The 56,319-nt window shown below is 67.3% G+C and carries 51 protein-coding genes and 1 pseudogene (2 of these 52 cut by a window edge); 24 read left to right on the forward strand and 28 right to left on the reverse strand.

Going from position 1 to position 56,319, the window contains the following annotated elements; all coding sequences use genetic code 11:
- The 3 genes in view from ceoB to CFB41_RS29840 are tightly spaced (at most 45 nt apart) and all read right to left on the reverse strand, a layout consistent with a single transcriptional unit that may run on beyond the window.
- Nucleotides 1-720, reverse strand: partial view of a multidrug efflux RND transporter permease subunit CeoB gene (gene ceoB / locus CFB41_RS29830; protein WP_089433382.1) — the 5' portion only. Its footprint begins 2,481 nt before the window's first position; only the first 720 of its 3,201 coding nucleotides appear in the window; its start codon is at nt 718-720; its stop codon lies beyond the left edge, outside the window.
- A gap of 45 nt (nt 721-765) precedes the next feature.
- Complete coding sequence (gene ceoA / locus CFB41_RS29835; protein ID WP_039367880.1) at nt 766-1,983, reverse strand: multidrug efflux RND transporter periplasmic adaptor subunit CeoA; 1,218 nt, start codon at nt 1,981-1,983, stop codon at nt 766-768.
- Between the two features lie 32 nt (nt 1,984-2,015).
- The gene (locus CFB41_RS29840; RefSeq protein ID WP_039367881.1) at nt 2,016-2,876 is read right to left on the reverse strand and encodes an alpha/beta hydrolase; all 861 of its coding nucleotides are present in this window, start codon (nt 2,874-2,876) and stop codon (nt 2,016-2,018) included.
- A 174-nt stretch (nt 2,877-3,050) separates the two neighbouring features.
- Between CFB41_RS29840 and ceoR the strand changes: the two genes are divergently transcribed.
- Nucleotides 3,051-4,055, forward strand: coding sequence for a putative multidrug efflux transcriptional regulator CeoR (gene ceoR, locus CFB41_RS29845; protein WP_089441543.1), 1,005 nt, complete (start codon nt 3,051-3,053; stop codon nt 4,053-4,055).
- 407 nt (nt 4,056-4,462) lie between these two features.
- Nucleotides 4,463-4,756, forward strand: a complete 294-nt coding sequence (locus CFB41_RS29850; RefSeq protein WP_089459074.1) for a DUF4148 domain-containing protein — start codon at nt 4,463-4,465, stop codon at nt 4,754-4,756.
- A gap of 219 nt (nt 4,757-4,975) precedes the next feature.
- Here CFB41_RS29850 and CFB41_RS29855 read toward each other — a convergent pair whose 3' ends face one another.
- The 3 genes from CFB41_RS29855 to selD form a co-directional block, all read right to left on the reverse strand.
- Nucleotides 4,976-6,055 carry a purine nucleoside permease gene (locus CFB41_RS29855; protein WP_089441541.1) on the reverse strand — a complete coding sequence of 360 codons (1,080 nt, stop codon included), beginning with the start codon at nt 6,053-6,055 and terminating at the stop codon, nt 4,976-4,978.
- A gap of 247 nt (nt 6,056-6,302) precedes the next feature.
- Nucleotides 6,303-6,893 (reverse strand): LysE family translocator, encoded by a 591-nt coding sequence (locus tag CFB41_RS29860; protein ID WP_089459075.1) that lies wholly within the window; start codon nt 6,891-6,893, stop codon nt 6,303-6,305.
- A gap of 72 nt (nt 6,894-6,965) precedes the next feature.
- Complete coding sequence (gene selD / locus CFB41_RS29865) at nt 6,966-8,030, reverse strand: selenide, water dikinase SelD (protein WP_076841442.1); 1,065 nt, start codon at nt 8,028-8,030, stop codon at nt 6,966-6,968.
- 115 nt (nt 8,031-8,145) lie between these two features.
- Between selD and CFB41_RS29870 the strand changes: the two genes are divergently transcribed.
- Nucleotides 8,146-8,982, forward strand: a complete 837-nt coding sequence (locus tag CFB41_RS29870; RefSeq protein ID WP_089459076.1) for a DMT family transporter — start codon at nt 8,146-8,148, stop codon at nt 8,980-8,982.
- Nucleotides 8,983-9,017: 35 nt separating this feature from the next.
- On the opposite strand, the gene CFB41_RS29875 is transcribed toward CFB41_RS29870, so the two are convergent.
- A complete protein-coding gene (locus CFB41_RS29875) occupies nt 9,018-10,121 on the reverse strand; it encodes a porin (protein ID WP_179250244.1) in 1,104 nt (367 codons plus the stop codon).
- 349 nt (nt 10,122-10,470) lie between these two features.
- On the opposite strand from CFB41_RS29875, the gene CFB41_RS29880 reads away from it, so the two are divergent.
- From CFB41_RS29880 to CFB41_RS29890, 3 genes are read left to right on the forward strand one after another with little or no spacing between them, the layout of a single operon-like run.
- Nucleotides 10,471-11,370, forward strand: coding sequence for an N-formylglutamate amidohydrolase (locus CFB41_RS29880; RefSeq protein ID WP_089459078.1), 900 nt, complete (start codon nt 10,471-10,473; stop codon nt 11,368-11,370).
- Nucleotides 11,367-12,140 carry an IclR family transcriptional regulator gene (locus CFB41_RS29885; protein ID WP_089459079.1) on the forward strand — a complete coding sequence of 258 codons (774 nt, stop codon included), beginning with the start codon at nt 11,367-11,369 and terminating at the stop codon, nt 12,138-12,140. The genes CFB41_RS29880 and CFB41_RS29885 overlap by 4 nt, the downstream gene beginning before the upstream one ends.
- 30 nt (nt 12,141-12,170) lie before the next feature.
- Nucleotides 12,171-13,703 carry an SLC13 family permease gene (locus tag CFB41_RS29890; protein WP_089459080.1) on the forward strand — a complete coding sequence of 511 codons (1,533 nt, stop codon included), beginning with the start codon at nt 12,171-12,173 and terminating at the stop codon, nt 13,701-13,703.
- Nucleotides 13,704-13,821: 118 nt separating this feature from the next.
- On the opposite strand, the gene CFB41_RS29895 is transcribed toward CFB41_RS29890, so the two are convergent.
- Complete coding sequence (locus CFB41_RS29895) at nt 13,822-15,333, reverse strand: PLP-dependent aminotransferase family protein (RefSeq protein ID WP_089459081.1); 1,512 nt, start codon at nt 15,331-15,333, stop codon at nt 13,822-13,824.
- A 125-nt stretch (nt 15,334-15,458) separates the two neighbouring features.
- On the opposite strand from CFB41_RS29895, the gene CFB41_RS29900 reads away from it, so the two are divergent.
- On the forward strand, nt 15,459-16,742 hold the full coding sequence (locus CFB41_RS29900; protein WP_089429225.1) for a 4-aminobutyrate--2-oxoglutarate transaminase: 1,284 nt from the start codon (nt 15,459-15,461) through the stop codon (nt 16,740-16,742).
- Nucleotides 16,743-16,834: 92 nt separating this feature from the next.
- Nucleotides 16,835-18,304: an NADP-dependent succinate-semialdehyde dehydrogenase gene (gabD, locus tag CFB41_RS29905; RefSeq protein ID WP_021156413.1), complete on the forward strand. Its 1,470-nt coding sequence runs from the start codon at nt 16,835-16,837 to the stop codon at nt 18,302-18,304.
- A 119-nt stretch (nt 18,305-18,423) separates the two neighbouring features.
- Here gabD and CFB41_RS29910 read toward each other — a convergent pair whose 3' ends face one another.
- A complete protein-coding gene (locus CFB41_RS29910) occupies nt 18,424-19,968 on the reverse strand; it encodes a PAS domain-containing methyl-accepting chemotaxis protein (RefSeq protein WP_089459082.1) in 1,545 nt (514 codons plus the stop codon).
- Between the two features lie 413 nt (nt 19,969-20,381).
- Nucleotides 20,382-21,926, reverse strand: coding sequence for a PAS domain-containing methyl-accepting chemotaxis protein (locus tag CFB41_RS29915; RefSeq protein ID WP_089459083.1), 1,545 nt, complete (start codon nt 21,924-21,926; stop codon nt 20,382-20,384).
- 323 nt (nt 21,927-22,249) lie between these two features.
- Between CFB41_RS29915 and CFB41_RS29920 the strand changes: the two genes are divergently transcribed.
- From CFB41_RS29920 to CFB41_RS29930, 3 genes are all read left to right on the forward strand, one after another.
- Nucleotides 22,250-23,107: a class I SAM-dependent methyltransferase gene (locus tag CFB41_RS29920; RefSeq protein ID WP_089459084.1), complete on the forward strand. Its 858-nt coding sequence runs from the start codon at nt 22,250-22,252 to the stop codon at nt 23,105-23,107.
- Complete coding sequence (locus tag CFB41_RS29925; protein ID WP_089459085.1) at nt 23,104-23,664, forward strand: GNAT family N-acetyltransferase; 561 nt, start codon at nt 23,104-23,106, stop codon at nt 23,662-23,664. The genes CFB41_RS29920 and CFB41_RS29925 overlap by 4 nt, the downstream gene beginning before the upstream one ends.
- Before the next feature lie 109 nt (nt 23,665-23,773).
- Nucleotides 23,774-24,274 (forward strand): DUF523 domain-containing protein, encoded by a 501-nt coding sequence (locus CFB41_RS29930; RefSeq protein WP_373558634.1) that lies wholly within the window; start codon nt 23,774-23,776, stop codon nt 24,272-24,274.
- Nucleotides 24,275-24,365: 91 nt separating this feature from the next.
- On the opposite strand, the gene pcaF is transcribed toward CFB41_RS29930, so the two are convergent.
- Entirely contained in the window at nt 24,366-25,568 is a 1,203-nt protein-coding gene (gene pcaF, locus CFB41_RS29935; protein ID WP_089441529.1) for a 3-oxoadipyl-CoA thiolase, read from the reverse strand.
- A gap of 228 nt (nt 25,569-25,796) precedes the next feature.
- Between pcaF and CFB41_RS29940 the strand changes: the two genes are divergently transcribed.
- Nucleotides 25,797-26,585 (forward strand): IclR family transcriptional regulator, encoded by a 789-nt coding sequence (locus CFB41_RS29940; RefSeq protein ID WP_089459087.1) that lies wholly within the window; start codon nt 25,797-25,799, stop codon nt 26,583-26,585.
- Here CFB41_RS29940 and CFB41_RS39005 read toward each other — a convergent pair.
- The 3 genes and pseudogenes from CFB41_RS39005 to CFB41_RS29950 form a co-directional block, all read right to left on the reverse strand.
- Nucleotides 26,586-26,717: pseudogene (locus CFB41_RS39005) on the reverse strand (DUF1016 domain-containing protein); the annotation flags it as partial.
- Between the two features lie 251 nt (nt 26,718-26,968).
- A complete protein-coding gene (locus tag CFB41_RS29945) occupies nt 26,969-28,084 on the reverse strand; it encodes a succinylglutamate desuccinylase/aspartoacylase family protein (RefSeq protein ID WP_089459088.1) in 1,116 nt (371 codons plus the stop codon).
- Nucleotides 28,085-28,144: 60 nt separating this feature from the next.
- The gene (locus tag CFB41_RS29950; RefSeq protein WP_089459089.1) at nt 28,145-28,918 is read right to left on the reverse strand and encodes a transporter substrate-binding domain-containing protein; all 774 of its coding nucleotides are present in this window, start codon (nt 28,916-28,918) and stop codon (nt 28,145-28,147) included.
- A gap of 135 nt (nt 28,919-29,053) precedes the next feature.
- Between CFB41_RS29950 and CFB41_RS29955 the strand changes: the two genes are divergently transcribed.
- The gene (locus tag CFB41_RS29955; RefSeq protein WP_089428962.1) at nt 29,054-29,974 is read left to right on the forward strand and encodes a LysR family transcriptional regulator; all 921 of its coding nucleotides are present in this window, start codon (nt 29,054-29,056) and stop codon (nt 29,972-29,974) included.
- 46 nt (nt 29,975-30,020) lie between these two features.
- Here CFB41_RS29955 and CFB41_RS29960 read toward each other — a convergent pair whose 3' ends face one another.
- From CFB41_RS29960 to CFB41_RS30015, 12 genes are all read right to left on the reverse strand, one after another.
- Nucleotides 30,021-31,355 (reverse strand): MFS transporter, encoded by a 1,335-nt coding sequence (locus CFB41_RS29960; protein WP_089459090.1) that lies wholly within the window; start codon nt 31,353-31,355, stop codon nt 30,021-30,023.
- 58 nt (nt 31,356-31,413) lie between these two features.
- The gene (locus tag CFB41_RS29965) at nt 31,414-32,604 is read right to left on the reverse strand and encodes a M20 aminoacylase family protein (RefSeq protein WP_089459091.1); all 1,191 of its coding nucleotides are present in this window, start codon (nt 32,602-32,604) and stop codon (nt 31,414-31,416) included.
- A gap of 165 nt (nt 32,605-32,769) precedes the next feature.
- The gene (locus CFB41_RS29970; protein ID WP_089459092.1) at nt 32,770-33,702 is read right to left on the reverse strand and encodes an amidohydrolase; all 933 of its coding nucleotides are present in this window, start codon (nt 33,700-33,702) and stop codon (nt 32,770-32,772) included.
- A gap of 2 nt (nt 33,703-33,704) precedes the next feature.
- Nucleotides 33,705-35,027 (reverse strand): MFS transporter, encoded by a 1,323-nt coding sequence (locus CFB41_RS29975; RefSeq protein ID WP_089459093.1) that lies wholly within the window; start codon nt 35,025-35,027, stop codon nt 33,705-33,707.
- An 11-nt stretch (nt 35,028-35,038) separates the two neighbouring features.
- A complete protein-coding gene (locus tag CFB41_RS29980) occupies nt 35,039-36,277 on the reverse strand; it encodes an MFS transporter (RefSeq protein WP_089459094.1) in 1,239 nt (412 codons plus the stop codon).
- Nucleotides 36,274-37,554 (reverse strand): MFS transporter, encoded by a 1,281-nt coding sequence (locus tag CFB41_RS29985; protein ID WP_089459095.1) that lies wholly within the window; start codon nt 37,552-37,554, stop codon nt 36,274-36,276. The genes CFB41_RS29980 and CFB41_RS29985 overlap by 4 nt, the downstream gene beginning before the upstream one ends.
- Entirely contained in the window at nt 37,551-38,597 is a 1,047-nt protein-coding gene (locus CFB41_RS29990; protein ID WP_089459096.1) for an amidohydrolase, read from the reverse strand. Before CFB41_RS29990 ends, CFB41_RS29985 begins: the two co-directional genes overlap by 4 nt.
- A 10-nt stretch (nt 38,598-38,607) precedes the next feature.
- Nucleotides 38,608-39,759, reverse strand: coding sequence for a porin (locus CFB41_RS29995; RefSeq protein ID WP_089459097.1), 1,152 nt, complete (start codon nt 39,757-39,759; stop codon nt 38,608-38,610).
- A gap of 46 nt (nt 39,760-39,805) precedes the next feature.
- A complete protein-coding gene (locus CFB41_RS30000) occupies nt 39,806-41,185 on the reverse strand; it encodes an MFS transporter (protein ID WP_089459098.1) in 1,380 nt (459 codons plus the stop codon).
- Between the two features lie 86 nt (nt 41,186-41,271).
- Entirely contained in the window at nt 41,272-42,201 is a 930-nt protein-coding gene (locus CFB41_RS30005; RefSeq protein WP_089459099.1) for an SMP-30/gluconolactonase/LRE family protein, read from the reverse strand.
- A gap of 21 nt (nt 42,202-42,222) precedes the next feature.
- Nucleotides 42,223-43,170, reverse strand: coding sequence for an NAD(P)-dependent oxidoreductase (locus CFB41_RS30010; protein ID WP_039349979.1), 948 nt, complete (start codon nt 43,168-43,170; stop codon nt 42,223-42,225).
- Nucleotides 43,170-43,868 (reverse strand): methyltransferase, encoded by a 699-nt coding sequence (locus CFB41_RS30015; RefSeq protein ID WP_089459100.1) that lies wholly within the window; start codon nt 43,866-43,868, stop codon nt 43,170-43,172. Before CFB41_RS30015 ends, CFB41_RS30010 begins: the two co-directional genes overlap by 1 nt.
- 165 nt (nt 43,869-44,033) lie before the next feature.
- Here CFB41_RS30015 and CFB41_RS30020 point away from each other — a divergent pair, with 165 nt between their 5' ends.
- The 4 genes from CFB41_RS30020 (at nt 44,034) to CFB41_RS30035 (ending at nt 47,265) form a co-directional block, all read left to right on the forward strand.
- Nucleotides 44,034-44,744 (forward strand): IclR family transcriptional regulator, encoded by a 711-nt coding sequence (locus CFB41_RS30020; protein ID WP_089459101.1) that lies wholly within the window; start codon nt 44,034-44,036, stop codon nt 44,742-44,744.
- Between the two features lie 188 nt (nt 44,745-44,932).
- Nucleotides 44,933-45,571: a TetR/AcrR family transcriptional regulator gene (locus CFB41_RS30025; RefSeq protein WP_089459102.1), complete on the forward strand. Its 639-nt coding sequence runs from the start codon at nt 44,933-44,935 to the stop codon at nt 45,569-45,571.
- A gap of 46 nt (nt 45,572-45,617) precedes the next feature.
- On the forward strand, nt 45,618-46,601 hold the full coding sequence (locus CFB41_RS30030) for an MDR family oxidoreductase (protein WP_089459103.1): 984 nt from the start codon (nt 45,618-45,620) through the stop codon (nt 46,599-46,601).
- An 85-nt stretch (nt 46,602-46,686) separates the two neighbouring features.
- A complete protein-coding gene (locus tag CFB41_RS30035) occupies nt 46,687-47,265 on the forward strand; it encodes a peroxidase-related enzyme (protein WP_089459104.1) in 579 nt (192 codons plus the stop codon).
- 36 nt (nt 47,266-47,301) lie between these two features.
- On the opposite strand, the gene CFB41_RS30040 is transcribed toward CFB41_RS30035, so the two are convergent.
- Nucleotides 47,302-47,736 carry a winged helix-turn-helix transcriptional regulator gene (locus CFB41_RS30040; RefSeq protein WP_373453149.1) on the reverse strand — a complete coding sequence of 145 codons (435 nt, stop codon included), beginning with the start codon at nt 47,734-47,736 and terminating at the stop codon, nt 47,302-47,304.
- Nucleotides 47,737-47,847: 111 nt separating this feature from the next.
- Here CFB41_RS30040 and CFB41_RS30045 point away from each other — a divergent pair, with 111 nt between their 5' ends.
- The gene (locus tag CFB41_RS30045) at nt 47,848-48,468 is read left to right on the forward strand and encodes an FMN-dependent NADH-azoreductase (RefSeq protein WP_089459105.1); all 621 of its coding nucleotides are present in this window, start codon (nt 47,848-47,850) and stop codon (nt 48,466-48,468) included.
- Nucleotides 48,469-48,752: 284 nt separating this feature from the next.
- Nucleotides 48,753-50,228 (forward strand): glucose-6-phosphate dehydrogenase, encoded by a 1,476-nt coding sequence (gene zwf / locus CFB41_RS30050; protein ID WP_046548629.1) that lies wholly within the window; start codon nt 48,753-48,755, stop codon nt 50,226-50,228.
- 90 nt (nt 50,229-50,318) lie between these two features.
- On the opposite strand, the gene CFB41_RS30055 is transcribed toward zwf, so the two are convergent.
- Nucleotides 50,319-51,260, reverse strand: a complete 942-nt coding sequence (locus CFB41_RS30055; protein ID WP_089459106.1) for a LysR substrate-binding domain-containing protein — start codon at nt 51,258-51,260, stop codon at nt 50,319-50,321.
- Between the two features lie 111 nt (nt 51,261-51,371).
- On the opposite strand from CFB41_RS30055, the gene CFB41_RS30060 reads away from it, so the two are divergent.
- From CFB41_RS30060 to CFB41_RS30080, 5 genes are all read left to right on the forward strand, one after another.
- Nucleotides 51,372-52,574 carry an MFS transporter gene (locus tag CFB41_RS30060; RefSeq protein ID WP_089459107.1) on the forward strand — a complete coding sequence of 401 codons (1,203 nt, stop codon included), beginning with the start codon at nt 51,372-51,374 and terminating at the stop codon, nt 52,572-52,574.
- 13 nt (nt 52,575-52,587) lie between these two features.
- A complete protein-coding gene (locus tag CFB41_RS30065; RefSeq protein WP_089459108.1) occupies nt 52,588-53,547 on the forward strand; it encodes a TIGR03571 family LLM class oxidoreductase in 960 nt (319 codons plus the stop codon).
- Between the two features lie 133 nt (nt 53,548-53,680).
- Nucleotides 53,681-54,487, forward strand: coding sequence for a 2,5-didehydrogluconate reductase DkgB (dkgB, locus tag CFB41_RS30070; RefSeq protein ID WP_089459109.1), 807 nt, complete (start codon nt 53,681-53,683; stop codon nt 54,485-54,487).
- Nucleotides 54,488-54,558: 71 nt separating this feature from the next.
- Entirely contained in the window at nt 54,559-55,674 is a 1,116-nt protein-coding gene (locus tag CFB41_RS30075; RefSeq protein ID WP_089459110.1) for an alkene reductase, read from the forward strand.
- Nucleotides 55,675-55,958: 284 nt separating this feature from the next.
- On the forward strand, nt 55,959-56,319 hold the 5' portion of the coding sequence (locus CFB41_RS30080) for a DUF3455 domain-containing protein (protein WP_089459111.1). It continues 176 nt past the right edge of the window; 361 of the gene's 537 nt are visible here — the first part of the coding sequence; it begins with the start codon at nt 55,959-55,961; its stop codon lies off the right edge, out of view.

Below are 56,319 nucleotides of genomic sequence, written 5' to 3' on the forward strand. Positions count from 1 at the left end.
GCGCGCGTTCACCGACAACTGCAGCGGCGTGCCCGGCAGCGACGGCGACGCGCCGATCACGCCGGCCGCGACCTGCACGTTCTGCTCGCGGATCGCCTGCACGACGTCCTCCGCCGACAGCCCGCGCTGCGCGACCTTCTGCGGATCGAGCCATACGCGCATCGCGTAGTCGCCCGACCCCCACAGCTGCACCTGGCCGACGCCCTGAATCCGCGACAGGCGATCCTTCACGTTGATCAGCGCGTAGTTGCGCAGGTAGGTCATGTCGTAGCGGTTGTCCGGCGAGATCAGGTGGACCACCATCGTCAGCGTCGGCGAGCTCTTCACCGTCGTGATGCCGAGCCGCTGCACGTCTTCCGGCAGGCGCGGCAGCGCCTGGTTCACGCGGTTCTGCACGAGCTGCGTGGCCTTGTCCGGATCGGTGCCGAGCTTGAACGTGACGGTGATCGTCATGTTGCCGTCGCTGTTCGCCTGCGACTGCATGTAGAGCATGTCCTCGACGCCGTTGATCTGCTCTTCGAGCGGCGACGCGACCGTCTCGGCGATCACTTTCGGGTTCGCACCCGGATACTGCGCCTTGACGATCACGGAAGGCGGCACGACTTCCGGATATTCGGAGATCGGCAGCAGGAACATCGCGATCACCCCGCCGAGCAGGATGATCACCGATAGGACTCCTGCAAAGATCGGCCGGTCGATAAAGAATTTGGAAATGTTCATGAGTTGCTCTGTCTGGTTGAACGCGGATCGGAAGCGGCAAGCCGCTTACGAATCCGCCTTCGCCGGGGCGGCCGGCTTCGCGTTGCCCGCCAAAGGCGCGGACGGCGCGTCACCGCCCGTCATCGGGACCATGTGCGGCTTCACCTGTTCGCCGGGGCGCACGCGCTGCGTGCCGTTCACGATCACGCGATCGCCGGCGGAAAGCCCGCTCACGATCACGCGCCGGTTGCCGTGCTGCATCCCCTGCTGCACTTCGCGGTACGACACGCGGCCTTGCTGGTCGACGACGAACACGAACTTCTTGTCCTGGTCGGTGTTGATCGCCGCGTCGTCGACGAGCAGTGCCTCGTGCGGCGCGCTGCCGCCCACCTTCACGCGTGCATACAGGCCCGGGACGAGCGCGCCGTCGGCGTTGTCGAAGCGCGCACGCACGCGGATCGTGCCGGACGACGTGTCGAGGCGGTTGTCGACCGAGTCGATCTCGCCGCTGCGCGAGTAGCCGGTTTCGTTCGCGAGGCCGAGCTCGACCGGCACCTTGCGGCCGTTGCGCGCGCCGTTGATGTATTGCAGGTAGGTCTGCTCGTCCGCGTCGAACGACGCGTAGATCGGCGACACCGACACCAGCGTCGTCAGCGGCGCGGCCGACGCGCCGGCCGACACGACGTTGCCGAGCGTGATTTCCGCACGCGACACGCGGCCCGAGACAGGCGCCGTGATCCGCGTATAGCCGAGGTTGATGCGCGCCGTTTCCAGCGCGGCTTCGGCGGCCTTCAGGTTCGCCGTCGCCTCGCGGGCGGCATTCTGCTTCTCGTCGTAGTCGCGCTTCGCGATCGCGTTGTCGCCGATCAGCCGCTGCGCGCGCTGCCAGTCGGTCTGCGCGTAGCCGTTGCGCGCCTGTGCCGCCGCGAGCTGCGCGGCTGCGCGATCGGTTTCGGCCTGGTACGGGCGCGGGTCGATCACGAACAGCACGTCGCCCTTCTTCACGAGCGCGCCGTCCTTGAAGTTCACCGCGACGATCGTGCCCGACACCTGCGGGCGCACGTCGACTTTCTCGACCGCTTCGAGGCGGCCCGAATAACTCTGCCAGTCGGTCACGGTCTGCGGCACGACGGTCGCGACGTCGACTTCGGGCAGCGGTGCTGCCGCTTTCTCCGGTGCGTTTGCGTTCACGCGCATCGCGCCGAATGTTCCGAGGCCGACGACGGCGAGCGTCACGATCGCCGCTGTCGCGATTCGGGAACGGGAGGTGCGTAGGATGGCCATGTGGATCTCCAGTAAACGTGGATTGGTTTTGGTTATTCGGAACGGTTCGGCTGGCGCGCCTGGAAGCGGCACTGGAAGAAGCGCACGGCTTCCTCGAAGGCGGCTTCGTGCGTCGCGAGCGCGGCGTGCGTGATGTCCGGATAGCGGATCACCTGCGTGAGCACGCCCGACGAGATCAGGCAGCCCGCATATTTCTCCGCCTCGACGTGCAGCACGTCGTTCTGCGCGGTGACGACGAGCGTCGGCGGCAGCCCCGCGAGGCGCACCGATTCGAGCGGCGCCGCATAGGGGTGCATGCGTTGCGCGGCCTGCGGCAGATACGCGCGATAACAGGCCGCGCATTCGCGCGGGGTGATGTCGGAAGCAAGGCGATCGGCGTCGCCGATGCGCGTCATGCTGGGGTCGAGCATCGGCCCGAACAGCGCCTGCGCGACGATCTGCACCTCGCCGCGATCGCGCGCGATGAACGCGAGGCAGTTCGCGAGCTGGCCGCCCGCGTCATGGCCCGCGACACCGATCTTCTTCGGGTTGCCGCCGAACGCGCGGGCGCGCGTCGCGGCCCACACGGCGGCGCGATACGCATCCTCCGGCGCGGCCGGAAAAGGAAAGGCCGGTGCGAGCGAATAATCGACCGACACTACGAGTGCTGGTAAGCGTTCTGCTAAAAAACGCGCGGCGAAATCGGCGTCTTCGAGCGAACCGCGCACGAAGCCGCCACCGTGGAAATAAAGCACTACTGGCAACCCGGTCTTGTCCGGGCGGCGGTACAGGCGCAACACGATGTCCTGCGCGTAGCCGGGAATTTCGACTTCGGCGACCGTCAGCGCCGCGCCTGCCGTGGCTTGCACGGGCAACGCGGCCTTCAGGAATTTGCTGAATTCAGAAGCGTCCATGACGATGCAGCATCCATTTCGAGATGGAACGAATTCTGGGTCCGGCAGACATTGGGATAAATGCCTATAATCCGGCAACACAATTCAACGCCCCCGAACAATCCGAGGCTGCGTTTACCCACGAGGTAGCGCAGCCTTCTTGTTCCGGAGGCTCATTAGATTGCGGAGGTTGTGATGGACCGGCTTCAGGCCATGCAGGTGTTTACTCGCGTCGTCGATACAAGCAGCTTCACCAAGGCAGCAGAAACGCTCAGCTTGCCGCGAGCGTCCGTCACGACGATCATCCAGAATCTCGAAGCGTTCCTCGGTGTGCGGCTGATGCACCGGACCACGCGCCGGCTGTCGCTCACGCCGGACGGCGCCGCGTACTACGAACGATGCGTGCGGATCCTCGCGGACGTCGAGGAAACCGAGGCGAGCTTCCAGGCGAACAACCGGAAGCCGCACGGAAAGTTGCGTATCGACATGCCCGGTTCGATCGGGCGGCTGCTCGTGATTCCGTCGCTGTGCGAATTTCATACGCGCTATCCGGACATCGACCTGCAGCTCGGCCTGTCCGACCGGCCGGTCGACCTGCTGCAGGAAGGGGTCGATTGCGTGATCCGCGTCGGCGCGCTGCAGGACTCGTCGCTCGTCGCGCGCCGGGTCGGCCTGTTCGAATGCGTGACGGTCGCGTCGCCCGACTATCTCGAGCGCCACGGCGAGCCGCAGACGATCGACGACCTGAGCCAGCACAAGGCCGTCAACTACTTCTCGAGCCGCACCGGCCGCACGATCGACTGGACGTTCCTGACCGACGGCAAGGAAGTCGAGATGAAGATGGAAGGCATCGTGTCGGTGAACGACGCGGATGCCTACGTGACCTGCGGGATCGAAGGCTTCGGGCTGATCCAGCCGCCGCTCTTCATGGTGCTGCCGCATCTGCGCGAAGGCCGGCTCAAGGAAGTGCTGCCGGGCGTCAAGCCGCTGCCGATGCCGATCTCGGTCGTGTATCCGCACAGCCGCCATCTGTCGCCGAAGGTGCGCGTGTTCGTCGACTGGATCGCCGAGGTGTTCGACCGCTGCCCGCTGCTGAGCGGCAAGGGCAGCCTCGACGCGACGTGCAGCAAGCGCACGTTCGAGGAAGCCGAACGCGCGCCCGCGCTCGACACGCCGGTCATCAACGAGTGGGTTGCGTAAGCGACTGAACTGAGCAACTGAACCGCACACGCGGGCTGCCCCGCCCGCGTGTCGTCCCGCCTCCGCGCCCCATTTCCCGCCCGGCGCACCCGATCCTTCCCGAATCCGCAGCAAACCTTTGTGCCGTGCGACGCAATCGTCCGCCTGCGTCGCCGCGCGCCGTCGCCGCTCCCGTGCGAGGCCCGCTGCAAGCGGGTTCTAGCGATTTCCGCATAACCCTGCCGGGTGTACGGATGGCGATTGTTCCACTGACACGACAATTCAATTCGCATCTGCCGCATTTATCGCGACGGAACAGATACCTAGAGTAAACCCTGTCGCGCACCTCGTTGCGTATCGAACAGATCCCGTTTGATGGGACCGGAGTAAGCGCTCAGCGCCAGCTCCGACATTCTAGGAGTCTCGCCATGAACCGCCGCCATCTTCTCTCCGCCCTCGCCCTCACGCTCGCCGTGTCCGCCCCGGCGTTCGCCGATTCCGGCACCGCGCATGCCGGCGACTACGGCAACACGTCGTGGTACTCGCAACACAACGGCCCGCGCACGCGCGCCGAAGTGAGCGCGGAAGTCGAGCAGGCTCGCAAGGACGGCACGCTCGCGTACCTGCGCAAGGCCAACTCGTATCCGCAAGGGCTCGAACTGGTGCAAGGCCCGTATCGCTCGTTGCCGGAAAGCAACCAGCTCGCCGGCGGGGGCCGGTAAACGCGCAACGCCGCGCAACGGGTTACCCCGCGCGCGGCGTTTCGAGCCCGCCATCGACGACTCGCCGAGTCAGTCAGCTAGATAGTTAGTTGCAGGAGAACATGATGAACGATCAACTCCCTTCGCCGCTCGATCACTGGGACGACACCACGCCGGTGTGGACGCCGTTCCGTTCGGCCCCGCATTCGCATTGATCGCGGCTGAGTCGTCGGCCGGTACTTAGCGGCGCGGCACGCCGTCGCGCCATTCGCCCCAGTGCGTCACGATGTCCTGCACGAGCGGATTGCCCGCGCGATACAGGTTTTCGGTCGCCGGGGCGAAGCCGCCCTGGTCCGCGTAGTTCAGCAGGTTGTCGGCACTCGTCTGCCCTGCATACGGCCGGTCGAAATCGGATCCGGTGCGCAGCACCGCGACGCGCGACAGGTCGACCCGCTTCACGCTCGCCGCGCGCTTGAGCGCTTCATACGTCGCGTTGTCTTCCTGCGCGGTCATGCAGTACGTGCCCTTGCCGTCGGTCAGGATCTTCGTCCACTGGCGCGCGCGCTCGCCGATCAGCGTGCCCGAGAACCACGTGTTGCCCGATGACGTGTCGCACTGGATCACCGTCGGCGGCCGGTTCGCCGGCGCGTAGTTGAACTTCGCGCGTGCGGCCTGCGCCTGCGCGCTGTCGGCGAGCACGACGTTGCGCGACAGCGCGACCGCGGCGTCGGTCAGCTGCGGGTTGAGCTGGAACACCTCGGTGCGATAGTCGAGCGGCGGCTTGTCGTTCGGGCTCTTCGTGTTGATGCCGAGGAAGCCCGTATTCCAGCCGGCCGGAATCTCGCGTGCATCGAGCTCCCACTGCAGGCTGAAATCGACGAGGTATTTCGACCACGCGGCCGAACCGACCGTGCCTTGCGCGGGGTCGACACCCGCGATGCCGGAGATCAGGAAGTACGTGCGGCGCAGATCGAAGCGCTGCGAGAACGTGAGCGCCATGATCGTCGCCGACGCGTTCGCATAGCCCATGCCGGTCGTGACCACGCACACGTCCTGCTTGTTGCAATGCACGTTCGGATAATCGGGCGACAGGCCGGGTACGGCGATGTCGCGCCACGGGCCGAGCCGGTCGAGCCAGGCCTGGCCCTCCGGACCGAACATCGTGATGATCATGACCTTGACCGGGCGGCCCTGTGCACCGGTCTCGGCGAATGCATTGTTGCCCGCGTTGTTGCCCTGGTTGTCCTGCGCGATCGACGGCGCGGTCGCACAGGCTGCGAGCGAGAATGCAGCGGCGGAAAGAATGGAGCGAGTCAGCATCGGCGTTCCTTGTTTCGATGATGTTGGGTGAGAACGGCTCTCGTAGACTGCGCGTCGGAGTATAGAACGCGCGTGCCCGATGCGGAACCCGACTACGAAACGGCGACGGTGCGTCGGTGCGGGTCCGCTACGCGCGGGAATGACGAAGGAAATGGTCTCCGCGCGTCGACACACCATCAGGATTACTATCCGGTTGATCGACTCCGACACGTCAATCGCACTGGCACGCGCGTAACCCGGCGAACCGCTACAACCGCGCCAGCCCCGCCACCCCGTAACTCAGCACGACAAGCGCGGCGACCACATGGCTCGCCGCGAGCAGCGCCGGCGACTTCACGATCCGGCCGATCACGCTGCCGCCGAATGCGAACACGAGCTGCCCCGCGAGGCTGCCGGCAAACACGCACGCGGCACCCAGCAGCCAGTTTCGATGCGCACCGGCGGCAGCCGTTGCATAGCCATAAAACAACAGGATCGTGAGCGGGTTCGCCAGCGTGACGAAGAACATCGATGAAAACGGGCGGCTGCCTGGTGGCCGTGCATCACCGTCGAGCGTACGGCGGCGATCCCCCAGTGCCTGCCACAGCATCCGCGCGCCCATTGCGAGCAGCACGAGCGCGCCGACCAGCCGAAACAGCGACAGATGGGCGGCGAGCGTGCTCGCGAGCATCGCGCCAAGCGTGAATGCGACGACCGCATAGCAGCCGTCGGCCGTCGCGACACCCACCGCCGCGCGCACGCCGCTTGCGGTGCCGGCGCGCATCCCGTAGTTCGCGATCATCAGCGCGACAGGCCCGACCGACAGCGCGATCATCAGCCCGAACAGGAAGTCGTTCATCGGTCGTCGATGCCTTCGATGGAAGGCATCGATTCTAGCGACCGCAAAAAAATCCTGTGTGGCGCTTGAGCGTCACGCGACGTCGACGCGTGCGGGCCCGTCCACCATCTCGCCGATCACGCCCGCGCGGTCGAAGCCGTCGGCACGGAAGCACGCGAGCACGTCGTCGACGGCCTCCGGTGCGCATGCGACCAGCAGGCCGCCCGACGTCTGCGGATCGGTCAGCAGCGCCTGCGCGACGGGCGGCAGCGTGGCGGCCAGTTGCACGTCCGCGCCATACGCGGCCCAGTTGCGGCCCGATGCGCCGGTAAACACGCCATCGGCGACGAACGCCTCGACGCCCGCGAGCCACGGCAGCGACGCATAGTGCACGCGCGCGGTGAGGTGCGCGCCGCGCGCCAGCTCGAGCGTGTGGCCGAGCAGCCCGAAGCCCGTCACGTCGGTCAGCGCATGCACGCCCGGCAGCGCGGCGAGTTCGGCGCCCGGCCGGTTCAGCTTGGTGGTCGTCGCGACCATCTGCGCATAGCCGTCGGCATCGAGCTGGTTCTTCTTCAGCGCGGCGGACAACACGCCGACGCCGAGCGGCTTGCCGAGCACGAGCACGTCGCCCGCGCGCGCGGCCGCATTACGTTTCACACGCGACGGATGCACGACGCCGATTGCCGCGAGCCCGTAGATCGGCTCGACCGAATCGATCGAATGGCCGCCCGCGACCGGGATGCCGGCGTCCGCGCACACGGATTCGCCGCCGCGCAGCACGGCCGCGATCGTTTCGTGCGGCAGCACGTTGATCGGCATGCCGACCAGCGCGAGCGCGAGGATCGGCTTGCCGCCCATCGCGTAGACGTCGGACAGCGCGTTGGTCGCGGCGATGCGGCCGAAGTCGAACGGATCGTCGACGATCGGCATGAAGAAGTCGGTGGTCGCGACGATCGCCTGTTCGTCGTTGAGGCGGTAGACGGCCGCGTCGTCGGAGGTCTCGGTGCCGACCAGCAGATCCGGGAACAGCGCGGGCGGCGTCGCGCGCTTCAGCAGCTCGGACAGCACGCCCGGCGCGATCTTGCAGCCGCAGCCGCCGCCATGTGACAGGCTCGTGAGGCGCGGAACGGCAGGCTGGGCTTGGGTGGCTTCGGTCATGGTCGGCATCCGGTGAATAACAACACGCCATTATCGACAATTCCTTGCGAGTGCGCCCGATACCCACATAATGATCGCGCCGCCTCCGCTCCCGCCCCTGTCCGCCGCTTCGTCCATGGACCACCTCTTCATCGGCCTCGTGCTGTGCTCCGCGTTGCTGCACGCGATCTGGAATGCCTTCCTCCACGTGAGCGAAGACCGGCTCGTCCAGCTCGGCACGATGTCGCTGCCGTATTTCGTGTTCGGCGTCGCCGGCGCCGCGCTGCTGCCCGCCCCGGCGCCCGCCGCATGGCCGACCATCGCCGGGTCGGCCGTGCTCGAGGTCGCGTACTGCTTCACGCTGGCGCGCGCATATCGCAGCGGCGAATTCGGACAGATCTACCCGATCGCACGCGGGATTTCTCCGCTGCTCGTGTCGGTACTCGCGCTCGCGATGCTGCACGAGCGGCCGACGCCGTTCGGCTTCGCGGGCATCGCGCTCGTGTCGTTCGGCATCATGTCGCTCGCGCTGCGGCGCGGCTTCCGGTTCTCCGGCGAAGGCGTGCCGTTTGCGCTGCTCACGGGCGTGTTCATCGCCGCGTATTCGATCTGCGACGGCATCGGCTCGCGCGTGTCCGGCAGCTCGCTCGGCTACATCGCGTGGGTGTACGTGCTGTGGAGCGTGCCGCAGTTCGTGCTGGTCTGCGCGGTGCGGGGCGGCCCGCGCGCGGTGCTCGGCTCGCGCACCGCGCTCACGCAGGGCGCGATCGCCGGCACGATCTCGCTCGCGGCGTACGGGATCGTGATCCTCGCGTACCGGTACTTGCCGGTCGGAACGGTGTCGGCGCTGCGCGAAACGAGCTCGATCTTCGCGGTCGCGATCGGCTGGCTCGTGATGCGCGAGCGGCCCGGCGCGCAGCGGCTCGCCGCATGCGCGCTGGTGGTGGCGGGCGCGGCGCTGATCCGGCTGTAAGCAGAACCAGCGCCCGCCCGCGGCCCGCCGCCGCGTCAGAACTTGTGGCGGATGCCCGTCACCGCGACGATCTGCGTGCGCGTGCTCGACGGATTCGAGATGCCTTCGATCGCGGCCACCGTGTTCGACGACGCACGCTGGTAGAACGCGTTTACGTAGATATCGGTGCGCTTCGACAGGAAATACTGCGCACCGACGCTCGTCTGCAGGTAGTGCGAACTCGGCTTCGGCCCCTGCGACGCGAGCACCTGCGTGTAGGTTTCGCCAAGCGCGAATTGCAATGCGGGCGTCATCAGGTAGCGCACGCTGCCCTCGTAGTTGTTGAAGCGCATCGCGCCGCCCGTCTGCAGGTTGAACAGCGAGCTCGTGTACAGCACCCCGAACGTCGCGGCGCCCCATGCATACGCGCCGCCCGCGCCCCAGATCTGCTGGCGCGTCACGCCCTTGATGAACGTGTAGTAGTTGTCGGATGCCGCCGCGCCGGTGGTGTCGAGCGCCGGATGATCGACGCGCACGTAGGCCGCGCCGAGTTGCAGCGGCCCGTTCTCGTAGCTCGTGCCGAGGCTCCACACACGGTTTTGCGCGAACGACGTCGAATTCGAGAAGCCGTACAGGCCGACCGCGCGCAAGCCGTACCAGGTGGGCGTCTGGTACTGCACCGAATTGTTGGTGCGGAACGTGTTGTTCAGGTCGTCGGTGTCGAACGGGTGTAGCGCGTACTGCGTGAGCGCGGTGGTCGCGCCGATCTGCAGCGGCTCCAGCACTTCCTGCGCCGCGTTGTACTGGCGACCCATCGTCAGCGTGCCCCAGCGGTCGTTTTCCAGCCCGACGTACGCGCGGCGCCCGAACAGCCGGCCGCCCTGGCTCGCGGCGCCGCTCTCGATGTTGAAGCCGTTCTCGAGCCGGAACACCGCGCGCGTGCCGCCGCCGAGGTCTTCCTTGCCGAGCAGCCCGAAGCGCGTGCCCTGCTCGTTGCCGCCGGTCGCCTGCCACGCGGCGTGGCCGTTCTGGTTGTTGGTATACGTGATCCCCGAATCGACCACGCCGTACAGCGTCACGCTCGACTGTGCATGCGCGTGCATCGCGCCCGCCACCGTTGCGAGTCCCGCCAGCGCGACCGCCATTCCTTTTCGCTTCATCTCCGACCCCTTTTATCGATTGAACATGGGGAGCGATTTATTTCGCTCGACGCGTGTTTTATTGAATAAAACATCGTCTTACTAATTGTCGAATTCGGCGATTTAAAGCGTCAAGCGATGTCAAAAATCTCACATGGGAGTCGAATACCTCTGAATCCACAGGCGTTTCAAGGAATGAAACAAGTCCAATAAACACGGTCATTCCAGCCCGATCACGACACGCAATCCCGGCATCGTAAAAAGCCCTTGACCGCGATTTTCAGTCGTTGTGAAATATTGATACGCTGTTTTAATGTTTAAAACAAACGCACGAGACGCTTCGAGAAACTAGGTAAAGAACCTGATCCCCATGCTGACGTTTAATTGCAACAACGCGACTGCCGGCGCATCGCCTGCGTATTTCGTCGCGACGCCGACGGTGCCGGCCCTGCCGATCGTCGTCGATTCGCCGCACAGCGGCATCGCGTATCCGCCGGACTTCGCCACCGTTGCGCCCGATGACGCGATCCGCACGACGTGGGACGCGTACGTCGACGAACTGTGGGCCGGCACGCCCGCGCGCGGCGGCACGTTGCTCGGCGCGACGTTTCCGCGCGCGTACATCGATCCGAACCGCGCGGAAACCGACATCGACGCAACGCTGCTCGCCGAGCCGTGGCCCGAGCCGCTGTCGCCTCAGCCGTACACGCAGCGCGGGATGGGGCTGATCCGGCGCGACGCGCTGCCCGGCGTGCCGCTGTACGACCGCAAGCTGACGCTCGAGGCAGTACGCCACCGGATCGACGCGTACTACCTGCCGTACCGCCACGCGCTCGCCGGCATCGCCGAGCCGCTGCACGCCGCGCACGGCGCGCTGTGGCATATCGACTGCCATTCGATGAAGTCGCGCGGCAACGCGATGAACGTCGACGCCGGCGCATGGCGGCCGGACGTCGTCGTCAGCGATCGACGCGGGACGACCGCCGACCCGGCCTTCACCACGTGGACCGCGCAATGGTTCGCCGACGCCGGCTATCGCGTGCAGGTCAACGACCCGTACCAGGGCGGCGACCTGCTGACCGCGCTCGCCGATCCCGCGCGGCAGCGCCACAGCATCCAGATCGAATTCAACCGCGCGCTGTACATGGATGAGGCCGCGTTCGCGAAACACGCGGGCTTCGCCACGCTGAAGCGCTCGGTCGACGCGTATCTCGACGCACTCGCCGATTACGTCCGCGCGCGCATCGCGCCGCAGGGAGACACCGCATGACGACCTACATCGTCGACGCCGTCGACAGCGCACTGAAGCTGCTGACCTACGTGGCCGAGCATCCGAACCTCGGCGTGACCGAGCTCGCGTCGCAGCTCGGCATCAACAAGTCGCGCACGTACCGGATGCTGTGCACGCTCGAACTGCACCGCTTCGTCGTGCAGGATCCGCGCACGTCCACCTATGCGCTCGGCCCGCAGGCGTTCGTGATCGGCGTGGCCGCGTCGCAGCAGAACGCGCTCGTGCGCGCCGCGCACCGGCACATGCTCGCGCTCAACCAGGCGATCAACGAGACCATCGTGCTGCGCGTGCGTGAAGGGCTCGAATCCGTGTGCGTCGCGCGCTGCGAAACGACGCACACGGTGCGCACCGTCGGCGCGGTCGGCAACCGCCGGCCGATCAATTTCGGCGCATCGGGCAAGGTGCTGCTCGCGTTCGCGCCCGACGCGGTGCGCGACGACTATCTCGCGCAACTGCGCCGAAACGGGCACGCCGACGATCCGGCGAAGCTCGCCGGCGAACTCGACGCGGTCGCGCGCAAAGGCTACGCGGTGAGCAGCGGCGAGGTGACGCCCGGCGCGGTCGGGATCGCGGTGCCGGTGCGCGACCTGACGGGGGCGACAGTCGCATCAGTCAGCGTGACGGGGCCCGAGGCGCGCGTGAGCCACGCCGACATTCCCGACTATCTCGAACGACTGCAGGCGTGCAGCCTCGCGATTTCCGCCGAACTCGGCTACGTCCCGGCGCGCGCCGCGCTGCAACCGGCCTGACGGCCCGCTTCCTTCTCCGACGAGGATCCGATGACCGCCTCTTCTCCGAACCCTGCCGGCGCACGCGCCGCCGACGCCACCCCGCTCGCGGCACCGGCTGACGCAGCGACCCACGACGCGGCCGGCAATGCGCCCGGCGACGCATCGGCCCACGCCGGCCGCGCGCCGCATCCGCACGGCAAGATGCTGCATCCGGTCGTGATGATGCTGTGGGTGCTGGCCGTCGCGATCGCGCTCACGTGGAGCGTCGATTCCGGCCGCTTCGAGCGCAACGGCCGGCTCGTCGTGCCGGGCACCTATCACGTGGTGCCGAAGGCCACCGCGCTCACGACGCTCGTTGCACCGGCGGTCAGCCACAGCACGCCCACGCATGCGATGCCCGCGAGCCTCGTCTCGGCATTCGTCGCGATACCGGAAGGATTGCTGAAGAACGCGCCGCTGATCGTGATGGTGATGTTCGTCGGCGGGATGTTCGGCGTGATGCGCCGCACCGGCGTGGTCGACGCGGGCATCGACCGGCTGCTGCAGCTCACCGGCAACAATGCGTACCTGCTGACACCGATGCTGATGATCCTGATCGGGCTCGGCAGCACGCTGCTCGGCTTCATCTCCGAGTACCTCGTGATCATTCCGATGGTGGTCGTGATCGCGCGGCGCCTGGGTCTCTCCGACCTGTTCGCGGTCGCACTGGTCGCGCTCGCCGCGAAGATCGGCTATATCGCGTCGGTGACGAACCCGCTCGCGCTGGCCGTCGCGCAGCCGCTCGTCGGCGTGCCGCTGTTCAGCGGCGTCGCGTTGCGCGCGGCCGTGTTCGTCGTCTTCCTGACGATCGGCATCCTGTACCTGCTGCGCTACGTGCGCAGCACCGGCTATCGCGCCGGGCAGACCGCCGCCGGCCATGCCGCACACACAACCGCGAAGCTGTCGTTGCGCCACAAGGCGACGCTGGCCGTGTTCGCCGCGGCGGTCGCGATGCTGATCTACGGCACGCGCGAACTGAAGTGGGGCAACGTCGAGCTGGCGGCGTTCTATACGTTCGTGAGCATCGTGACGGCCGTGATCGGCGGGCTCGATTCGCGCAGTGCGGCGGACGCGTTCGTCGACGGGATGAAGAACATGATCCTCGCCGCGCTGTTGATGGGGCTCGCCGCGTCCGTCGAACTGCTGCTGCAGAACAGCCTCGTGCTCGACACGCTGATCCACTTCTTCACGCGACTCGCGGACGGGCAGTCGCCGGTGTGGGTCGCGAACGGGCTGATGGGAGTGCAGATGGTGCTCGACGTGTTCATTCCGTCGGTGTCGGGCAAGGCCGCGGTCAGCATGCCGATCATCGGGCCGATCGCGCAGCTCTCCGGCGTGAGCGGCCAGACGTCGGTGCTCGCGTTCGTACTCGGCGGCGGGCTGACGAACCTCGTCACGCCGACGTCCGGGATGCTGCTCGCGTATCTGGCTACCGCACGCGTCGATTTCGGTGCGTGGATCCGCTTCGTGCTGCCGCTGTTCCTGACGCTGCTGGCGCTGTCGTGCGTCGTGCTGACGTTCGCGGTGTGGATCGGGTATTGAGGTTCACGGCAGGGTCTGCACAACGCGCGTGCTCTTCGTGGTGCGCAGCGCACGCCGCCGTCCGGTATCGATGGCCACGGCGGGCATCGCCACGCGATACCGCCGTCGAATACACCGCTCAAGCCACCTCGACCACCCGACCAAACGCCCGCTCGTCGATCGCCTCGGCGAGCGTCGCGAACGCGGTCGCGATCTCGTCCTCCGGCACGCACGCATAGCCGAGCAGCAACCCCGACGCCGCCCGTTCGCGATCCGCGTAATACCCCGACAACGGCCGCACGACGATATTGCGTTCGAGCGCGGCCTGCGCGACCGCGCGATCGTCGACGCCGTTCGGCAACTGCGTGACCAGATGCAGCCCCGCATCGCTGCCGAGCGCGTGCAGCGTGTCGCCATAGCGCTGCGCGACCGCATCGAGCAGCACCTCGCGGCGCTGCCCATATAACGTGCGCATCTTGCGGATATGCGACACGAAGTGCCCTTCCGCGATGAATTCGGCCAGCACCGCCTGCTGCAGCAACTGACCTTCGCGATACAGCTCGGCGCTGGCGGTCGCGAAACTTTCCGCGAGCGGCTCCGGTGCGACCAGGTAGCCGACCCGCAGCCCCGGGAACAGCGTCTTGCCGAAGCTGCCGACATAGATCACCTGCCCGGCCGTATCGAGACCCTGCAGCGACGCGAGCGGCCGGCTGCCGTAGCGGAATTCGCTGTCGTAGTCGTCCTCGATGATCCAGCAGCCGTGCTGGCGCGCGTATTCGAGCAGCATCCGCCGCCGCGCGAGGCTCATCACCATCCCGAGCGGATACTGGTGCGACGGCGTGACCAGCATCAGCTTCGGCGGCTCGGCGAGATCGGCGGCCGATGGCGCGATCCCTTCGTCGTCGACCGGGATCGGCCGCGTCGTCAGCCCCGACACGTTCAGCACGCTGCGCACGCCCCAGTAGCACGGATCCTCGGTCCAGATCGCGTCGCCCGGGTCGGTCAAGAGCCGCACCGCCAGGTCGATCGACTGGTGGATACCGGTCGTGATCACGATCTGCTCGGGCGTGCAGCGCACCGAGCGCGACGTGCGCAGGTAGTCGGCCAGCGCCTCGCGCAACAGCGCGAGCCCGCCGCCCGGCGCGTAGGTCAGCAGGTCGGGGCGCAGGCGCCGCCAGTACTTGTTGTGCAGCCGCGTCCACACGCGCGCCGGAAATCGCGACACATCGGGCACGCCCGGCATGAACGCGCCGCCCTGCCGCTTCGACACGCCGGCGCCTTCGACGAGCCGCGTGCCGCGCGCGGACAACCGCCGCGCGGACGGCTGCACGAGCGCCGGGCGCGCGGCGGCCGCGTCGGTCGGCGCGCCGACGATCTCGTCCGGCGCGCTGTCGGCGACGAACGTGCCGCGGCCGGTCGCCGAGTTCACGTAGCCTTCGAGTGCAAGCTGCTCGTAAACCTGCGTGACCGTGTTGCGCGCGATCCCGAGCTCGGCGGCCAGGAGCCGCGACGACGGCACGCGCGTGCCGGCCGGCAGTTCGCGCGACAGGATCGCCTGTTGCAGCAGCCGGTGAAGCTGCCGGTAGATCGGCTGTTCGCCGCCGCGCACGAGGCGCTGCGCCAGCCAGTCCGACAACACGCTCGCGCGCATGATTGGCTCCTGAATATTTATTGAAATGGCTCTGATTGCCAGAGCCAAATGTGATTATAGTCGCCTCCATGGGCGGTCGAAGCGCCCGATTTCTACTCACCGGAAAGAACATCAAGGAGATGACCGTGAAGAATGCCGACCTGCAGGCCCGCAAGAACGCCGCCACCCCGCGCGGCGTTGGCGTGATGTGCGATTTCTACGCAGCCCGCGCCGAGAACGCGGAACTGTGGGATGTCGAAGGCCGCCGCTTCATCGATTTCGCCGCCGGCATCGCGGTGCTGAACACCGGCCACCGCCACCCGAAGATCGTCAAGGCGATCGCGGATCAGCTGAACAACTTCACGCACACCGCGTACCAGATCGTCCCGTACGCGTCGTACGTCGAGCTGGCTGAAAAGATCAACGACCGCGCGCCGGGCGATTTCCCGAAGAAGACCGCGTTCTTCACGACCGGCGCGGAAGCCGTCGAGAACGCGATCAAGATCGCGCGCGCAGCGACCGGCCGTCCGGGCGTCATCGCGTTCTCGGGCGGCTTCCACGGCCGCACGATGATGGGCATGGCGCTGACCGGCAAGGTCGCCCCGTACAAGCTGAACTTCGGCCCGTTCCCGGGCGATGTGTTCCACGCCCCGTACCCGAACGCCGTGCACGGCGTGACGACCGCCGACTCGATCAAGGCGATCGAGATGCTGTTCAAGGCCGACATCGATCCGAAGCGCGTCGCCGCGATCATCTTCGAACCGGTCCAGGGCGAAGGCGGCTTCAACCCGGCGCCGGCCGAATTCGTGCGCGCACTGCGCAAGATCTGTAACGAGCACGGCATCCTACTGATCGCCGACGAAGTGCAGACGGGCTTCGCGCGTACCGGCAAGCTGTTCGCGATGCAGCACTACGACGTGCTGGCCGACCTGATCACGATGGCGAAGAGCCTCGCCGGCGGCATGCCGCTGTCGGGCGTCGTCGGCCGTGCGGACGTGATGGACGCGGCAGCGCCCGGCGGCCTGGGCGGCACGTACGCGGGCAACCCGCTGGCCGTCGCGTCGGCGCACGCGGTGCTCGAGATCATCGACGAAGAGAAGCTGTGCGAGCGCGCGACGCAACTCGGCGACGTGCTGAAGGCGAAGCTGAACGCCCTGCAGGCCGACGTGCCGCAGATCGCCGACGTGCGCGGCCCGGGCGCGATGATCGCGGTCGAGTTCCTGAAGCCGGGCTCGGGCGAGCCGGATGCGGAATTCACGAAGCGCGTGCAGGCGCGTGCGCTCGAGCGCGGCCTGCTGCTGCTCGTGTGCGGCGTGTACTCGAACGTCGTGCGCTTCCTGTTCCCGCTGACGATCCCGCAAGCCGTGTTCGACGAAGCGCTCGTGATCCTCGAGGAAGTGCTGAAGGAAACGGTCGGCGTGCCGGCCTGAGTGTCCGTCGACTTCATCCACTGAATGCGCCGCCGCCGTCTTCATGACGGCGGCGGCCGTTTCATCCGTCCTTTTCGAAGCAGGTGATTCATATGAGCACGGTTCAGGAAACCCTGGCACTGAAAGACCCGTCGTTGTTCCGCCAGCAGGCGTACGTCAACGGGGAATGGCAAGGCGCGACGAACGGCGAGACGTTCGAAGTCCGCAATCCGGCGACGGGCGGCCTGCTCGGCACGGTGCCGGCGATGGGCACGGCCGAGACGCGTCACGCGATCGAAGCCGCGAACGCCGCCTGGCCGGCGTGGCGCAAGAAGACCGCGAAGGAACGTGCGGTCGTCCTGCGCAAGTGGCACGACCTGATGATGGAAAACGCCGACGATCTCGCGTTGATCCTGACCACCGAGCAGGGCAAGTCGCTGGCCGAAGCGAAGGGCGAGATCGGCTATGCCGCCTCGTTCCTCGAGTGGTTCGCGGAAGAAGGCAAGCGCGTGTACGGCGACACGATCCCGACGCCGGCGAGCGACAAGCGCATCGTCGTGACGAAGGAAGCGATCGGCGTGTGCGCGGCGATCACGCCGTGGAACTTCCCGGCGGCGATGATCACGCGCAAGGTCGGCCCGGCGCTTGCCGCAGGCTGCCCGATCGTCGTGAAGCCGGCTGAAGCGACGCCGTTCTCGGCGCTCGCGATGGCCGTGCTGGCCGAGCGCGCGGGCGTGCCGGCGGGCGTGTTCAGCGTCGTCACGGGCGACCCGAAGGCGATCGGCGGCGAACTGACGTCGAACCCGATCGTGCGCAAGCTGTCGTTCACTGGCTCGACGCCGGTCGGCCGCCTGCTGATGTCGCAATGCGCGGCGACGGTCAAGAAGGTGTCGCTGGAGCTCGGCGGCAACGCACCGTTCATCGTGTTCGACGATGCGGATCTCGATGCGGCCGTGCAGGGCGCGATCGCATCGAAGTACCGCAACAGCGGCCAGACCTGCGTGTGCACGAACCGTTTCTACGTGCATGAAGCCGTGTACGACCAGTTCGCGCAGAAGCTCGCGGCAGCGGTCGGCCAGCTGAAGGTGGGGCGCGGCACGGAGCCGGGCGTCACGCAAGGTCCGCTGATCAACGAAGCCGCAGTGCTGAAGGTCGAGGCGCACATCGAGGACGCGCTCGCGAAGGGCGCGACCGTCGTGACGGGCGGCAAGCGCCACGCGCTCGGCCATGGCTTCTTCGAGCCGACCGTGCTGACGGGTGTCACGCCGGCGATGAAGGTCGCGAAGGAAGAGACGTTCGGGCCGCTCGCGCCGCTGTTCAAGTTCGGCAGCGACGACGAAGTGATCCGCCTCGCGAACGACACCGAGTTCGGCCTGGCCGCGTACTTCTACAGCCGCGACATCGGCCGCGTGTGGAAGGTTGCCGAAGCGCTCGAATACGGGATGGTCGGCGTGAACACGGGCCTGATCTCGAACGAGGTCGCGCCGTTCGGTGGCGTGAAGCAGTCGGGCCTCGGCCGCGAAGGCTCGCACTACGGCATCGACGACTACGTCGTGATCAAGTACCTCTGCCTCGCCGTCTAACGGTTCGGGGCCTGGCGCTCCGGCGACAGGCCCTGACCGCCCGGCCGGAACCGGGCGGTCCGACGCGGGCCGGCGTCCCTCTCTCTCCGTCGTGCCCGCGTCACTTCTTCCACCGCTCATCACCGAAACACGTTCACCGCCTCCACCAGCCGCGTCGCCTGCTGCTTCAGGCTCTCCGACGCCGCCGTGCTCTGCTCGACCAGCGCCGCGTTCTGCTGCGTAATGTTGTCCAGGTGCACGACTGCCTGGTCGACCTGCGCAACCCCGGTGCTCTGCTCGGCCGTTGACGAGCTGATCTCCGCGATCAAATCCGACACGCGCTTCACCTGCGTGACGATGTCCTCCATCGTCTTGCCCGCGCCATCGACGATCCGTGCGCCCGATTCGACCCGCTCGACACTCGCGCCGATCAGCGTCTTGATCTCCTTCGCCGCATTCGCGCTGCGTTGCGCAAGCGCCCGCACCTCGCCCGCAACCACCGCGAAACCGCGCCCCTGATCGCCGGCCCGCGCCGCCTCCACCGCGGCGTTCAGCGCAAGGATGTTGGTCTGGAACGCGATGCCGTCGATCACGCCGATGATGTCCGAGATCTTCCGCGAGCTGGCCGTGATGTCGTTCATCGTCGCGACCACCTCGCTCACCGCCTGCCCGCCGCGCTCGGCCGCGTCGCTCGCCGATACCGACAACTGGTTCGCCTGCAGCGCCGTCTCCGCATTGCTCGACACGGTCGCCGTCATCTCGGCCATCGACGCGGCCGTCTGCTGCACGCTCGTCGACGCCTGCTCGGTGCGCGCGCTCAGGTCGTTGTTGCCCTGCGCGATCTCGTTGCTCGCGCGCTGCACGTTCAACACCTGTTCGCTGACGTCGTCGACGAGCCAGCGGAACATCAGGCCGAGCTGGTTGATCGTGCGCAGCGTCATCCCGATTTCGTCGACACGGTTCATCCGCACGCCGCTGCGGCTTTCGCCGGTCGCCACGCGCAGCGCCTCGTCGCGCAACTGCATCAGCGGGCGCGCAATCTGTGCATCGAGCCACAGCGCCGCGGCAGCCGCCGCGCCGGCCGTCACACCGGCAAATGCCGCGAGCCCGCCGCCGGCCAGCCCGCACGCCCAGCCGCCGGCCACCACGACCGGCGCGAGCACGCACAGCGACGCATGGAGCCGCGCGCGCACCGACATCGTCTGGAACAGCGACGTGAATCCGGCCACGCCCTTGCGGACGATCAGCCCCTTGTGAAAATGCCGGTTGCCGGCGTGCCCTTCACGGAATTCCTTGTAGAGCGCCTCCGCGGCCGCGATCTCGTCGCGCGTCGCCCTCGTGCGCACCGACATGTAGCCCTTCGGCTGGCCGTTACGCATCACCGGAATCGCATTCGCGCGCACCCAGTAGTGATCGCCGTTCTTGCGGCGGTTCTTCACGAGCGCGGTCCACGGCTCGCCGCCCTTGAGCGTCGCCCACATGTCGGCGAACGCCTCCTTCGGCATGTCCGGGTGGCGCACGACGTTGTGCGGCTGGCCTTCGATCTCTTCGGGGGAAAATCCGCTGACCTGGATGAAGGCCGCGTTCGCGTAGGTGATGTAGCTGTTCGCGTCGGTGGTCGACATCAGGGTCGCGTCATCGGGAAAATCGAATTCGCGTTGCGTGACGGGCTGGTTGTTGCGCATGGTGTGGGGCTCCGGGTAACGGATCTTGCGTCCGCTTGTCGATTGATTCGAGACGCCGCGCATGACGGCCTGTCCGCATGCACGTTGGTCTTACCCCTGCGCTTTCGGCAAATTCCACGAAAACATTATGGTGTATTCGGGAAAATATGCATTAGAAAAGCATTATCTTGTTTTTACCGAAAACATTGTTTATGGATGAAACTAAACACCATGACTGGCAACGGTTTGGCGGATATTCATCTGACGATTCAACGTAATTCGCCTGAATTGATCCAAATCAAAAACGTGAAATCCTGAATACGAATATTTCTCGTTTTCCGCATTTTCAATGAATCGAAAAATCTGAACGCGCATTGCGCGCGTCAACCCGGATGGTTTGATTTGGCGCGCACATCACATGCGCGCCTCGACGATCACCGGAACACGTTCACCGCATCCACCAGCCGCGTCGCTTGCTGCTTCAGGCTCTCCGACGCCGCCGTGCTCTGCTCGACCAGCGCCGCGTTCTGCTGCGTGATGTTGTCCAGATGCACGACCGCCTGGTCGACCTGCGCAACCCCCGTGCTCTGCTCGGCCGTCGACGAGCTGATCTCCGCGATCAGGTCCGACACGCGCTTCACCTGCGCGACGATATCCTCCATCGTCTTGCCCGCCTCGTCCACGCGCCGTGCGCCCGATTCGACGCGCTCGACGCTCGCGCCGATCAGCGTCTTGATCTCCTTCGCCGCATTCGCGCTGCGCTGCGCGAGTGCCCGCACTTCACCCGCGACCACCGCGAAGCCGCGCCCCTGTTCGCCCGCGCGTGCCGCTTCCACCGCCGCGTTCAGCGCAAGAATGTTGGTCTGGAACGCGATGCCGTCGATCACGCCGATGATGTCGGCGATCTTGCGCGAGCTGGCCGTGATGTCGCTCATCGTCGTGACAACCTCGCCCACCGCCTGCCCGCCGCGCCCCGCCGCCTCGCTCGCCGACATCGCGAGCCGGTTCGCCTGCAGCGCGGTCTCCGCGTTGCTGTCGACGGTCGCCGTCATCTCGGCCATCGACGCGGCCGTCTCCTGCACGCTCGACGCCGCCTGCTCGGTGCGCGCGCTCAGGTCGTTGTTGCCCTGCGCGATCTCGTTGCTCGCGCGCTGCACGTTGTGCACCTGCTCGCTGACGTCGTCGACGAGCCAGCGGAACATCAAACCGAGCTGGTTGATCGTGCGCAGCGTCATGCCGATCTCGTCGACACGGTTCATCCGCACGCCGCGCCGGCTTTCGCCGGTCGCGACGTTCAGCGCCTGGTCGTGCAGCCGCTTCAGCGGACGCACGATCTGCGCATCGAGCCACAGGCCGGCCGCCGCCGCCACGCCGACCGTCACGCCGGCAAACGCCGCGAGCCCGCCGCCCGCCAGCCCGCATGCCCAGCCCGCGCCAACGACCGCCGGCGCGAGCACGCACAGCGCCGAGTGCACGCGCGCGCGCACCGACATCGTCTGCGACAGCGACGCGATGCGCAGCAGCCCCGTACGAATCACCAGCCCCTTGTGGAACCGGCGCTGGCCGGCCTTGCCTTCGCGGAACGCGCGATACAGCGCGTCGGCGGCCGCGGACTCGTCGTGCGGCGCCTTCGTCCGCACCGACATGTAGCCTTGCGGCTCGCCGTTTCGCATCACCGGAATCGCGTTCGCACGCACCCAGTAGTGGTCGCCGTTCTTGCGGCGGTTCTTCACCAGCGCGGTCCAGGGCTCGCCGCGCCTGAGCGTCGCCCACATGTCGGCAAACGCTTCGCGCGGCATGTCCGGGTGGCGCACCGCGTTGTGCGGCTGGCCGACGAGTTCCTCGTTCGTGAAGCCGCTCACCTGCGCGAACGTCGTGTTGGCGTACGTGATGATGCTGTCTGCGTCGGTCGTCGACATCAGCGTGACGTCGTCGGGAAAATCGAATTCCTGTTGGGTAACGGGCTGGTTGTTGCGCATGCAAGGCTCCGAAAAGCGGATCTGACGTCCGCGTCGCGCTGACTTCACGCTCAGTAGCCGAAAAACGGTTTATCGCTTTACGACGGTCTTCACTTACTGTCGGCATATTGGGGAAAAACCTTACCCTTTGATCGCATAAAATATTCAATTCGGCGGCCGCCATGATTTCGATCAAATAATCCGGCAATATTCGCTGCGCGCGTTCATCCACATATCACGCCGCACCGCCCAGCCTGGCCGCACGGCACGCCGACGCCGCCGGCCGTTGCACGCGGCGAAACGATTCCGTCTATCCTGCTCCATTCAATCGGTATTCGAATTCGATGAAAAAGGCATTGCACGAACTGAATCGGCTGTCCTGGAATACGGCGACAGTCGCGCATAACAGTCATAAAGGCGATCAGGCCGCATTTTTCCGCGCAGGCGGCTCGACGCTCTTCCCGGAAGAACGCGAACTGCTCGGCGACGTCAGCGGGCTGCGGCTGCTGCACCTGCAGTGCAACGCGGGGCAGGACACGCTGAGCCTCGTGCGCGACGGCGCGGACGCGACGGGCGTCGACATCTCCGACGAAGCGATCGCCTTCGCACGGCAACTGTCGGCCGACGCGGGCCTGCCCGCACGCTTCGAGCGCGCCGACGTGCTCGACTGGATGCCCGAGGCCGCCGCGCGCGGCGAACGCTTCGATCGCGTGTTCACGTCGTATGGCGCGATCTGCTGGCTGTCCGACCTGAACGCGTGGGCCCGCGGGATCGCCGCGCTGCTCGCGCCCGGCGGCCGTTTCGCGATGGTCGAGTTCCATCCGTTCGCGCTGTATTTCGACGAACACTGGAAGCCGCACTACGACTATTTCAAAGGCGATGCGACCGAGGAGCCGGCAGGCGTCGGCGATTACGTGGCCGCATCCGGCACGGGGCTCGGCGCGCAGCACGACCATCCGGGCGTCGTCGATTTCGCGAACCCGCATCCGAGCTACGAGTTCATGTGGGGCATCGGCGAAGTCGTGAACGCACTCGTATCGGCCGGGCTCGCGATCGACCGCCTGACCGAATATCCGTACGCGAACGGCTGGAAGGGCTTCGACGGCATGCGCGAGCTGGACGGCCGCCGGATGGTGCCGCCCGATCACATGCCGCGCCTGCCGCTGATGTATGCGATCGCCGCGCATCGGGAGGCCGCATGACGCGCCGCACCGCCGCCGAACGCGACGCGCTGTCCGCCCGCCTGCTCACGCGCGACGACGTGCCGCTCGTGTGGACCATCGACCGGCGCGAGATCATCGAGCACCTGTACGTACTGCGCGGCGGCGCGCTGCATCTCGTTCCCGATTTTTATGACGTCGCGGGCTGGCCCGACGGCGAAGCCGACCACTACACGCCGATCCTGCTCGACTGCCACGATCGCGGCGGCTGGTGTCTCGGCATGTTCGACGGCGCGCGGCTCGTCGCGGCGGTCTTCGTCGACAGCCAGCCGCTCGGCCCGCACGGCGACATGCTGCAGTTGAAGTTCCTGCACGTGAGCCACGACTGGCGCGGCTGCGGGCTCGGCCAGCAGCTCTACCGCGCGGCCCGCGAGCAGGCACGCGCGATGGGCGCTGCGCGCCTGTATGTGTCCGCGACGCCGTCGCGGAACACGATCGACTTCTACCTGCGGCTCGGCTTCACGGTCAGCGCGTCGCCTGATCCGACGCTGTACGCGCTCGAACCGGAAGACATTCATCTGGAAGGACCGACGGCCTGACGCACCGGCGCACGGGTGAAGCGTGGACTTTCCCGCTTTGCCACGGCCGCCATCGGCTATCACCGCATCACGGAGAGCGAAATTGCAGAACGAAGCGCAGCCGCAAGCCATGCCGAAAATCCTCGTCAGCCTGTGCGTGATCGGTCATCCGGTCCGTTACAACGGCTCGGCCAGGACCGCCGCGCACGAGGCGCTCGAACGGTGGCAGCGCGAAGGGCGCCTCGTGCCCGTCTGCCCCGAACTGGCCGGCGGCTTCAGCGTGCCGCGCCCGCCCGCCGAAATCGCCAACGGCGAATCGGGGCAGCGGGTGCTGGCAGGCGCCGCGCGCATCGTCGACGTGAACGGCACCGACGTGACGGCGCCGTTCGTATCCGGCGCGCACACCGCGCTGGCCCTTGCGCGCGCGCACGATTGCCGCTTCGCGATCCTCGCCGACGGCAGTCCGTCGTGCGGCAGCACGTTCATTTATGACGGGAGTTTCGAGAACCGGCGGCACGCGGGCGCCGGTGTCACGGCGGCGTTGCTGCGCGAACATGGCATCGAAGTGTTCGCGGACACCGAGATCGACGCGCTCGATGCGCGCCTCAAGGAGTTGTCGCAGGCCGGTTAACGACGATGCGCGGCACGAGAACCTCGTGCCGCGCATCCATTCGAATTGGACGAAGCGGCGCGTGCGCTGCCGCTTCGCCGTGTGACGTAGGTCAGACGCGCTCGATCGCGATCGCGATGCCCTGGCCGACGCCGATACACATCGTGCACAGCGCAAAGCGGCCGTTCGTGCGATGCAGCTGATACATCGCGGTGGTCACGAGACGCGCGCCCGACGCGCCGAGCGGATGGCCCAGTGCGATCGCGCCGCCGTTCGGGTTCACGCGCGGATCGTCGTCGGCCACGCCGAGCATGCGCAGCACCGCGAGACCTTGCGACGCGAATGCCTCGTTCAGCTCGATCACGTCGAACTGGTCGATCGTCATCCCGAGCCGGGCGAGCAGCTTCTGCGTGGCCGGCGCGGGGCCGATGCCCATCACGCGCGGCGCGACGCCGGCCGTCGCGATCCCGAGCACGCGGGCGCGCGGCGTCAGGCCGAAGCGCTTCGCGGTTTCCTCGTTCGCGAGCAGCAGCGCGGCGGCGCCGTCGTTGACGCCCGACGCATTGCCGGCCGTCACCGAGCCGTCCGGGCGCACGACGCCCTTCAGCTTCGCCAGCGTTTCGAGCGACGTCTCGCGCGGATGCTCGTCGCGCGACACGACCAGCGGATCGCCCTTCTTCTGCGCGATCGTGACCGCGACGATTTCCTCGGCCAGCGTACCGTCCTGCTGCGCGCGCGCGGCCTTCTGCTGGCTGCGCAGCGCGAACAGGTCCTGGTCGGCGCGGCTGATGTCGTAGTCGACCGCGACGTTCTCGGCCGTCTCCGGCATCGAATCGACGCCGTGCAGCTGTTTCATCAGCGGATTGACGAAGCGCCAGCCGATCGTCGTATCGTAGATGTCGGCCTGGCGCGCGAACGCGCTCGCGGCCTTGCCCATCACGAACGGCGCGCGCGTCATGCTCTCGACGCCGCCCGCGACCATCAGCGCGGCCTCGCCGGACTTGATCGCACGCGCGGCCACGCCGACCGCATCCATCCCGGAACCGCACAGGCGGTTGATCGTCGAACCCGGCACGCCCTGCGGCAGCCCTGCGAGCAGCGCCGACATGCGCGCGACGTTGCGGTTGTCCTCACCGGCCTGGTTCGCGCAGCCGTAGATCACGTCGTCGATCGCCGTCCAGTCGACGTCGCGGTTGCGCTCGACGAGCGCCTTGAGCGGCACCGCGCCCAGATCGTCGGCGCGCACGCCGGACAGTGCACCGCCGTAACGCCCGATCGGCGTACGGATCGCATCACACAAAAAAGCTTCGGTCATCAGTGTCTCCGGTCCCAGGACAGGCTGGGGGAATGAACAGGGCGCGCCCCTTGCATTGCCCGTCGGGATGCGCTTAAATGTTCTGTATACGAACATAAGATCGTGTATCGAACGTTCAACGCATCATAGGGAGTGCGGGGACGACCTGTCAAGCGCGCGGTCCGCCGCGCGGTTGGCGTGCCGGGCCCCGTGCGCTATCTTCTCGGCTGCACGATATTCCAGGCGCTCATGACAACCGAAGACATTCAGACGAAACCCGGCGACTCCTATGTCCAGTCGTTCGCGCGCGGCCTTGCGGTGATCCGCGCGTTCGACGCGGCGCGCCCGGAGCAGACGCTCACCGAGGTCGCCTCGGCCACCGGGCTCACGCGCGCGGGCGCGCGCCGGATCCTGCTCACGCTGCAGACGCTCGGCTACGTCGAGGCCGACGGCCGGCTGTTCCGGCTCACGCCGAAGATCCTCGAACTCGGTTTCGCGTACCTGACGTCGATGCCGTTCTGGAATCTCGCCGATCCCGTGATGGAACAACTGTCCGCGCAGATCCACGAAAGCTGCTCGGCGGCCGTGCTCGACCGCACCGAGATCGTCTACGTGCTGCGCGTGCCGACCCGCAAGATCATGACGATCAACCTGTCGATCGGCAGCCGGCTGCCCGCGTACTGCACGTCGATGGGCCGTGTGCTGCTGTCCGCGCTCGACGACGCCGAGCTCGACGAGACGCTCGCGCAAAGCGGCATCCGCGCGCATACGCCGCGCACGATCACCGACCTCGGCGAACTGAAGGCGGCGATCGCGCAGGTACGCCAGCAGGGCTGGGCAGTGGTCGACCAGGAGCTCGAAGTGGGGCTGATGTCGTTGTCCGCGCCGATCCGCAACCGGCGCGGGCAGATCATCGCGGCGATGAACATCAGCGGCAACGCGCAGCGGCATACCGCGAAGCAGATGGTGAAGGAGTTTCTCGGGCCACTGCAGCAGGCCGCGCAGACGGTGTCGGAGCTGGTGGCGCGGCGGGGGTGAGGCCTGGTCGTCCTTGACCGACAGCAGCCGCACATAGGCCGACCACGGCAGCGTGAAGCACTGCGCCAGTTCGTCGAGTCGCCTCGGGCGTACCAGTGCCGGGGAAGATTCGCCAGACACTGTCTGGCGAATTGACATCGCTGCCGAACAGCATGCACGCTCGTCTACGACCTGTTTCACGACCTTCGCCACAGCGCGTTGCCGTAGGCGCACCGCAAAAAAACGGGCAGCCCAGGGCTGCCCGTATCAACTCCACTTGGTTACAACGTTCTTCTCACGGAACACGGAGCGAACTCCGCGCCGCACAATTTAGTGACGCACGGAACCGCGGTCAATTTGACAAGAACGAAACCGCGTCGCACACGGGTAGGACACTGCGCCGCTCACGCGCCGAGCAACATCCCCTTGCGCACCGGCACCGTGCCCGTCACGCGGCCGAGCGGTGCGCCCGCCGTGACGAACCGAATCGCGCGGCGCATGTAGAACACGCCGTCGGTGCCGCTCGAAATCGTCGTGATCGCGTCCGTCAGCGGATCGACGATATCGAACAGCGGATCGCCGGCGCGGATCGTCGCGCCGATCGCCGCGCGGTGCACGAGTATCCCGCTCACCGGCGCATGGAACTGCTCGCTGCCTGCGAGCGGCGTGGCCGGCGCGGCGAGCGGCGGCAGCGGCTTGGGTTCGCCCTGCACCGCACCGCGCCAGACGAGATAGTCGACGAGCGCATCGGCATCGCGTTCGGCATAGTCGTACGTCACGTCGCGCTGGCCGCGGCACTCGACCGTCACGGCCACGGTGCCGGCCGCCATCGGCGTGCCCGCCGGCAAGTGCTGCCGCAATTGCGACCACAGGAGGTGATGCGCATCGTCGAACGCGTGCCCGCCCGAATCCTCGGCGAGCAGCGACACCTCCGAGCCGAGATAACGCGCGAGCGGCTCGACTTCCGGCCATGCGGTCTCGCTCGTGTACACATGCATCACCGCTTCGAGCGAACAATGCAGGTCGATCACCACATCGGCGTCGAGCGACAGCTTCAGCAGCGTGAGCTGCAGCGCGTCGAACTCCGTGCGCGGCGTGATCTCGTCGAGCGCCGCGCCGACGCACTCGCGCACGATCGCGCGATTGCGCTCGCCGTCGTCGCCGAGCCGGTCGCGCGCATGCGCCGCGATCTCCGCGAGCGGCAGGAAGCCGCGATTGAAGTTGCGGCCGCTCGCCAGATCGAAACGGCCGATGAACTGCCCGAGCAGATGATGATTGAGACCGACCGGATTGGCGACCGGCACGAGCACGATCTCGGCTGCGAGCCGGCCGTCGGCATCGAGCTGCGCGAGACGCTGCTTCAGCACGAACGCCGCGAGCATCGCGGGCGTCTCGTCCGCGTGCAGCGCGGCCTGCAGGTAGATCTTGCGGCCGGTGTCGGCCGGCCCGAAATGAAAGCTCGTCAGCGTGCGCTGCGTGCCGATCGACGGCGACAGGAGCGGCGTGGTGCGAATCTGCATCGGTGGTCCCGAACGAAATGAAAACGAAGAAGCGGGTGAAACGTCGAGGTGACTCGGCGCTCAGTCGCCGTACGGGTTGAAGTCGAAATACTTCTTCGCGATCCGGTCGTACGTGCCGTCCTTCAGCATCGAAGCGATCGCGCCGTCGATCGACGCCTTGAGCGCCGTATCCGACTGCCGCATGCCGATGCCGACGCCGCGATCGCCCAGGTCGAGCGGTGCGCCGACGAACGCGAAGCCCTTGCCCTTCGGCGTGCGCAGGAAGCCGTAGTCGGCCTCCACGGTGCCGAGCAAGGCCGCGTCGAGGCGGCCGTTGACGAGATCGGCAAACACGTCGTCCTGGCTCTTGTACGGCATCACGCCGACACCGGCCGGCGCCCAGTGCGCGAGCGCCCACGATTCGAACTGCGTGCCCGACTGCACGCCGACGCGCTTGCCCGCAAGCGACGCGGTCGTGCTGTCGACGCCGCTCCCGGCCCGCGCGACGAGCCGCGACTTGAAGCGGAACAGCTTCGACGAGAACAGGATCTGCTTCTCGCGCTTCTCGGTGATCGCCATCGACGACAGGATCGCGTCGATCTTGCGCGCCTGCAGCGCGGGAATCATCCCGGAGAATTCGAGCTCGACCCACTGGCAACGCAACTGCGCGCGACGGCAGATCTCGTTGCCGAGATCGACGTCGAAGCCCTTCAGGCTGCCGTCAGGCGCCTTCGAATCCATCGGCGGATAGGTGGGATCGATACCGAGGCGCACGGCGCGCGCATCGAGTGCGTGCGCGGAACCGGCCGCGAGCGCAAGGCATAGGGAAACGAGCGGCAGGAAGGGACGTTTCATGGTCGACGAAGGCGGGACGATGGGCAAACGGCACGAGCCGGACTGCCTGCGATCGTAGTGCGCACGCGCCGTCGCCGGAATCGCCCGCTGCCTTATCATGATCACTTTTACCGATCACCGGCCCCGCGCTTGCCCATGGCGTTCACGCTCTCCCAGCTCCGCATCTTCCAGGCCGTCGTCGAGCACGGCAGCCTGCGCGCCGCCGCACGCGCGCTCGATCTCGCGCAGAGCGGCGTCACGCAGCAGCTGCAGAGCCTCGAGGCGACGCTCGGCGCGACGCTGTTCACGCGCACCAATCGCGGGATCGTGCCGACGGCCGTCGGCCAGCGGCTGCTCGCGCGCTCCGGGTCGATCCTCGGCGAATGCGAGCAGGTCGAGCGGGAAATCCGCCAACTGAGCGGCGCGTACGAAGGCACCGTCACGCTCGGCCTCGTGGCCGAACCGCTGATCGACGCGTTCGCGCCGGTGCTGAGCGCGTTCCGCGCGCGCTTCGACAAGGTCGACGTCCACCTGCGCACCGGCACGTCGCGGATGATGATTGGCTGGCTGCGGGAAAGCGCGGTCGATTTCGCGATCGCGCTGGTCGCGAAGCAGACCGACACGACCGATCTCGCGGTTACGCCGCTGCGTGCATCCGCGCCGGTGGTCGTGTGCCGCAACGGGCATCCGGCGATGCATGCGCAATCGCTCGCCGAACTGGCCGACTACGCGTGGGTGTCCACGCGCTCGCCGAATCTCAGCGCCGATCCCGTCGTCAACCGGCTGCTCGCGTACTTCGACGTGCACGGCCTGCCGCCGCCGAAGATCCTCGCCACCGTCGAAGGAATGTTCGAGACGCTGCAGCTCGTCACGCAGACCGATTGCCTGTCGCTCGAAACCGAAGCCGTGACGCGGCACGGGCCGTTTGCCGGCGCGCTCGCGAAGGTGCCCGTACGCGAACAGGCCGAATCGCAGGACATCTGCCTGCTGCAGCGCGCGGCCGTGCCGCTGACGCCGGCCGCGCAGGAACTCGCGACGATGCTCGCGTCGTACCTGAGGGTGGTGCGCGGGCGGTAAGCGCGTATCGCCGCTCGCCGCCCGTCGTGCCGTGCTGCGACGCGTATCAGTCGATCGAATCCCGTGCCGTCTCGCGCAGCATCGCCACCGCAATCAACGACAGCACCACGCAGGCGGCCACGTAGCCGGCCGGCGCGAGCTTGCTGCCGGTCGTCTTCACGAGCCAGGTCGCGATCAGCTGCGCGGTGCCGCCGAAGATCGTCACCGCGAGCGCATACGCGATCGAGATGCCGGTCGCGCGCACGTGGCGCGGCAGCGACTCGCACATCAGCGCCATTTCCGACGCCGAGCCGAGCGAATAGAACAGCAGCATCAGCGCGGTCAGCGGCAGGATCACCGACAGCGTCGGGTGATGATTCATCAGCCAGAACGCCGGGAACAGCAGCACGACCAGCACGCCGCGGCCGACGAGGATCGGCAGGCGCCGGCTGCCGAGCTTGTCCGACAGCCAGCCGAACAGCGGGCACGTGACCAGCATCACGCAGCCCGACGCGACGCCGACGAACATCGACAGCTTCATCGGCAGGCCGAGCGTGTGGATCGCGTAGGTCGGCATGTAGAACGTCAGGATGTAGGTCGACACCGTGCCGCCCATCACCGTGAGCATCAGCAGCACCACCGTGCGCGTGTGCTTCGAGAACAGCTCGTGCAGCACGCCGCGTTCGATGCCGTGATGGCGCTCGCCGGGCGCATCGTCGGCGAGCCGGCGGCGCAAGAACATCCCGACCGGCGCGATCAGCACGCCGACTAGGAACGGCAGCCGCCACCCCCAGCTCTCCAGCGCGTCCTTCGTCATCGTGTTCGACATCAGCGCCGCGAAACCCGAGCCCATCAGCGCAGCGCCGCCCTGCGTCGCGAGCTGCCAGCTCGCGCGGAACGCACGGCGCGACGTGCCGCCCTGTTCGAGCAGCGTCGACGTCGCCGCGCCGAATTCGCCGCCCTGCGAGAAGCCCTGCAGCAGCCGCGCGAACACGACCAGCAGCGGCGCGGCCACGCCGACCTGCGCATACGTCGGCGCGATCGCGATCAGGCCCGTGCCGAGCGCCATCAGCATGATCGTCAGGTTCAGCGCGGCCTTGCGCCCCTTGCGGTCCGCATAGACGCCGAGCACGACGCTGCCGAGCGGCCGCGTGAAGAAGCCGGCGGCGAACGTCGCGACCGACAGCAGCAGCGACGTGGTCGGGTCGCTCGACGGGAAGAACAGCTTGCCGATCAGCACCGCGAAGAAGCCGTACACGGTGAAATCGAAGAATTCGAGCCAGTTGCCGATCACGGCCGCGGCGATCGCACCGCGCCGCGTGGCGGCCGGCGCGCCGGGCACGGGACTGACTTCGGCCGCCGCCGTCGACGCGTGGTGCAGCGCGAGATGGTCTTTCTGCATCGTTATCGCCTCCTCTCAACGCGGCCGGAAGCGCCGGCCGCTCGCGCCGCCGCCGGCATCACTGCCCCAGGTAACGCTCCACGAGACGCGTCCAGTACGCCGCACCGATCGGCAGGTTGCGATCGTTGAAGTCGTATTTCGGGTTGTGCACCATGCAGCCGTCTTCGCCTTCGCCGTTGCCGAGCCGCACGAACGAACCCGGCCGCTGCTGCAGCATGAACGCGAAATCCTCGCTGCCCATCAACAGGTCGGTCTGCTCGACCACGTGCGCGTCGCCGACGAGTTCGCGCGCCACCTGCGCGGCGAAATCCGTTTCGGCATCCGAATTGACGACGACCGGGTAGCCTTCGATATATTCGACGTGCGCGGTTGCGCCGTAGCTCGCGGCCTGCGTTTCGGCCAGCTCGATGATGCGGCGCTTGAGCAGCGCGCGCACGTCGGGGCTGAACGAGCGCACGCTGAGTTCGAGGCGCGCGCCGTTCGGGATCACGTTGTTCGCGGTGCCCGCATGCATCGAGCCGACCGTGACGACCGCCGGCTGCGCGGGATCGACGTTGCGCGCGACGATCGTCTGCAGCGCCATCACGATGCTCGCCGCGACGACCACCGGATCGACCGTCAGGTGCGGCCGGGCCGCGTGGCCGCCGACGCCTTCGATCGTGATGATCGCCTTGTCGCCGGCCGACATGAACGGGCCGCGCCGCGTGAGGAACACGCCGGGTGCCGCGCCCGGATGGTTGTGCATGCCGAACACCGCGTCGCACGGGAAGCGCTCGAACAGGCCGTCGTCGATCATCTTCTTCGCGCCGCTGTCGACGCCATGCTCTTCCGCCGGCTGGAAATACAGGTGCACGGTGCCGGAGAAGTTGCGGGTCTTCGCGAGGTGTTGCGCGGCGCCGAGCAGCATCGTCGTGTGGCCGTCGTGGCCGCACGCGTGCATCTTGCCGTGCGTGCCGCTCGCATAGGGCAGGCCCGTCGCCTCGATGATCGGCAGCGCATCCATGTCGGCGCGAATGCCGATGCTGCGCGTGCCGTCGCCCACGCGCAGCGTGCCGACCACGCCCGTCTTGCCGACCCCGCGCGTTACCTGCCAGCCCCACTGTTCGAGCTTCTCGGCGACGAGCGCGGCCGTGTCGTGCTCCTCGTACGCGAGTTCGGGGTGGTGATGGATGTGGTGACGGATCTCGCGCAACCCGCCGGCGGCGGGCATCAGATCCTCGACTTCGGTGAAGCGGGTATCGGTGGACATCAAGGGGCTCCGGCTGTTTGTCTGCGCATGCAACGGGTGCGTGCGGGAAAGCGAGCCACTATATCCAGCCGATATCGGTTCAATAAGATGCGGAATTTTTCACCGTGATAAGGTTTTTTAATCAGGGTTAGTGCTGATCCCCGGTTTGGCCATGCGGCTTTCGATCTATGCAAATCCGTACAGCTTCGCCGGGTTGGTGACGAATATCCGTTGCTGCCAGTCCGCACGCCCGATCCAGCCGGCGATCACGTCCAGCAAGCTTGCATCGTCCGGCTTGTCCGTCTTCTGCGTCGGGTGCGGCCAGTCGGTGCCCCACAGCATGCGCTCCGGCGCCATGTCGATCAGCGCCTTCGCGACCGGCGCGACGTCGTCGTAGACAGGCGCGCCGGTCTTGCTGTCGACGTACGGCCCCGACAACGTGATCCACGTATGGCCCTTGTCGACGAGGCGTTGCGCGGTGCGAAACGCGGCCGACGAGAGCCCGCCGGGCTGCGGCACGTGCGCGATATGGTCGATGACGAGCGGACACGGCAGCACCGCAAGATGACGCTCGAGCTCCGGCAGCCGCGCGCCCTGCACCACCAGCTCGATATGCCAGCCGAGGTTCGCGATGCGCGCGGCGAGCGGCGCCAGCATGTCGAGCGTCGTCGCGCCCGGATAGCTCAGGTTGAACCGGATCGCACGGATGCCGCCGCGATCGAGCATCCGAAGTTCGTCGTCGCTCACGGTGCCGTCGACGACGGCCACGCCGCGTGCGTCGTCGCCGAACTGCGCGAGCGCCGCCAGCGTGCAGCGGTTGTCCGTCCCGTACGTCGACGGCGTCACGACCACGTTGCGCTTCACGCCGGTCCGCGTCTGCACGCCCCGGTATTGCGCGACGGTCGCATTCGGCGGGCGCAGCGTCGTGCCCGGCGCGACCGGGAACCGGTCGTCGTAGATGTGCATGTGGCAGTCGATCGCCCCGTCGGGCAGCCGGAACGCCGGCCGCTCGGTGCCGCTCGACCACGTTTCGTCGGCCGCGGCCAGCCTCGGCAATGCAGCCGAAGCCAGCGTCGCGCCGGCGATCCGGAGGAATTCGCGTCTCGCGATGCGCGCCATGATCAGATGGTCCCCGCCTTGCCGACCAGCTTGCCCGACGCATGATTGCGCGTGAGCAGCAGCAGCGTCGCGACGCTCACGAGCGTGAGGATCGCGAGCGGCATCAACGCGAGCGCGTAGCTGCCCGTCGCCGCCTTCACCCACCCGTACACGTTCACCATCAGCCCGCCGCCGAGCAGGTTCGCGATCGCGTTGACCGTCGCGAGCCCGGCCGCCACGGTGCTGTTGGACAGCATGTCGGTCGCAAGCGCCCAGAACGGGCCCTTGAACGAATACGCGCCGACCAGCACCGCGCAGAGCATGCAGACCGTCGGCAGCAGCGATCCGCTCAGCGACGTCGCGAACAGGCCCCCGCCGATCAGCAGCATCGGCACGGCCGTGTGCCAGCGCCGTTCGCCGACGCGGTCCGAGCGACGGCCCCAGTAGACCATCAGGACGGAGGCCACCGCGTAAGGCACCGAATTCAGCAGGCCGGTCTCCATGACGGTCAAGCCGAATGACTTCAGCAGTTGCGGCTGCCACACGGACAGCGTGCTGCCTGCCGCGGAAGCGCACGTGTCGACGAGCGCGAGGCACAGCACGTAGCGATTGCGGAACAGCTGCGTGAGCGGCAGCGACGGCACCTTCTTGCGCGTCTTGTGGCCGGCGGCGAGCGCGGTCGTGAGCCATGCGCGCTCGTGGTCGTCGAGCCACCTCGCGTCGTCCGGCTTGTTCGTCAGCACGAACAGGCACGCGATGCCGAGCAGCACGGTCGGAACGCCTTCGAGGATGAACAGCCAGTGCCATCCGCGCAGGCCCCACACGCCGTCCATCTGCAACAGCAGCGCGGAGATCGGCGAGCCGATGAAGCTCGCGGCCGGAATCGCGACCATGAACGTCGCGACGATCCGCGCACGATACTGCGCGGGAATCCAGTACGACAGATAAAGCAGCACGCCGGGGAAAAAGCCGGCCTCGGCCGCACCCAGCAGGAAACGCAGCACGTAGAACGTCGTCGCGTTGTGCACGAGCGCGGTCGCCGCGGACACGATGCCCCACGTGATCATGATCCGGGCGATCCAGATTCGCGCGCCGTATTTCTGCAGCGCGAGATTGCTCGGCACTTCGCAAAAGAAGTACGAAATGAAGAACAGGCTGCTGCCGAAACCGAACACCTGCGCCGACATCCCGAGGTCATGGTTCATCTGCAGCGACGCCATCCCCACGTTGCCCCGGTCGATGAAGGCAAGCAGGTAGCAGATCATCAAAAAGGGAATGAGCCGCCAGACGACCTTCCGTATGGTCCGGCGCTCGATCGCGGACGCGTCCATGAAACCGGTTTGCATGTTGTCTCCGTTTATTGTGCGCCTGAGCGCGTTCCTGTGAACCGTTGCCACGCGATGACCGCGATGACGCCGCACGCGAGCACGGCGGCCATGGCGGCGAAGGTGTGTCGCACGCCGAGCGCCTCGGACGCGCTGCCGACGAGCAGATAACCGAACGGCATCGTGCCGTTGTAGGCCATGCCGTACATCCCGACGAGCCCCCCGCGCACGTGATCCGGACACTGGCGCTGAATGGTCGCGTTCGTCGACGTGGCCGCGAACGTGAGGCTGAAGCCGAGTGCATAGAACGCGGGGATCGATCCCGCCGCATCGGTGGTCGCGGCCAGCACGGCCAGCGCGCCGACGGCCGTCCACGGCGCATACGCGATGAACCGGTGCGACGCACGCGGCCCGAGCGCCGACGACAGCAGCACCGCCGCGCTCAACGACCCGGCGCCGGCGCACGCGAAGAACACGCCGGTAAAGCGCGCCGCGTCGTGAAAGCCCTGATCCGCGAGCAGCGGCACGAGCGTCTGGTAGCTGCCGGCGAACAGGCCGATGCACGCGAGGATCGGCAGATAGCGGGCCGAGAACGCATCGGACAGCACGTAGCCGACCGCGTCGCGCAAGCCGCTCTCCGCGCGCGACGGGCGGCCCGCCGCCGCAGTCCGGATCGACCGCACGCATGCCGCCATGAAGCACAGCGCGAGCGCATAGATCGCAAACGACGTCCTGGGGCCCAGCGTCGGATAGACGAAGCCGGCGATGGTCGGGCCGACCATGCGCCCGACGTTGTAGACCATCGTGTTCATCGCGACCGCGTTGGAGGTGTGGGTCGCATCCTGAAGGCTCGTCAGCAGCAGCACCTGCCGCGCCGGCGTTTCCACCGCGCTCGACACGCCGATCGCCAGCGCATGCGCGAGGATCAGCTTCACGCCGAGCAGGCCGAGCAGCGACAACGTGAAGAGGCTGCTCGTCAACACCAGCGACGTCGCCAGCACGCAGAGCGTCACGCGCCGCGCGTTGGCCGAGCCGATGCGGGAGCCCGCCACCGGCGCGACGATCAACTGCGGCCCGTACAGCAGGAAGTTGAGCAGCGCGAGGATCGCCGCCGAGCCGGACAGGTGATAGATCAGCAGGTTCAGCGTGACGTTCTGCGTCCAGCTGCCGAGCACCGATGCGACCTGCCCGCTCAGGTAGCGCCGCAGCGACGCCTCGGTCAATGCAGGAAACAGCCTGTTCACCCACCCCGCTTGCGTTGCCACGTTCATGACAGCGCCTTCCCGCGCGTTTCGGGCGCGACCAGCACGACCGCGGCCGCGGCGACGAACGCGACGATCGTCGTCGCGAGCCCGAGCACGAAGCCGCCCGACGTCGACGCCAGCGAACCGATGACCAACGGCGCGATGAAACCGCCGAGCCGGCCACCGTTGTACGCGAGGCCCATGAAGAAGCCGCGCGAAGCCGTATTGCCGATGATCTCTGCGAGGAACGGGCCGGCGCCCGCGAAGATGCCGTTCACGCTGAATCCGGTCAGAAAGATCGCGGCCATCAGCAGCAACGGATTCGCCGACACGATATACACGCCGACCGCCATCGCGCCGACCAGCAGGTAGGCCAGGAACATCGGCCGCCGGCCGAGCCGGTCGACCCATGCCGAGAACAGCAGGAATCCGGTGATCGCGCCGAACTGCAGCGCCAGCACGAACTTCAGGCTATGCACGAAGTCGAGGTGCTTTACCGTGATGAGGAACGTCGGCGTCCACGTGAATACGCCCCAGTACAGGTACTGCAGAAAGAAGATGAAGCAGAAAGCGGTAAGCAGGCCGCGCACGTTCAGCTTCTCGCGGCTTGCCGTGTCGAGCGTGCGGGCCTGCGACTTCGCGTGCCTGCGTTCGAGCCAGATCGGCGATTCCGGGGTCTTGCGCGCAAGCCAGAACAGAATGAAGAACGGCGATGCGCCGATCAGGAACAGCACGCGCCAGCTGTCGCCGGCCAATCCGTCATGCGCGGCGCCGACGATGCCCGAGATCGCGATCGCGAGAATCGCGCCGATCGGCAAGCCCATCTGCATCAGCGCGCCGCCCTTGCCGCGCCGGCTCGGGTGCCAGGTCTCCGCGACGAGCGCCGCGCCGGCGGTCCAGGTTCCGCCCATGCCGAGCGCGCCGAAAAAGCGCAGCGCGGCGAACGAATGCGCATCGGGCGCGAATGCGATCAGGCCGGAAAACAGCGAGTAGATGCCGACGCAGAGCAGCGCGGTGCGCACGCGCCCGATCCGGTCCGACACGAAGCCGAACAGGATGCCGCCGACGATCTGCCCGGCCGCCGTGACGCTCGTGAACATGCCAAGCTGCGCCTTGCTCAGCCCGAACTGCAGCGCGAGCGTCGGCAGCAGCAGCGACAGCAGGAACGAATCGTAGCTCTCGAACGTCCAGCCGAGCCCCGCGAGCGACAGCGAACGCCACTCGATACCGGTCACGCGCGTGAGCCCTTTTTCCGCGGCTGCGGACGTCATGTCCTGTGTCGCCACGGTTGCACTCGTCTTCATGGGTTGTCTCCGGGAAGCGTGATGCGATACGTCGATGCGGCCGTCCGGCTGAATAGCGCGGCCTTTTCATCGGCCGACATCGCGGACGCGAGTCGTTTGAAGGCGTTCCACAGCACGCGATAGCCGAACATCCCCTTGTCGACGGGGAAGTTGCTCTCGAACATGCAGCGTTCGACGCCGAAGAGGTCGACGCAGGTGTCGAAATACGGCTGCCACGCGGCCGCCAGTTCCTGCGACGACGGCGGCAGGTCGCGCATGGCGAAGTCGAAGCCGAATACGCTCATGCCCGCGCCGCCGAGCTTCATGCGCGTGTTCGGCAGCGCGGCGAGAGGCGCGAGTTGCCGTTTCCATTGCGCATGGACTTCCGCGCGTTGGCCGGCATGCGGACCCACGCCGAGCGGACCGCCGAAATGGTCGATGACGACGGTGACGTGCTCGCATGCGCGCGCGAGTTCGTACAGGTCGTCGAGCTGCGTGTGATAGACCCACGCGTCGAGCGACAGCCCATAGCGGCCGAGCGTCGCCACGCCCCGCCGGAAAGCCGGATCCGACATCCGGTCGCGCGGCGGCGTCACCGGGCTCGATCGCACGTCGGGGCTCGCATGCCACGCGAGCGGATTGCGAATCCCGCGCAGTCGCCCGCCGGATACCTGCAGCATCGTGTCGAGCACCGCATCGAGCTCCACGCCGAGCGACAGATCGGCGCCGCCGACGATGGCCTCGCAGCACCGCGTGGGGCCGTATGCGCCGCTGTCGAACATCGCGGCGACGCCGCTCGCGAATGCCACTTCGCCCACCGGCTTGAATGCCTCGGGCCCGCTTGCACGCAACATCGATCGACACTGCACGTAGACCGTCGACACGACCCGATGTCCGCTGCGCACGTCCGCACCGAACTCGTCCGCGAGATAGCGACCGGTCTGGCGGTCCCACAGGTGGTGATGGGCGTCGACGATGGCAAGCTCGGGTTCGAGCACCGGCTCGTCGCGCAAGGCGAGCCACTCGGGCCGGACGGGCAGATGGGGCGCGTGAACGGTCTGCATCGCACGCGCCTCAGAACTTCTGGCGCATGCCGATCACCACGCCCGTCTGGTTGTGATCGGGCGCGACCGTGCCATAGCCGTTCACGCCGAGCGCGGAGCCGCCCTTGTTGCGCGCGAAACCGGCCGTCGCATAGATATCGGTGCGCTTCGACAGCAGATAGTCGGCACAGAGCACGGCAAGCCACGGATCGGCGCTGGTCGAATGCACGTCCTGGTAGTAGGCGGTTGCCGTGACCACGAACGCCGGCGACACCGCGTATTGCGCGCCGGCCCAGTACAGGTTCGCGGCGCTGGCTTCGGAACCGTTCGCGAGACGGATCGGGTTCGCCGGCAGGAACGCGTTCGACGCCTGAAGATAGCGATAACCGGCGAATCCCTTCACCGGTCCGATCGCATACGACGCGGCGGCCGTCGCGCGTCGCTCGGTGCGCGTGTTCGTCGCGACGGTGTTGCTGTTGCGCTGCTCGTACGACACGCTCGCGGCGAGCGGCCCTTGCGCGAACGTCAACGCCCCGCTGAAGAAGCGGCCGGTGAGTTGCGCGCCCGGCACCTCGGCGCCGTACCCGGTGTCGTAGCGGGTGCTGTACATGGCCTGCGCCGTGAGCGGACCGAACACGCCGGTGTACTTCGCCGAATTGTCGATACGCGCGGCCGCCGCGTAGTCGAGCGACAGCAACGAATACCGCGACGACGCGCCCATCGGGTCGAAGGCCACGGCCTGTTCGTAGAAGAGCGCATTCTGGCGACCGAACGTCAACTGCTGGCCCCGGTACGCCAGCCCGACCCACGCCTGCCGGCCGAAAATCCGCGACGTCGTGGCGGCATTCGAACCGAGGCCTTTCGTCGACTGCGCGGTCGTGCCGTCATTGATGTTGAAGCCGTCTTCCAGCTGGAAAATGGCCTTCATGCCGGCGCCGAGATCCTCGACGCCCTTCAATCCCCAGCGCGAACCGGACAGATTGCCCGACACTTCGCGCGTCTGCGCGCCGCCGGTGCTCGTGTTGTTGATGTGCTCGATGCCGACGTCGGCAATGCCGTACAGCGTGACGCTGCTTTCTGCCTGGGCGGCACCGCACCACGAGGTCGCGCTCGCGACGGTGATGGCGCCGAGCACGAAGCGGGAGGTCGGGCGGGTATTGCGGCTGGCCTGATTCGACAACATGGAGTCTCCAAACTGTTTTTTATGGGTGGGGCTGACGAAGGAAAATTCACGGCTCGCGGGCAACACGCGCTTCGCCGGCGCCCGAGCCCGGATCGCCGAGCCACGCGATGGTCAATGCGCCGAGCAGCAGCACACCCGACACGGCGATGAGCGGCGCGGTGAAGCCGCCGGAGAATTGCTTGAGCGCACCGATCAGCGACGGCCCGACGAAGCCGCCGAGATTGCCGACCGACACGATCAGCGCGAGCCCGCCCGCGGCGGCGCGGCCGGTGAGGAATCCTGACGGGATGGCCCAGTACGTCGCCTGGAACGCGAGGATCCCGCTCACCGTGACGCACAGTGCGATCAGCTTGAAAACCGGCGCATGAATGAAGGCGCTCGCACACAACGCCACGGCGGCGACAGCCAGTGCGCCTGCGACATACGGAATGCGGTGGGCCGCGCGATTGGCGAGACGCGCCCACCAGAGCATCACGACGGCACCGATCGCATACGGAATGGCCGTCAGCCAGCCGACCACCGCGTGTTCGACGCCGAACTGCTTGATGATCTGCGGCATCCACAAGCCGACGCCGAGCGAGCCGACGATCCCGCAGAAGTTGACGAACGCGAGCACGAACACGCGCCAGTTCGTCATCGCGTCGCGCAGTTTGCTGCCGTGCTTCGCGCCGATGTCGCGCTGCTCGAACGCGAGGCGTTTCGCGAGCGACGCCTTCTCTTCGTCACTGAGCCACGCGGCTTTCTCGGGACGGTCGGCCAGCACGAACAGGCACGCGATGCCGAGCATCACGGCCGGTACGCCTTCGATCAGCAGCAGCCACTGCCAGCTGCGCAGCCCGTGCAGGCCGCCGAGTTCGAGCAGCGCACCGGAAATCGGCGAGCCGATCATGTTCGCGACGGGGATGCCGACGAGGAAGGCGGCCGTCACCTTCGCGCGCCACTTGCCGGGAAACCAGTGCGTGAAATACAGGTAGATGCCGGGCGTGAAGCCCGCCTCGGCGAGCCCGAGCAGAAAGCGCGCCGCCGCAAAGCTTTTCGGTCCGACGACGAACGCCGTCGCCATCGAGAACAGGCCCCACGTGATCATGATTCTCGCGATCCACACGCGCGCGCCGACCTTCTGCATGATCAGGTTGCTCGGAATCTCGAACAGGAAGTAGCCGATGAAGAACAGGCCGGCACCGACACCGAATTGCTCCGCCGTCAGACCGAGATCCTTGTTCATCGTGAGCGCGGCAAAACCGACGTTGGTCCTGTCGAGATAGCTGATCACGTAGCAGACGAAGATGAACGGCAGAATGCGCCGGAACGCCTTCGCGAGCGTGCGCTCGCTGGCCGCGTAATCGTCGCCGGCCAGGCGCTCCGCGGACGAGGCGTCGGCGCGCGGTGCGTCATCGCCGGCACGCAGCGCGTGCGAAATGGTCATGCTTGTCTCCTTCGTCGCGCGACTGGCGGCGCGATCTTTCGGCATACGGGCGGGAAACCGGTGAGCGGCTTCCCGGTTCGCGGGTGTCAGTCCTTGTTCGCGGCCTGTTTTGGCAACGGGCCGGCAATGCGCATGTCCGCTTTCAGGACCGAACCGGATGTCGATTCGGTGATGAAGAGCGTCTTCATGTCGGCGCCGCCGAAGCACACGCTCGTGAGCGACGCCCCTTTCGGCCCGGTCAGGATCTCGACGGGCTCCGCGCAGTGGTTGAGCACCCACACGCGGCCGAGCCCCGGATTCGCGACGAACAGCCGGCCTTCGAGATCGACGGTGAGGCCGTCGGGGCCGCTCGGCCCGTAGGACGTGAAGAACGGGCTGACCTTGGTGACCGATCCGTCGGCTTGCAGCGGCATGCGCCACACCGCGTTGCCGCGCGTCATCGCGACGAACAGCACCTTCTCGTCGCGCGACAGCACGAGCCCGTTCGGGCTCGGGCAGGTGCCGAGCAGCATGTCGAGCTTGCCGTCGGGCGAGAGCCGATACACGCGGCCCGTCGGATCGTGCAGCCCGGTCTGCCCCTGGTCGGTGAAATAAATGTTGCCGGCCGAGTCGAACGTCAGGTCGTTCACGCCCTTGAAGCGCTCGGTGTTGCGGCGCTCGAGATACGGGCGAATTTCACCGCGCTCGATATCGAGCAGCATCAGGCCGTTCCGGTAGTCGGTGATGATCAGGTGCGCTGCGTCGAAGCGCTTCATTCCGTTGGGCTCGCCGTCGTATTCGACGACGAGATCCCATTCTCCCGACGGCGAAATGCGGAAGATGCGCCCGTGCGGAATGTCGGTCACGAACAGATAGCCGTCCGGATCCCAGACCGGCCCTTCGAGAAACGAATCGGTGACCATGCCGCCGCGATTCGCGCGTGCCCATTCCGTGCGGACGTCCGGCTTGCGAAACTTCTCCGGCATGCGCGTGAACACGTCGGCTTCGCGCACGTCGGGGCTCGTCAGATAAAACATGCGTACCTCGATGTCCAGGGTTCAAGCCGCGCTGTGCGCGCGTTCGTCGAGCACCGCGAGGACGTTGGCCGCCGCACCCTTGCCCATGTTCACGTACGCGGCATCGCTCACGCCGCCGACATGCGGAGACAGAATCACGTTGGGGATCTGCTGGAACGGGTGCGGCACCGTCATCGGTTCCACGTCGAAGCTGTCGAGCCCGGCCGCACGCAAGTGGCCGCTCGCCAGCGCGTCGGCCAGCGCGGCTTCGTCGATCAGACCGCCGCGCGCGGTATTGACGAGAATCGCCCCGCGCTTGAAACGCGCGAGCGTGTCGCGGTCGAGCATCCGGCGGTTGTCGGCCGTCAACGGACAATGCAGCGACACGACGTCCGACGCCGCGTACAGTGTGTCGAGCGGCACGAGCTTCACGCCGGCAGGCGCTTCCTTCGCGAACGGATCGAACGCGAGCACCTTCATGCCGAACGCCGTGCCGATCGCGGCCACGCGCCGGCCGATCGCACCGAGCCCGACGAGGCCGAGCGTGCGCCCGTCGAGTTCGACGGACTTGTGCGTCGACTTGTCCCAATGGCCTTCGCGCATGCGGATGTCGAGTTGCGGAACCGACTTCGCGCAGGCAAGCAGCAGCGCCCACGCGTGCTCGGCGACGGCGGCCGCATTCGCGCCGACCGCGGCGCGCACCGCGATGCCGCGCGCGGCAGCTGCGTCCTGATCGATCACGTCGATGCCGCTGCCGTGCTTTGAAATCACCTGCAGGTTTTCGGCGGCGTCCATGATTCGGCCGTTGACCTTGCCGTACCGGACAATGATCGCGACCGGCTTGTGCTGGGCGCAGAGCGCCACGATGTCGTCCTCGGTCGGTTGCTTGCCGGCGAACACGACGTCGAACTGCGCGAGCATCTCGAGCGCTTGCGGCGCAAGGTCGGCGGCGGTCACGAGGACCACGGGCTTGTGCGAAGCGATCTGCATCAGAGTGCCTCGCCTTCGGCCAGCATGCCGGCTGCGCGCAGCTCCTTCTCGATCCAGCCCGGACGAAGGTCGCCCTTGTGGATCGCTGCGATACGCGCGGTTTCGAAGTCGAGCTTTTTCTGCGCCAGATCGACGATACGCGCGACGTCCGCGCGCGCAATGACGACGACGCCGTCGGCGTCGCCGACCACCAGGTCGCCCGGACTCACCGCCGTGCCGCCCAGCGAGATCGGCGCATTCACGCGCCCCGCGACGCTTTTGGTCGGGCCGCACGGATTGAGGCCGGCCGCGAAGACTGGATAGTCGCCGTTGGCCAGTTCGTGCGCGTCGCGCACCGCGCCGTCGATGACGATGCCGGCGATGCCGCTCGCCTTCGCCTGCGCCGCCATGATTTCGCCGAGCAGCGCGCACGAGATGTCGCCCTTGCCGTCGACCACGACGACGTCGCCCGGTTTCGCGACGGCGAGCGCCGCATGGATCGCCAGGTTGTCGCCCGCGCGGACTTCGACCGTGACCGCCGGGCCGGCGACCTTCATCTTCGGCGACAACGGCCGCACGCGGCCATGCACCGTGCCGCGTCGGCCCGCGACGTCGGCCAGGATCGCGGCCTGGTAGCGCGCGGCAGCCTGAACGAGTTCCGGCGAGACGCGTTCGATGTCGCGAGTGATCGGCGAAAGGCTGGCGGATGGGTTGCTCATGATTCGACCTCAGGTTAAGCGTTGTACTCTGTACAACGCTGGTGTACATGGTGAAATCAATATAACCAGAGGAGACGCGTCATGGCACTGGCGTTTACCCTTTTACGTGGTAAACCAGCGTTTTACCCTGTACAATTCCGGGTGAATGTCGACCGGAGAAAAGGAATGGGAAACGACGGTGTCGTTGCCGTGGAAAAGGCGCTTTCGCTACTGGACTGCTTCAAGCCCGGCGCCGAATCGCAATCGCTCGCGACGCTGTCGCAGGCATCCGGCATGCACAAGACGACGGTCTATCGGCTGATGAACTCGCTGGAGCGAATGGGCTATGTCGTGCGCGCACAGTCCGGCAACTATTCGCTTGGGCACCGCGTGCTGTACCTCGGCAAGCTGTACGAGCAGTCCTTCCATCTGTCCACGGTGGTCGAACCGGCGCTGCATGCGCTGGCCGCGCTGACGAAGGAAAGCGCATCGTACTACGTGCACGACAGCGGGCACCGGCTCTGCCTGTTTCGGGTCGAGCCGTCCGAAGGCCTGCGTGAAACGCGGCTCGCGGGGACGATGCTGCCGCTCGATGACACGGCCATCAGCCAGGTGATCCGTTTCTGGGGACTCGGCGAACCGATCTATGACAAGCCGCCGGCACTGCCCCTCTTCACCGCGGGTGCGCGCGATGTGCATACGGCAGCGTTCGCGGTGCCGGTTTTCGGCGCCGGCGACAAGTTCATGGCGGCGCTGACGCTTTCCGGTCCCGCATCCCGCCTCAGTGTCGCGCACGAGTCGGGCGAGCTGGATCGACCACAGCTGGATGCCGCCGCCGATCTGTCGCGGAAGCTGGGCGCGAGTGTCGCGCTCTGCGAGCGTATGTATGGCAGTTGATCGCCGCTTTGGCAAAGGCCGGGTTCAGGTCGACGCGCCGTTCGTCGCCTGCCCGCGGACATGTTCGCACGACGCCACGCGCGGGCCGGGTGCGTGACACCTGCAGCGCAGCACCGACGCGACGGCCCGTCCGACCGGCCCGGCATACGGGCCATTGATTTTTGAGACGAACGGTCTATTATTCCGCCATGGACGCTCGAATCGATCCGCCTCGCCGCCGCGGCAGGCCACCCAAGCAGCACGACGACCTCGTCGCCACGCGTGACATGCTGTTGCGCACCGGGCTCGAGATCCTCACCGAAAAGGGCTTTTCCGCCACCGGGCTCGACGAGATCCTCGGGCGCGCCGGCGTGCCGAAGGGCTCCTTCTATCACTACTTCGACAGCAAGGAAGCGTTCGGCCTCGAACTGATCGACCGTTACGCCGAGTTCTTCGCGCGCAAGCTGGATCGCCATTTCAGCGACCCGGCACGCTCGCCGCTGCAGCGCGTGCGGGCGTTCGTCGACGACGCCCGCGACGGCATGGCCCGCTATGCGTACAGCCGCGGCTGCCTGATCGGTAACCTCGGACAGGAAATGGGCACGCTGCCGGAAAGCTTCCGCGAACGGCTGCGTGCGACGTTCGAAGACTGGCAGCGCCGTCTGGCCGAATGCCTGGGCGCCGCGCAGCAGGCGGGCGAGGTTGGGGATTCCGCCGACCCCGCCGCGCTGGCCGCGTTCTTCTGGATTGGCTGGGAAGGCGCGGTGCTGCGCGCGAAGCTCGAACGCAGCGACGGGCCGCTCGTGCTGTTCGCGCAGTTTTTCTTCAATGGATTGCCTCGACGCTGAAATTTTTTTGCTATTTATTAGACGATCGGTCTAGAAAGGAGGACACATGTTTCAAGGCATCGTGATCGACAAGGACGAAACCGGCCAGCACGCGCGGCTCCAGACGCTGGACGACGCGCAGTTGCCCGCCGGCAACGTGACGATCCGCGTCGGCTACTCGACGCTGAACTACAAGGACGGACTGGCGATCACCGGCAAGAGCCCGGTGGTCCGCAAGTTCCCGATGGTGCCCGGCATCGATCTGGTCGGCGAAGTCGAAGCGAGCACGCACCCGGACTATCGCCCCGGCGACCAGGTCGTACTCAACGGCTGGGGCGTCGGCGAAACGCACTGGGGCGGCCTCGCGCAAAAGGCCCGCGTCGACGGAGACTGGCTGGTGCCGCTGCCGTCCGCCTTTTCGCCGCAACAGGCGATGGCCATCGGCACGGCGGGCTACACCGCGATGCTGTGCGTGATGGCGCTGGAGCGACATGGCGTGCGCCCGAACGACGGCGAGATCGTGGTGACCGGCGCGGCAGGCGGGGTGGGCAGCGTCGCCACCGCCATCCTCGCCAAGCTGGGGTACCGCGTCGTCGCGGTAACGGGCCGCCCCGCCGATGCCGACTACCTGCGGCAGCTCGGCGCGGCGGAGATCCTCGAGCGATCGCAATTCAGCGAGCCCGGCAAGCCGCTGGGCAAGGAACGCTGGGCCGGCGCAGTCGACGTGGCGGGCAGCCACGTGCTCGCCAACGTGTGCGCGACCACGCGCTACCGCGGCGTCGTGACGGCCTGCGGCCTGGCCGCGGGCTTCGATTTCCCCGCGACCGTCATGCCGTTCATCTTGCGAGGCGTCACGCTCGTCGGAATCGACAGCGTCATGTGCCCGCGCGCCGACCGCCTGGAAGCGTGGCGCCGGCTCGCATCCGACCTCGACGTCGAGAAGCTGGGCGCGATCAGTCACCAGGTCGGCCTGGGCGACGCCATCCCGCTTGCCGGGGAATTGATCAACGGCAAGGTGCGCGGCCGCATCGTCGTCGACGTCAACGCGTGACGCCGCCGACGACCACCGGCGCTTCTTCATTCGGACAGCGGCTCGCGCATCGAGTACGCCCGCGCCACGTTATCCAGGAGACCTCATGACCGCCGCACACACCGCACCCATCAGCCGCTTTCCCGTGCCCGCGCTCGTAGACTTGCCCGAGGACATTCGCGAACGCATCGCGACCGTCCAGGAAAAGTCGGGCTTCATCCCGAACGTATTCCTGACGCTGGCGCATCGTCCCGACGAGTTTCGCGCGTTCATGGCCTACCACGACGCGCTGATGGACAAGCCGGGCAACCTGAGCAAGGCCGAGCGCGAGATGATCGTCGTGGCCACCAGCAGCGCGAACCAGTGCCAGTACTGCGTGATCGCGCACGGTGCGATCCTGCGCATTCGCGCGAAGGACCCGCTGATCGCGGACCAGGTCGCCGCCAACTACCGCAAGGCCGATATCACCGCCCGGCAGAAGGCGATGCTCGACTTCGCGATGAAGGTGTCGCAGGCCGCGCATGAGGTGGGCGAAGCGGACTTCGACGCGCTCGAGTCGCACGGCTTCGTCGAAGAAGACGTGTGGGACATCATGGCGATCTCGGCTTTCTTCGGCATGTCCAACCGCATCGCGAACGTGACGAACATGCGGCCGAATGCCGAGTTCTACGCGCTCGGGCGCTGAGCGCACACGACGCTCGGGGACGCGGCGGCCGCGCCCCTATCGACTGCGGTAAACGACGCCCTCGCCCGGCGTCGGCGCCGCATCGGCCGCCTCGTCGAAACGCTCGCGCGCTTGCGCGATCGGCTGCTTGTTTTGCTCCGCCCACCTGACGAGCGCCATCACGGGCTCCAGCAGCGTTGCGCCGAGCGGCGTGAGCGCGTAGTCGACGCGCGGCGGAATCGTCGGGAACACCGTCCGCGTGACCAGCCCGTCGCGCTCCAGCCCGCGCAACGACAGCGTCAGCATGCGCTGCGAAATCCCTTCGATCTCGCGTTTCAGCTCGTTGAAGCGCCGCGAACCGTCGTTCAGCGTCGCGATGATGTAGAGGCTCCACTTGTCGCCAATGCGATCGAGGATCTGGCGGGTCGCCTGGCAGTCGTCTTCGCTGGGTCGGGACATGGTGGCAGGAACATCGATGTAACTGGGGCACAACCCTGTGCGTTCTTGTGGGGCCCGGGCGCGAACCCTAGCATTCCACATGCTTTTCGGTAACTCAGTCACTAAAAGTTACCGGGTTCTCATCTTATCCCGAAAGGAACGCTCATGAGCCGCATCCTGCTGATCACCTCCAGCCCCCGCAGCACCGACAGCCTGTCCACGCGCTTCGCGCACGACCTCGCGCGGCAACTCGCAGCGCGCGACGCAAACAGCACCGTGACCTTGCGCAATCTCTCCACCGACCCGCTGCCGCATATCGACGATGCTTACGTCGTCGGCCGCATGCTGCCGCCGGAGGCGCGCAGCGCCGAGCAAGCGGAGGCCGTCGAGCTGGCGCAAGCGCTGGTCGACGAACTGCGCGCCGCCGACATCGTCGTGATCGGCTCCGCGATGACCAACTTCGGCCCGTCCACGCAGCTGCGCGCGTGGTTCGACCGCGTGATCTGGCCGCAGGTCACGTTTCGCTATGTCGAAGGCGGCGTCGCCGGCACGGTGGAAGGCAAGCAGGTCTATCTGGTCACCGCCAGCGGCGGCATCTTTTCGGAAGGCCCGTATGCGCCGTTCGACTACCAGTCCGGCTATCTGAAGCATCTGCTCGGGTTCATCGGGATCACCGACGTCCGCGAAGTGCGCGTGGAAGGCACCGTATTGGGCGCCGAGGCGGTGCAAGCGGCCATCGCGAAGGCCGGGCAGGACGTGCAGGCGCTGGTGGAACAGGCTGGTTGAGACGACGGCCGCGCCCGTCGATCGCAGCACGCGGGCGGCGCCGGCCGACGCTCGCCCTCATGTGCCGGGGCCGACGGGCCGCTCGCCTCTGCCCGGCGAGCCAACCCGATGTCAGCGCTCACTCCTGTCCCTTCGACGGCAATACGCCGCCCGGCGGCTTCGCGACCGTAAAACGGACACACACGCGATCCATCAAAAGCGTGCACTATTAGGGTTTTGCCGTACCGGCGCCCGACGCCGCCGATGTTCGTTTCACGTTCCCTGTTTCAAACCGCGAACCTCCCATGACGAATCAGCCTACCCAGACCGCGGCCGACCGGCCCGTCGACATGATCATCTTCGGCGGCGGCGGCGACCTGGCCGCCCGCAAGCTGTTGCCCGCGCTGTACATGGCGCACCTGCACTGCAACCTTCCGCCCGAGACGCGCATCATCGCGGTCGGCCGCCGCGACTGGGGCATCGACGGCTATCGCAAGTTCATGGACGAGCAGTCGCGCCCGTTCATCGACGAAAAGGCGTTCGATCCCGCGGCCTGGAGCCGTTTCCTCGACCTGTTCAAGTACGTGCTGATCGACGTGAACGCGCCGGACGACTACCTGCGGCTCGCGGAAGCGGCGCGCGGCGATGCGATCCGCGTGTTCTACCTGTCGACGTCGCCGGAGCTGTTCACCACCATCTGCGACAACCTGTCGGCCGCGCATCTCGTCGACAAGCACTCGCGCGTCGTCCTCGAAAAGCCGCTCGGCCACGATCTCGCGTCCGCGAAGGCGATCAACGATGCGGTCGGCAAGCACTTCGAGGAATCGCAGATCTATCGAATCGACCACTATCTCGGCAAGGAAACCGTGCAGAACCTGATGGTGCTGCGCTTCGGCAACCCGATCTTCGGGCCGCTATGGCAGGCGCCGAGCATCCGCAGCGTGCAGATCACGGTGGCGGAGACGGTCGGGGTGGGCAGCCGCGCGGGCTTCTACGACCATACCGGCGCGCTGCGCGACATGGTGCAGAACCACCTGCTGCAGCTGCTGTGCATCGTCGCGATGGAGCCGCCGGTATCGCTCGACCCGGACGCGGTGCGCGACGAGAAGCTGAAAGTGCTGCGCTCGCTGCGGCCGATGGCGGTGGCCGACGTCGCGCGCGACACGGTGCGCGGCCAGTACACGGCCGGTGCGGTCGACGGCCAGCCGGTGAAGGGCTATCTCGAGGAAGACAACGTGCCGGCGGACAGCCGCGCGGAAACCTTCGTCGCGCTGCGCGCGCACATCAACAACTGGCGCTGGGCGAACGTGCCGTTCTTCCTGCGCACCGGCAAGCGGCTGCAGCGCCGCCAGTCGGAAATCGTGATCGAGTTCGCGGACATGCCGTTCTCGATCATCCCGACCGGCCCGCGCCACTACAGCAACCGTCTCGTGATCCAGCTCCAGCCGGAAGAGTCGATCCAGCTGCAGATGCTCGCGAAGGAACCGGGCAGCGGGATGAACATGGTGCCCGTGAGCCTGAACCTCGACCTGCAGCAGGCGATTCCGGAGCGGCGCGCGGAAGCGTACGAGCGTCTGCTGATCGACGTGATCCGCGGCCGCCTCACGCACTTCATGCGCCGCGACGAGCTCGAAGCCGCGTGGTCGTGGGTCGAACCGATCCTCGACGGCTGGAAGCAGCTCGGTGATCGACCGCGCCTGTACACGGCCGGCACGTTCGGGCCCGCGGCTTCGTCGGCGCTGCTCGCGCGCGACGGGATGTCGTGGTCCGAAGAGGCGTAATCGCCACGCGACGGCGTGCCGGAGTACGGCACGCCGGATCGCACGTCAAATCGCACGGGATGTAACCCGCCCCGCTGTCCCGGCCGCCGCCTAGCGCGGCTCCATCCACGACGCCGCCTTGCGCCGCCCCGGCGCATCGTTTCCGCTACCGCCCAGCGCCTCGATCAGGTAATTGACGAACGACGCGATCCGCGACGAAATCGCGGTATTGCGGTAGTACACCGCGTGGATCGGCTGCTCGACCTCGAGCGTCTGGCGCGCGAGCACCTGCACGAGCCGGCCCGCCTCGCGATCCTGCGCGGTCATGAAATCCGACAGGCAGACGACGCCCGCGCCGTCGAGCGCAAGCTGCCGCAGCGTCTCGCCGCTCGACGAGCGGATGCCCGGCTCGATGCGGCACGGCTCGCCGTCGGTGCCGAGGATCGGCCACACGTTCAGCGATTCGGGCTGCGTGAAGCCGAGCAGCGTGTGCTTGTCGAGATCCTCCACCTTGCGCGGCTGGCCGTGCGCCGCCACGTACGCCGGGCTCGCGAGCATGCGGATCCGGCTGGCGCCGATGCGGCGGCTGTGCAGCGTCGAATCCTTCAGCCGGCCGATGCGGAACGCGACGTCGGTGCGCCGCTCCAGCAGGTCGATGATGCCCTCGTTGCTGTTCAGCTCCAGCTCGACTTTCGGGAAGCGTTCGCGGTAGCCGCGCACGAGCGGCACGATCACGTGCAGCATGAACGGCGTCGCCGCATCCACGCGCAGCCGCCCCGACGGCATCTCGCGCCGCGCGAGCATCTGCTCTTCCGCCGTCTCGACCGATTCGATGATCGCGCGCGCATCCTGCAGGAACGCGCGCCCTTCCTCGGTCAGCTCGAGCCGGCGCGTGGTCCGGCGCAGCAGCGTGGTCTTCAGCTTCTCCTCGAGCCGCCCGAGCGTGCGGCTCGTCGCCGACACCGTGAGATCGAGCTGCTGCGCGGCTGCCGTGATCGAACCGGAGTCGACCACGGCGGCAAAGGCCTGGAGTTCATCGAGCGTAATCTTCATCGCTGCATTCTTGATTTCAAATCAAAACAATTTGGTTTATAGACCTGTTTTTCAGCAAAAGTAAAGGCGGCACACTGCGCTCCATCCTCACCGGACCCTGGAGCACCCGTCATGCCACTCGCCCTGCTTGCGCTGACCCTCAGCGCATTTGCCATCGGTACCACCGAATTCGTGATCGTCGGGCTGATCCCAACGATCGGCGCCGACCTCGGCGTCAGCCTGCCGTCCGCCGGCCTGCTCGTCAGCCTTTACGCATTGAGCGTCGCGATCGGCGCGCCGCTTCTCACCGCGCTCACCGGCCGCGTGCCGCGCAAGACGCTGCTCGCCGCGCTGATGGCGCTGTTCACCGTCGGCAACCTCGTGGCCTGGCAGGCGCCCGGCTACGAATCGCTGATCGTCGCGCGCGTCCTCACCGGCCTCGCGCACGGCGTGTTCTTCTCGGTCGGCTCGATCATCGCGACCACGCTCGTGCCGAAGGAGAAGGCCGCCAGCGCGATCGCGACGATGTTCAGCGGGATGACCGTCGCGTTCGTCGCCGGCATTCCGCTCGGCACCTTCATCGGCCAGCACTTCGGCTGGCGCGCGACGTTCCTGGTCGTCGCGCTGTTCGGCCTCGTCGCGTTCGTCGGCGCGGTGGCGTTCGTGCCGCGCGGCTTGCCGCAAACGCCGCCCGCGCCGCTCGCCCGCCAGTTCCGCGTGCTCGCGCAGCCGCGCCTGCTGCTGGTCTATGCGATGACGGCCGTCGGCTACGGCGGCTCGCTGATCGCGTTCACGTACATGGCCCCGCTGCTCGAGCAGATCGCCGGCTTCACGCCGTCGCAAGTGAGCCTCGTGCTCGTCGGCTACGGCGTGTCGGTCGCGTTCGGCAACGTGTGGGGCGGCAAGCTCGCGGACGCCGTCGGCCCCGTGAAGGCGCTCAAGCGGATCTTCCTGCTGCTCGCGATCGTGCTGCTCGCGCTCACCTTCACGATCCACGTCAAATGGCTCGCCGTGCTGACGATGCTCGCGTGGGGCGCAGTGGCGTTCGGCAACGTGCCCGGCCTGCAGGTGTACGTCGTGAAGCAGGCACGGCACTTCGCGCCCGACGCCACCGACGTCGCATCCGGCTTCAACATCGCCGCGTTCAACCTCGGCGTCGCGGGCGGCTCGGCACTCGGCGGCGTGATCGTCGCGCACGTCGGCCTCGGCCATACGCCGTGGATCGCGGCAGCCGTCACGCTCGGCGCATTCGCGCTCACCGCACTGAGCGGTCGCCTCGACCGCAGCGCAGGCCTGCCTGAACGTACGGCGGAACCTGTCCAGCTCGCGCACTGAACGGAGCCCGACCATGTCCCCTTCCCTCACCGCACTCGACAAGCTCGCCGACAGTGGCTTCAGCATCGGCCTCGAACTGCCGCTCGACAACGACTGGTCGCCGGCCGGCAACGCGAAGCGCCAGCACGACCGTCGCTACCCCGGCGTCCCCGACCTCGCGCGCCACGCGACGCTCGCACAACGGGCCGACAGGCTCGGCTTCCGTGCGCTCTGGGTGCGCGACGTGCCGGTGTACGACCCCGCGTTCGGCGACGCCGCGCAGGTGTTCGAAACCTTCTCGTATCTCGGCTACCTCGCCGGCATCACGAACGACATCCTGCTCGGCACGGCGGCCGTCGTGCTGCCGCTGCGCGAGCCGCTGCTCACGCTGAAATCGGCCGCGTCGATCCAGGAACTGAGCGGCGGCCGCCTGCTGCTCGGCGTCGCCAGCGGCGACCGGCCCGTCGAATATCCGCTGTTCGGCCGCGACTTCGCATCGCGCGGCGCGAATTTCCGCGACCAGATCGCGCTGCTGCGCGACGGCGCGCGCGGGCATCTGCCGCCCGGCCTCGACGTGCTGCCCGCCGCCCGTGCGCCGCTGCCGCTGCTCGTCGCGGGTCTCGCGCAGCAAACGCCCGCGTGGATCGGCGAACACATGGACGGCTGCCTCGCGTATCCCGGCACGCCGGACGACCACCGGCAGCGCGCCGCGAACTGGCGCGCGGTGGCCGGCGACAAGCCGTACGTGAGCTTCATCCACCTCGATCTCGCAGACGACCCGCACGCGCCGCTGCAGCGTCACCGCTTCGGCGCCCGCGCGGGGCGTCTCGCGCTCATCGGGGAGCTGGCGGCCATGCGCGACGCGGGCGTGCAGCACATCGGCCTGCATTTCCGCCGCAACCTGCGTCCGCTCGACGAGACGCTGGCCGAGATCGCGGCAGAGGTACTGCCGGTGTTCCACGCGGATGAAAACGCACGGACGCGCGCTGCATGACACCGGCGGAATCCACTCCCGATACTTGATTTCAGATCAAATATTTTTGACCGGCAACGGCGTTTATCTCACCAATCCAACACGCCAGAATGACTTCCATGGCAAACCCGTTCCACTTTCCCAGGAGTACCTGATGAGCAAGATTCCCGCATTCGGCCTCGGTACGTTCCGCCTGCAAGGCCAGACGGTCATCGACTCGGTGCGCAACGGCCTCGAAGTCGGCTACCGCGCGATCGACACCGCGCAGATCTACGGCAACGAAGCCGAAGTCGGCGAAGCGATCGCCGCGTCGGGCGTGCGCCGCGACGACCTGTTCCTCACGACCAAGATCTGGGTCGACCACTACGCGCCGGACAAGCTCGTGCCGAGCCTCGAGGAGAGCCTGCGCAAGCTGCGCACCGACCACGTCGACCTGACGCTGATCCACTGGCCGGCCCCCGACAACGGCGTCGCACTCGACACGTTCATGACCGCGCTCGCCGATGCGAAGGCGCAGGGCCTCACGCGCCGGATCGGCATCTCGAACTTCAACATCGCCCTGACGAAGGAAGCGATCGCAGCCGTCGGCAAGGACGCGATCGCGACGAACCAGATCGAGCTGAGCCCGTACCTGCAGAACCGCAAGCTCGTCGAATTCCTGAACGCCGAAGGCATCCACGTGACGTCGTACATGACGCTCGCGTACGGCAAGGTGCTCGGTGATCCGGTGATCGGCGCGATCGCGCGGCGTCACGACGCGACGCCCGCGCAGGTCGCGCTCGCATGGGCGTTGCAGCTCGGCTACTCGGTGATCCCGTCGTCGACGAAGCGCGAGAACCTCGCGAGCAACCTGCTCGCGCAGACGCTGCGCCTGACCGACGAAGACATGGCGCAGATCGCCGCGCTCGAACGCAACGGCCGCGAAGTCGACCCGGCCGGCCTCGCGCCGACGTGGGACTGAACACGCCACCCGCCACTCGCATTGGATTCGCCGCGGCCCGCAGGCCGCGGCACCGACAGGACATCAACACCATGACCCAGGACCCGCTTTTCCAACCGCTGCAACTCGGCGCGCTGACGCTGCCGAACCGCATCGTGATGCCGCCGATGACGCGCTCGCGCGCCAGCCAGCCCGGCGACGAAGCCAACGAACTGATGGCCGCGTATTACGCGCAGCGCGCAAGCGCGGGCCTGATCATCAGCGAAGGCACCTATATCGCGCCGCTCGGCAAGGGCTACGCGTGGACGCCCGGCATTCACACGCCGTCGCAGGTCGCCGGCTGGCGCAAGGTGACGGACGCCGTGCATGCGGCGCACGGCCGGATCTTCGCGCAGCTGTGGCACGTCGGCCGGCTGAGCCACACGAGCCTGCTCGGTGGCCGGCAGCCGGTGTCGTCGTCGCCGCTCCAGGCGACAGGCGTGAACGTGTTCATCGCCGGTGAAGACGGCAGCACGCCGGGCTTCGTGCAGGCGTCCGAGCCGCGCGCGCTGACGCTCGACGAGATCCGCGAGATCGTCGATCAATACCGCGCCGCCGCGCGCCACGCGATCGAGGCCGGCTTCGACGGCGTCGAGCTGCACGGCGCGAACGGCTATCTCGTGAACCAGTTCATCGACTCGAATGCGAACACGCGCACCGATGCGTACGGTGGTTCGCTCGAAAACCGGCTGCGCTTCCTGCGCGAAGTCACGCAGGCGCTGATCGAAGGCACGGGCGACGCATCGCGCGTCGGCATCCGCCTCGCGCCGCTGACGACGCTGAACGGTTGCGTCGACGACGATCCGGAAACGACCTACCTCGCCGCTGCAAAGCTGCTCGGCGAACTCGGCGTCGGCTACCTGCACATCGCGGAAGCCGACTGGGACGACGCGCCGTTGATGCCGGTCGAATTCAAGCGGCAACTGCGCGCCGCGTTCCCGGGCGTGCTGATCTACGCCGGCGCGTACACCGCCGAGCGCGCCCGCGAAGCGATCGCCGCCGGCTGGGCCGACCTCGTCGCGTTCGGCCGCCCGTTCGTCGCGAACCCCGACCTGCCCGAGCGGTTGCGCACCGGTGCCGCGCTCACACCGCACGACCGCAACACGCTGTTCGGCGGCGGCGAGCGCGGGCTGACCGACTATCCGACGCTGGCACAAGCCGCGGCCTGACGCACCCGCTGGGGCCACACATGAAAGCAACGCTCGCCCAGCTCGCGCTCGCCGCGATCCTGCCGTTCGCGGCCGCGCAGGCACCGACGCCGGTTGGCCCGGATTGAGGTTGAATCGGGCAGGCGCGGCCGCGTCAACCAGCGGCCGCGCGTCCCGGGCCGCGCGTAATCGCAAGGGCTATCGCCAAGATTGTCATTTGCGCATTGCAGCCGGTGCAATTAGCGTCTAGCGTTGACGGGTTCGTCGACGAATACCCGTCACCCGCCCCGAAAGGATGCCTCGCCATGCGAAGCCGCTTCCCGAAACGCCCCATGCTGCCGGCCGCCGCGGCCTGCGTTGCACTCGCCTTCTGCGCGTCGTCCGCCCGCGCCGACGACGCCGCCGGCCTCGCGCCGCCCCAGCCGGCCACGCCCGTGCTGTCGACGACCGCGGCTGGCTTACAGGTCTACACGTGCGACTACGATGCCGGACACAAGCTCGCATGGGTGTTCCAGCACCCGGAAGCGATGCTGTTCGACGCGAGCGGCACGCTCGTCGTCCGGCACGGCACCGGGCCGTCATGGGAGGCGCTCGACGGCAGCCGCATCACCGGCAAAAAACTCGCGGAAGCGCCGAGCGCACGCCCGGGCAGCATTCCGCAACTCC

Origin of the sequence: Burkholderia sp. AU33803 (genome assembly GCF_002223095.1) — a bacterium.
Lineage (GTDB): Bacteria > Pseudomonadota > Gammaproteobacteria > Burkholderiales > Burkholderiaceae > Burkholderia.

Bases quoted from the DNA above. Each gene is read 5' to 3' on its own strand.
- ceoA (WP_039367880.1), bottom strand. From the start codon at position 1,983: ATGGCCATCCTACGCACCTCCCGTTCCCGAATCGCGACAGCGGCGATC.
- CFB41_RS29840 (WP_039367881.1), bottom strand. From the start codon at position 2,876: ATGGACGCTTCTGAATTCAGCAAATTCCTGAAGGCCGCGTTGCCCGTG.
- ceoR (WP_089441543.1), top strand. From the start codon at position 3,051: ATGGACCGGCTTCAGGCCATGCAGGTGTTTACTCGCGTCGTCGATACA.
- CFB41_RS29850 (WP_089459074.1), top strand. From the start codon at position 4,463: ATGAACCGCCGCCATCTTCTCTCCGCCCTCGCCCTCACGCTCGCCGTG.
- CFB41_RS29855 (WP_089441541.1), bottom strand. From the start codon at position 6,055: ATGCTGACTCGCTCCATTCTTTCCGCCGCTGCATTCTCGCTCGCAGCC.
- CFB41_RS29860 (WP_089459075.1), bottom strand. From the start codon at position 6,893: ATGAACGACTTCCTGTTCGGGCTGATGATCGCGCTGTCGGTCGGGCCT.
- selD (WP_076841442.1), bottom strand. From the start codon at position 8,030: ATGACCGAAGCCACCCAAGCCCAGCCTGCCGTTCCGCGCCTCACGAGC.
- CFB41_RS29870 (WP_089459076.1), top strand. From the start codon at position 8,146: ATGGACCACCTCTTCATCGGCCTCGTGCTGTGCTCCGCGTTGCTGCAC.
- CFB41_RS29875 (WP_179250244.1), bottom strand. From the start codon at position 10,121: ATGAAGCGAAAAGGAATGGCGGTCGCGCTGGCGGGACTCGCAACGGTG.
- CFB41_RS29880 (WP_089459078.1), top strand. From the start codon at position 10,471: ATGCTGACGTTTAATTGCAACAACGCGACTGCCGGCGCATCGCCTGCG.
- CFB41_RS29885 (WP_089459079.1), top strand. From the start codon at position 11,367: ATGACGACCTACATCGTCGACGCCGTCGACAGCGCACTGAAGCTGCTG.
- CFB41_RS29890 (WP_089459080.1), top strand. From the start codon at position 12,171: ATGACCGCCTCTTCTCCGAACCCTGCCGGCGCACGCGCCGCCGACGCC.
- CFB41_RS29895 (WP_089459081.1), bottom strand. From the start codon at position 15,333: ATGCGCGCGAGCGTGTTGTCGGACTGGCTGGCGCAGCGCCTCGTGCGC.
- gabD (WP_021156413.1), top strand. From the start codon at position 16,835: ATGAGCACGGTTCAGGAAACCCTGGCACTGAAAGACCCGTCGTTGTTC.
- CFB41_RS29910 (WP_089459082.1), bottom strand. From the start codon at position 19,968: ATGCGCAACAACCAGCCCGTCACGCAACGCGAATTCGATTTTCCCGAT.
- CFB41_RS29915 (WP_089459083.1), bottom strand. From the start codon at position 21,926: ATGCGCAACAACCAGCCCGTTACCCAACAGGAATTCGATTTTCCCGAC.
- CFB41_RS29920 (WP_089459084.1), top strand. From the start codon at position 22,250: ATGAAAAAGGCATTGCACGAACTGAATCGGCTGTCCTGGAATACGGCG.
- CFB41_RS29925 (WP_089459085.1), top strand. From the start codon at position 23,104: ATGACGCGCCGCACCGCCGCCGAACGCGACGCGCTGTCCGCCCGCCTG.
- CFB41_RS29930 (WP_373558634.1), top strand. From the start codon at position 23,774: ATGCCGAAAATCCTCGTCAGCCTGTGCGTGATCGGTCATCCGGTCCGT.
- pcaF (WP_089441529.1), bottom strand. From the start codon at position 25,568: ATGACCGAAGCTTTTTTGTGTGATGCGATCCGTACGCCGATCGGGCGT.
- CFB41_RS29940 (WP_089459087.1), top strand. From the start codon at position 25,797: ATGACAACCGAAGACATTCAGACGAAACCCGGCGACTCCTATGTCCAG.
- CFB41_RS29945 (WP_089459088.1), bottom strand. From the start codon at position 28,084: ATGCAGATTCGCACCACGCCGCTCCTGTCGCCGTCGATCGGCACGCAG.
- CFB41_RS29950 (WP_089459089.1), bottom strand. From the start codon at position 28,918: ATGAAACGTCCCTTCCTGCCGCTCGTTTCCCTATGCCTTGCGCTCGCG.
- CFB41_RS29955 (WP_089428962.1), top strand. From the start codon at position 29,054: ATGGCGTTCACGCTCTCCCAGCTCCGCATCTTCCAGGCCGTCGTCGAG.
- CFB41_RS29960 (WP_089459090.1), bottom strand. From the start codon at position 31,355: ATGCAGAAAGACCATCTCGCGCTGCACCACGCGTCGACGGCGGCGGCC.
- CFB41_RS29965 (WP_089459091.1), bottom strand. From the start codon at position 32,604: ATGTCCACCGATACCCGCTTCACCGAAGTCGAGGATCTGATGCCCGCC.
- CFB41_RS29970 (WP_089459092.1), bottom strand. From the start codon at position 33,702: ATGGCGCGCATCGCGAGACGCGAATTCCTCCGGATCGCCGGCGCGACG.
- CFB41_RS29975 (WP_089459093.1), bottom strand. From the start codon at position 35,027: ATGCAAACCGGTTTCATGGACGCGTCCGCGATCGAGCGCCGGACCATA.
- CFB41_RS29980 (WP_089459094.1), bottom strand. From the start codon at position 36,277: ATGAACGTGGCAACGCAAGCGGGGTGGGTGAACAGGCTGTTTCCTGCA.
- CFB41_RS29985 (WP_089459095.1), bottom strand. From the start codon at position 37,554: ATGAAGACGAGTGCAACCGTGGCGACACAGGACATGACGTCCGCAGCC.
- CFB41_RS29990 (WP_089459096.1), bottom strand. From the start codon at position 38,597: ATGCAGACCGTTCACGCGCCCCATCTGCCCGTCCGGCCCGAGTGGCTC.
- CFB41_RS29995 (WP_089459097.1), bottom strand. From the start codon at position 39,759: ATGTTGTCGAATCAGGCCAGCCGCAATACCCGCCCGACCTCCCGCTTC.
- CFB41_RS30000 (WP_089459098.1), bottom strand. From the start codon at position 41,185: ATGACCATTTCGCACGCGCTGCGTGCCGGCGATGACGCACCGCGCGCC.
- CFB41_RS30005 (WP_089459099.1), bottom strand. From the start codon at position 42,201: ATGTTTTATCTGACGAGCCCCGACGTGCGCGAAGCCGACGTGTTCACG.
- CFB41_RS30010 (WP_039349979.1), bottom strand. From the start codon at position 43,170: ATGCAGATCGCTTCGCACAAGCCCGTGGTCCTCGTGACCGCCGCCGAC.
- CFB41_RS30015 (WP_089459100.1), bottom strand. From the start codon at position 43,868: ATGAGCAACCCATCCGCCAGCCTTTCGCCGATCACTCGCGACATCGAA.
- CFB41_RS30020 (WP_089459101.1), top strand. From the start codon at position 44,034: ATGGGAAACGACGGTGTCGTTGCCGTGGAAAAGGCGCTTTCGCTACTG.
- CFB41_RS30025 (WP_089459102.1), top strand. From the start codon at position 44,933: ATGGACGCTCGAATCGATCCGCCTCGCCGCCGCGGCAGGCCACCCAAG.
- CFB41_RS30030 (WP_089459103.1), top strand. From the start codon at position 45,618: ATGTTTCAAGGCATCGTGATCGACAAGGACGAAACCGGCCAGCACGCG.
- CFB41_RS30035 (WP_089459104.1), top strand. From the start codon at position 46,687: ATGACCGCCGCACACACCGCACCCATCAGCCGCTTTCCCGTGCCCGCG.
- CFB41_RS30045 (WP_089459105.1), top strand. From the start codon at position 47,848: ATGAGCCGCATCCTGCTGATCACCTCCAGCCCCCGCAGCACCGACAGC.
- zwf (WP_046548629.1), top strand. From the start codon at position 48,753: ATGACGAATCAGCCTACCCAGACCGCGGCCGACCGGCCCGTCGACATG.
- CFB41_RS30055 (WP_089459106.1), bottom strand. From the start codon at position 51,260: ATGAAGATTACGCTCGATGAACTCCAGGCCTTTGCCGCCGTGGTCGAC.
- CFB41_RS30060 (WP_089459107.1), top strand. From the start codon at position 51,372: ATGCCACTCGCCCTGCTTGCGCTGACCCTCAGCGCATTTGCCATCGGT.
- CFB41_RS30065 (WP_089459108.1), top strand. From the start codon at position 52,588: ATGTCCCCTTCCCTCACCGCACTCGACAAGCTCGCCGACAGTGGCTTC.
- dkgB (WP_089459109.1), top strand. From the start codon at position 53,681: ATGAGCAAGATTCCCGCATTCGGCCTCGGTACGTTCCGCCTGCAAGGC.
- CFB41_RS30075 (WP_089459110.1), top strand. From the start codon at position 54,559: ATGACCCAGGACCCGCTTTTCCAACCGCTGCAACTCGGCGCGCTGACG.